Raw genomic sequence first — 57,671 nt, 5'->3', positions numbered from 1 at the left:
GAACCGCTTCTCTACGTCGAGAGCTTCGCCTTCGCGCCCGACAGCCGGACGATCGCCGCTGTGCAGGCTGATGACCGAAAGGTGCGCCGGATCGAGATCGCCTACGATGCCGGCGGCGAGGCCCGCGTGGATCATCACACCCGCGCCTTCCCCGGGGACGCGCTGACCGAGCGCCGCCTTGCCGTGATCCCCGTGGCGGGTGGCGCTCCCGCCTGGTTCGACAGGGCCGACAACGAAGATGCGATCTGGGACTACGCCATCTCCCCCGACGGGGCGACGCTCATGGTGTCCTCCAGCGATCTGTCGATCAAGCATCACACCATCTACACCTTCGATATCGCGGGCGGCACGCGGACCGAGGCTTATGCCGCGCACGACCCGGTCAAGATCCGGCCAGACTGGCGCTGCGCCTATGCCCCCGACGGCACGCTTCTGCTGACCACCGACGCCCCGAGCGGCTTCAATCACCTGCACCGCCTGCCGGCCCCCGGCGCGGAGCTGGAGCCACTGACCTCCGGGGAATGGGAAGTCGCGGATTTCGCCGTTGCCCCGGATGGTGCGATCTACCTGACGAGCAACGCCGCGCATCCCGCGGAGCGGCAGATCATGCGGCTCGCGGGAGGCGCGCTCACGCCTGTGACCACCGCCCCCGGCCTGCACGTTCCGACCTACGCCCCCGATTTCAGCAAGGCGGCAGACCTCTACTCCAACGACGCGGCCCCGCACGAGCTCTTCCTGCAGCCGCTGCCGGGGGGCGAGGCGGTTCGGCTCACGCATTCCCCGCAGGACAGTTTCGACGGCCTGCCATGGGCCTCCGTTACGTACCTGCCGTATACCAGCCGGATCGACGGGGCGGAGCTGATGGCGCGCATCACCCTGCCCGCGGACCACGATCCCGCCCGCCGCTACCCCCTCGTCGTCGGCTCCAACTACTCCGACGCGCTGCTCAACCAGTGGGGCGGCCGCGCGGCGCATCCCTCATGGGGTCTCGACCAGGTGCTGGCGGCGCGGGGCTTCATCGTGGTCCAGCCCGAGATCCGGGGCAGCTTTGGTCGCGGCCGGGACTGGAATGCCCCGATGCTCCACAGCTACGGCGCGCAGGATATCGACGACATCGCCGATTGCGTCGCCTCACTGGTGGACCGCGGCCTCGTGGACGAAACACGCGTCGGCATCTGGGGCTCGAGCTACGGCGGGCTGATGGCCATCATGTCGCTGGCGAAGAAGCCGGGCACCTATGCCTGCGGCATCGCGGGCGCTCCGGCCACCAACGTCTTCCACGCCTATCCCGAACAGGAATGGATCATGGGGCCGCATCACGGCCCGGACTTTCCCGCCCGTTTTGAGGCCCAGTCTGCCTACTGGCAGGTGGATACGCTCGAAGATCCGCTGATGATCGTCCACGGAACGAAAGACGAGGTCGTGCTCTACTCGGACACGATCGCCCTCATGGAAAAACTCATCGCCGGAAACAAGGACGTCGAGCTCGTCACCCTGCCCGGCGCCGGTCATGGCTGGGACAACGAGGGCCTGCCCCAGACGCGCTTCGCCTACACCAGGATGATCGCCTTCTTCGAGCGGCACCTGAAGTAGCCAGCGGGGACTTAGCCGAGACCAACGGAGCAGTCCGCAATTTCCCGGAGATCGGCGGTAGCCTTCGTGCGTTCGAGATCTCCGGTCTGATAGATCGGAAGACGGTCTGTTCAGGGGATACGACAAAGCCCCCGCGGATGGCGAGGGCATTGTCGGAAACGATGGTTGCGGGGGCTCGAATTGGACACTGTTTTATCCCGTCCAGAACCGACGGGATGAAGTTCAGTCCGCTCTGACAAGAAGCAGGAGCTACGTCCGACCTTCTTAAACCGGACGCGGAATGGGCAAAATTCACGCGAGACGCCTGATCCAATATGCGATCCCGGCCCAAACCGGCCGATTATCACGCGAATGATCAGCGTGTGCGAAAGCACAGGTTGCGGAGCCGATTCCGGGTTATTCGGCATTCAAGGAAGCCGTCGCCAAGATGCAGACGATGATCGTGCATCTGCGAGACCGGCAGACCGATCCCGGCCTCTCTCACTTCGAACCGTGTCACTTGGTTTCAGAACCGAAAATCTGGCAGTTGGCGGCCTTTATCAGGTACGCAACACCATCGCCACGGAACAGGCCGCGGTTGCCGGCAGGCGCAGCACGTCGTGGATCCGGGCTATGCGCTCGGGCGTGTAATAGCCCTCTTCATGCAAGATGTTCATCGTCGCGATGACCTTGCCACCGATGATCAGCGGCAGGTTTACCACAGAGCCGCAGCCCAGCTTGCCGATCAGCTCGGCATCGGGGAAGACCGTGTCGATATCGGCCAGCGTGTTCGACACGAAAGCCTCCTGCCGGGTCAGCACCTGATCGAACCAGCGGTTCAGCTCGATCGGCTTCTCACCCGAGGTCGGGTAATTCGCGGCGTCGTCGGTATAGGCGCGGCGGGCCACCATGGCATCGGTGTCCGACGTCATCACGGTAAAAAGCTTTGCGCCGACCGTCGCCTTGGTCAGCGCGCAGAGCGCATCGAAGGCGGCTTCCTCGGTGGTCGCGGCGGCGAGCGCGGTGGTGAAGTCGGCGAGCGCCTTGGTCGTATCGGTCATCACGGGTCCTTGGTATCTGACGCCGCCGCAACGGCGGGATCGGCATCGGGGTTGCCGCCCGAAGCGGCGTAGAGGTCGAGCGTATAGGGATCGGAAAAGCTGCCGTCGTATAGCGCGGTCTTGGGGGCGATTTCGACGATGCGGCCCTTGTTCATCACCGCCATGCGGTCGCACATGAAGCTGACCACCGGCAGGTTGTGGGTGACCATCAGGTAGGTCAGTCCCTGTTCACGGCGCAGCCGCTTCAGCAGGTTCAGGATCTCGGCCTGCACCGAGACATCCAGCGCCGACGTCGGCTCGTCCAGCAGCATCACCTTGGGTTCCAGCATCAGCGCCCGAGCGATGGCGACCCGTTGGCGCTGCCCGCCCGACAGCTGGTGTGGGAAGCGGAAGCGAAAGCGCTGGTCGAGGCCGACCGCGCTCAGCATCTCGACCACCTTCTTGCTACGCTGGCCAATGCCGTGGATCGCCAGCGGCTCGGACAGCACGGTGTCGATGGTCTTGCGGGGATGCAGCGAGGCATAGGGGTCCTGGAAAACCATCTGGCAGGTATTGGAGAAAGTTCGGTCGGTGCCATGTCCCCGCGGCTTGCCCAGTACGGAAATCTCTCCCGTCCAGTCCGGCGCCAGCCCGGCGATGGCTTTCAGGACGGTCGACTTGCCCGAACCACTTTCGCCAACCAGCGCGAAACTTTCGCCCGTCGCCACGTCGAAGCTCACGTCGCGCACAACCTTGGTGTCGCCGTAGGAGATATCCAGGTCCTTGAGAGAAATTGCGGCGTTACTCACGTCCTTACTCCCCCGCTTCGGTCCAGTACCGGCAGCTCGTCCCGGGTTTCCTGCATCCGCGGCTGTGCCGCCAGCAGGCCCTTCGTGTAGGGATGGCTGGCCTTGTGCAGATCCGGGGCGGTGCAGGCCTCGACCACCTCGCCGCCGTTCATCACAAGAATGCGGTCGCAATAGCGCGCCACCAGGTTCAGGTCGTGGCTGATCAGGATCAGGCCCATGCCGTTGCCAGTGACAAGCTCTTCGATCAGGTCCAGCACCTGCGCCTGGATCGAGACATCCAGCGCCGAGGTGGGTTCATCCGCGATCAGCAGCTGCGGGCGCGGGATCAGCATCATGGCGATCATCACCCGTTGCCCCATGCCGCCCGAAACCTCGTGGGGATACATCTTCGCCACGCGCTCGGGATCGTTGAGACGGACCGAATTCAGCATCTCGATCACCCGCGCCTGCAGATCGCGGCGGGGCAGCTTCTCATGCACCTGCAGCGCCTCGGCGATCTGGTGGCCGATGGTCATGACGGGGTTCAGCGAGAACTTCGGGTCCTGCATGATCATCGAGATCCGCGCGCCGCGAATCCGGCGCATCTGGCGGGTGCCCTGCGCCATGAGGTCCAGCCCGTCGAAACGCAGGGTCTTCGCGGTCTGCTTGCCGGGTGCCCGGATCAGCCGAAGGATCGACCGGCCCGTCATCGACTTGCCCGAGCCGCTTTCGCCGACGATGCCCAGCCGCTCCTCGCGGCCCAGAGTCAGGTTCAAGCCCTTCACGACCTCCACCGGCCCCTTGGGGGTGGCGAAGCTGACCCGCAGGTCCTCGACTTCCAGAAGCGGTGCGTCGGTCATTTCTCGCCCCCCTGCTTGGGATCGAGCACGTCGCGCAGCCCGTCGCCCAGGAAGCAGAAGCCGAGCGATACGAGGATGATGGCGAAGCCCGGCATGGTGGCGACCCACCACTGGTCCAGGATGAACGTCCGCCCGCGCGAGATCATGGCACCCCATTCCGGCAGCGGCGGCTGCGCGCCGAGACCGAGAAAGCCCAGACCGGCGGCGGTCAGGATGATGCCCGCCATGTCCAGCGTCGCCCGCACGATCATCGACGAGGTGCAGAGCGGCAGAACGTGCCGGAAGATGATCCGCGAATGCGAGCCGCCGACCAGCCGCACCGCCTGAATGTACTCGTCATTGCGGAAGGTCAGCGTCTCGGCCCGGGCGATGCGCGCATAGGCGGGCCACGCGGTGATGGCGATGGCGATGATCGCGTTCTCGATCCCGGGGCCGAGGGCCGCAACGAAGGCCAGCGCGAGGATCAGCTTGGGCAGCGACAGGAAGACGTCCGTCACGCCCATCAGGATGCGATCGACCCAGCCGCCGAAGTAGCCAGCGACCGCGCCGATGATCAGCCCCAACGGGGCCGAGATCACGGCGACCAGAGCCACGATCATCAAGGTGATGCGCGATCCGTAGACAACGCGGCTGAAGATGTCGCGGCCCAGTTCGTCCGTACCCATCCAGTGCTCGGCCGAGGGGGGAAGCAGGCGCGCCTGCAGGTTCTGCCCCACGGGGGTTTCCGGCGCGATCCAGGGCGCGAACAGCGCGGTGGCCAGCAGAAGCAGGACGATCAGCAGCCCGGCCACCGCCAGCGGGTTGCGCAGCAGCGTCGTCGTCATCCGCCACGCGCGGCCGAGATTGGCCTGCGTCAGAGTGGCGGGGCTGTCGTCGAGAAGCCAGTCTCTCGTGCTCATCATCTGCTCCTCGGGTCGAGAACGCGGTAGAGCACGTCCGAGATCTTGTTGATCAGGATGAAGACAGAGCCGATCACCAGCGTCGCGCCCAGCACGGCGTTCATGTCGGCGTTCAGCAGTGCTGTGGTCAGGTAGTTGCCGATCCCAGGCCAGCTGAAGACTGTCTCGATCATGACCGAGCCTTCCAGGAGCGCGGCATAGGACAGGCCGATCACCGTTATGAGCGGCACCCGGATCGGCTTGAACCCGTGGACCCAGATCACCCGCCATTCGGGCACGCCCTTCACGCGGGCGGTGGTGATGAACTCCTGTCCGAGCTGGTCGAGCATGAAGCTGCGCGTCATCCGCGCGATGAAGGCCAGCGAGAAGAAGCCAAGGATCGAGGCCGGCAGGACGAGGTGCGCCAGCGCGTTGCGGAAGACGTCCCAGTCGCCGGCGAGTGCCGCGTCGATGAGCATGACATTGGTCCGTGCCGGCACGAGGCCCTCGTAAAAGATGTCCAGCCGCCCGGGGCCCGCGACCCAGCCGAGCCCGGCATAGAAGAACGCCAGTCCGACGAGCCCGAGCCAGAAGGCCGGGACCGAGTAACCCAGCAGCGCGAAGACGCGCATCACCTGGTCGACCCATTCGCCGCGCCGGGTGGCGGCCCAGACCCCGGCGGGCACGCCGAGCGCCACGCCGATCAGGATACCGAGCGTCGCCATCTCGAGCGTGGCGGGAAAGACCCGCAGCAGATCATCCGCGACCGGCCGGTTGGTCGAGATCGAGGTGCCGAGATCGCCCTGCATCACCGACCAGACGTAGTCGAAGAACTGTATGATCAGTGGACGGTCGAGCCCCATGGCCACGCGCGCCGCGTCGTATTGCGCCTGCGTCGCCCGGTCGCCCACCACGGAAAGCACCGGGTCGATGGGCACCACGCGCCCGATGAAGAAGGTGATCGCCAAGAGGCCGAGGAAGGTCAGCGCGGTGACAACGACAAAGCCGCCGACGCCCTTCGCACTGCGCCCCGCCCTGACGGCCATTGTAGCATCTATCGCCAAGGTCTCCGCCTCCTCTGGCCTCTTCAGCGTGAAATCTTCGCCGCAATGTCGCAAGAATTTTTGCCATAGTAAAAAAACTTTTGTAACTTGGAAGCGATAGTCTAGGAAGGGCCCTGCCATGGCACGGGAAAAGCACAAGGCCGAGCCGCAGCTCGGACCGCTCATTCGCAAGCGCCGCAAGCAACTCGGGTTGACGCTTCAGGCTCTCGGCGACACGGCGAGCGTCTCTGTCGGCTATCTCAGCCAAGTGGAGCGTGACAATGCCACGCCATCGCTCGGAACGCTGGCGCAGATCGCGGCGGCGCTGGATGTGGCTCTGGAATACTTCATCGCCACCCCCGGCCCAGCCGACAGCCTGACCCGTGCCGAGACGCGACCGCAATTCTCGATCAACGGATCGTCCATCGGGTACGAGACCCTCGCCACGGATTTTCCCGGATCCGAACTGTCGAGCTATATCCTGCACGTCCCCGCCGGCTACGCCTCCGAGGTGGTCAGCCACGAGGGCGAGGAGATCATCTACATCCTCGAGGGGGAGATCGAGCAGACACTCGACGGTCAGGTCATTCACATGAAGGCTGGCGACAGTCTGCACTACAGTGGGCTGCGGCCCCATTCGTGGACCAATTCCACCGACAGGCCCGTCCGCATCCTCTGGACCGGGACGCTTTCCGTCCTGACCCCCAAGGGCGGGATGAAACTACCGGAGATGGCGCAGCTGGAAAGCTGAGGAACGCCGTCCCATGCCATCGAACACCAACAAGGAGACCCAAATGAACATGCTGAAACCCGCGCTGCTGGCCTCGGCGCTCGCGCTGCCCCTCGCAGGCACCGCGGCACTGGCCGACACGCCCGATGACATGCTGGTCATCGCCCAGAACATCGACGACATCGTCGCGATCGACCCGGCGCAGGCCTACGAGTTCACCTCGGGCGAGCTGGTCACCAACCTCTATGACCGTCTCGTCCAGTACGATGCCGAGGACCCGACCGTCCTCGCGCCCGGTATCGCGACCGAGTGGGAAGTCGATGCCGAGGCCAAGACCATCGCCTTCACCCTGCGCGATGATGCCGTCTTCAACTCGGGCAACCCGGTGACCGCCGAGGACGTGCTGTTCTCGCTCTCGCGCGTCATCAAGCTGAACCTGACGCCTGCCTTCATCCTCGCCCAGCTTGGCTGGACCCCGGAGAACGTGGACGACATGGTCACCGCCGAAGGAAACGTCGTGACCGTGCAATACGAGGGCGACTTCTCGCCCGCCTTCGTCCTGAACGTCCTGGCCGCGCGCCCCGCCTCCATCGTCGACAAGGCGCTCGTGATGGAAAACGAGCAGGACGGCGACATGGGCAACGCCTGGCTGAACGCCAATTCGGCAGGCTCCGGCCCCTTCGCGCTGACCGGCTACACGCCGGGCCAGATGGTGCGCATGGCCGCCAATGAGGACTACTTCAAGGGTGCGCCCGCGATGTCCCAGGTCATCATCCGCCATGTCCCCGAATCCGCGACCCAGCAGCTTCTGCTGGAACAGGGCGACATCGACATGGCGCGCAACCTGACGCCCGACCAGGTCGCATCGCTGTCCAGCGACGACGTCAAGGTAGAGACCTTTCCTCAGGCCGCCGTCCACTTCCTGTCCTTCAACCAGAAGACCGACAGCCTGACCGATCCGGCCGTCTGGGAAGCCGCGCGCTATCTCGTCGATTACACGGGCATGACCGACACCATCATCAAGGGCCAGATGGAGGTCCACCAGGCCTTCTGGCCGAAGGGCTTCCCCGGTTCCTACGACGAGACGCCCTTCACCTACGATCCCGAGAAGGCCCGGCAGATCCTCGAGGACGCTGGCGTCGAGCTCCCGATCGAAGTGACGCTCGATGTGATCAACGCGCCCCCCTTCACCGACATGGCGCAGTCGCTGCAGGCGAGCTTTGCCGACGCGGGCATCGACTTCGAAATCCTGCCCGGCACCGGCGCGCAGGTCATCACCAAGTACCGCGAGCGGACCCACGAGGCGATGCTGCTGTACTGGGGCCCCGACTTCATGGACCCGCATTCCAACGCCAAGGCATTCGCCTACAACTCCGACAACTCGGACGAGAACTACCAGGCGACCACCACGTGGCGGAACGCCTGGGCCGTGCCGGACGAGATGAACGAGCAAACCATGGCCGCCCTCTCGGAGAGCGATCCCGAAGCGCGTCTCGACATGTACCGTGACCTTCAGGCCAAGGTGCAGGAAAGCTCGCCCATCGTGATCATGTTCCAGGCCACCTACGAAGTTGCCATGGGCGCGGATGTCTCGGGCTACGTCAACGGCGCGACCTCTGACTTCGTCTACTACCGGCTGGTCGAAAAGGAATAATCCTGCGACCGCCGCAAGACTACAGGGTCGCCGATTCTCCGGCGGCCCGTTTCGTTTCAGGAGTGAACAATGTCCTATCTGATGCAGGCCGAAGAGCGCCTCGCGCGGCTGCGCACCCGGATGGCGGAAACCGAAACCGACCTATTGGTACTGGGCCCCTCCAGTCACATGGCATGGCTGACCGGACTGAACCCGCACGGCGACGAACGCCCCGTCATGCTGCTGGTCAGCGCCGAACACGCCGGTTTCCTGATGCCCGCGCTCAATGCTGCCATGGCGCAGGAGATCACCCCGCTGCCTCTGTTCACCTGGACCGATGACGATGGCCCGATGACGGCCCTCGACGCCCTGCTGGACGCCAGCGATGCCCGCCGCCCAGGCCTGTCGGTGGCCCTGGACGAAACCATGCGCGCCGATTTCGCCCTGCTGCTGCTTGACAAACTGGACAGCCCACGCCGCCGCTTCACCGATGACACCGTCAGCCTGCTTCGCACCCGAAAAGACGAGGAAGAAGCAGCCCGTATCAAAGCCTCGCACCTGCTGAACGATGCCGCGGTGGAGGCCGCCTTCGCCGCCCTGAAGACCGGCACGACCGAGGCTCAGGTCGTCGAGCTGATCGAGACGCACTACAAGAACAACGGCGCCGCAACAGCCTTCTGCTCTGTCTGCTTCGGCGCCAACGGTGCCTTCCCGCACCACCACCCCGGCGCCACCGCCTTGGGCGAGAACATGGCCGTGCTGATCGATACCGGCTGTGTGCTGGACGGCTATCCTTCCGACATGACCCGCTGCCGCTGGTTCGGCCCAGATCCGGATCCGGAATTCCTCAAGGTCCGCGACATCGTGGAGGCGGCGGTGCAGGCTGCCCTTGCAGCCGCCCGGGTGGGCGCACTCGCCCGCGAGGTCGATGCCGCTGCCCGCGGCGTCATCAGCGATGCGGGCTACGGCGACCGATTCCCGCATCGCACGGGACACGGGCTGGGCCTCGATATCCACGAGGCGCCCTACATCACCGGCACTTCGGAGTTACCCCTTGTGGCCGGGAACGTCTTCTCGATCGAGCCGGGCATCTACCTCAACGGCAGGTTCGGCCTGCGGCTGGAAGAAATCGTAATCCTGCGCGAAGACGGCCCCGAGATCTTCTCGGAACTGCCCCGGGTCTGACGAGACCCTCTGACCACGGTTGCCGAACCTGTAGCATCGGACAAAAGAGCGCGTGCCCACTCCAAACCCTTCCTTGCCCTGAAGCATACGACCGACGGTGTTGGGTTCGCGAGCGGATCGGGCCGGTGCAGGACGAGCTGGCTCTCGCTGGTGGGCGGGATGGGCGCGACGATCCGGAGGGCGCCCGCAGCCTCGCCACGCGGCTCAGGGAGGCGCTGGGGACCCGGCAGAAGCGAACGGCCGGTTCGGAGATCGCCGCCCCGGTGGGGCATTATTGCAGAACTCAGGCTTGAAGCGTGACGTCCCCTTGCACCGCTGACGTCATGCCACGCGGACGATCTCGGCCGTGCCGAGGGCGTTGAAGCGGTTCATGAGTGCGACGCGGATGTGTATTTCGGCAGTTTGTCGGTCGGGATCTCGGGCGGCGATGCGTTCGCCGAAGGCTTTGATGCCTCGCATCTTAGCCTCGATCCGGCTTCAAGCGTGATATCTGGTCCAGTGCTTCCAGTTCACGGTCGGGGAGCGTGACTACGGGGAACCCAGTCCGGAGGATGCCGCATGGGGCCACAAGGTCTACCATGCCGAGAACATGCGCCTGGAAACCTTGGTCGGGCGTGGCGTAGCAGACTCCGAATACACCTACGATTTCGGTGACAACTGGCAGCATCGCGTCGTCATCGAACATGTCGGAGTCGCGGATCCAGTCGTCGACTATCCGCTCTATCAGGGTGGCGAGCGCACCGCGCCGCCGGAAGACGTCGGTGGTCCGCCCGGTTTCGTCGATTTCGTGGAAGCCATGGGCAATAGCCGTCACCCGGCGCACAATGACATGATCCGTTGGTACGGGCGCCCCTTCAATCCAAGGGATTTCGGCGAGTCAGCGGTTGCCGCAACCGTCCGCGAGATCGCGGCCAAGAGGAAAGTGGCAATGCTGGCGTTCGAGCGGACCCAGCAACCTCGGCTGGTGCTGCCTCACACTTGCTTGTCTGATATTCTGGGCCCTGATGCTTGCGAAATGAATGTGGCTGCAAACACTTGCAGACATTGACCGGCTATTTCATTCTGCAACTGAGTTCCATGCATGGTGATAAATGTCGACGGCTATTAATCAAAATTCCGAACAGATAGCCCGTGACGCTATCGACAAACAGCTCATGGACGCGGGTTGGGTGGTGCAGGACAAGGCCAGCGTCAATTTCAACGTCGGTTTGGGCATTGCGGTCCGTGAATACCAGACCGACATCGGTCCGGCAGATTACGTTCTCTTTGTCGATCGGGCAGCTGTGGGGGTCGTTGAGGCCAAGCCCGGAGCGTGGGGGGAGAAGCTGACGACGGTGGAGGAGCAGTCCGCCGGGTATGCGAACGCTCAGTTGCAGTGGGTCAGCAATGCGGAGCCGTTGCCCTTCGTGTATGAAAGCACCGGCACCATCACACGGTTTACCGATAGCCGGGATCCGTCACCGCGGTCTCGCGAAGTCTTCACTTTCCACAGACCGGAAACCCTAAAGTCCTGGTCGAATGCGCCGTTTTCGTTCAGAACCGGGCTGAGCGAGCTCCCTGACCTCAATGCCGACGGCCTCCGAGATTGCCAGATCACCGCGATCACGAACCTAGAAACCTCTCTTCAAGCCGGGAAGCCGCGGGCCCTCGTCCAGATGGCAACTGGCTCGGGAAAGACCTTCACAGCCATCACCCAGGTCTATCGCCTGCTGAAACACTCCGGTGCGCGCCGCATCCTGTTCCTGGTCGACACGAAGAACCTTGGTGAACAGGCCGAGCAGGAGTTCATGGCCTATGTCCCGAACGACGACAATCGCAAGTTCACCGAGTTGTACAACGTTCAGCGCCTCACGTCGCCGTCGATGGCTGGCGATACCCAGGTCGTCATTTCCACCATACAGCGGATGTATGCCACGCTGAAAGGCGAGGACCTCGATGAAAGCCTCGAGGATGAGAACCCCGCTGAACTGAAATTCCGACCGAAAACGCCGAAGCCCGTCGTTTACAACCCCAAGCTCCCGCCCGAGACCTTCGATGTCGTGGTGATCGACGAATGCCACCGCTCGATCTACAACCTGTGGCGTCAGGTCATCGAATACTGGGATGCCTTCCTTGTCGGCCTGACCGCCACGCCGGACAATCGCACCTTCGGCTTCTTCAAGAAGAACGTCGTCAGCGAATACACCCACGAGAAGGCCGTCGCCGACAAGGTGAACGTCGGCAACGAGGTCTACATCATCGAGACCAAGGTGACCAAGGGCGGCGGCAAGGTGCAGGCCGAACAGCTGGTCGAGAAACGCGAACGGGCGACCCGCGCGAAACGCTGGGAAACCCAGGATGTGGACGAAGCCTATGCCGCCACACAGCTCGACCGTTCAGTGGTGGCGCCGGACCAGATCCGCACCGTCATCCGCACCTTCCACGATCAGTGGCCTGACATCTTCCTCGGCCGCAAGGAACTCCCCAAGACCCTGATCTTCGCCAAGACCGACAGCCACGCCGACGACATCATCCAGACTGTCCGTGAGGAATTCAGCGAGGGCAACGAGTTCTGCCGCAAGATCACCAACGGCGCGAAGAACCCGAAATCATCGCTCACCTCATTCCGCAACGAATACTACCCGCGCATCGCCGTCACCGTGGACATGATCGCCACCGGCACCGACGTGAAGCCGCTCGAATGCCTGCTCTTCATGCGCGACGTGAAGTCGAAGAACTACTTCGAACAGATGAAGGGCCGTGGTACCCGCGTCGTCAAACCCGACGATCTGAAAAAGGTCTCCCCCTCGGCCAAGGCGAAAACCCACTACGTCATCGTCGATGCGGTGGGCGTCACCAAGTCGGTCAAGACCGCCAGCCAGCCGCTCGACAGCAAGCCCTCGATCCCGTTCAAGGATCTCGCCATGAACCTGATGATGGGCGATCGGTCCGAGGAAACCGTCAGCTCCCTCGCAGGCCGTCTCGCGCGGCTGGATCACAAGCTAACCCCCGACGATCAGGAGAAGGTCACCGAGCTGGCTGGCAAGCCCCTGTCCTCCGTCATCCGCGACCTCTTCGATTCCATCGACCCGGACAAGGTCGAGGCCGACGCCATCGCCGCAGGCCACCCCGAGCCGGACGATGCCGCCATGAATGCCGCCCGCGAGCACCGCATCAAGCAGGCTGCCAACGTCTTCACCGGGGAACTGATCAACACGCTCGACACCATCCGCCGCGACACAGAGCAGACCATCGACCATGACACGCTTGACGAGGTGATCACCGCCGCATGGGCGGGCGACACTGACGAAAACGCCAAGGCCATCGCGCAGGAGTTCGAGGACTACCTGAACGAACACCGGGACGAGATCGAGGCGCTGACCATCTATTTCGACACACCCGCCCGTCGCGCCGAGGTCACCCTGTCGATGATCAAGCAGGTGCTGAAGAAACTGACCGAGGATCGCCCCCGCCTTGCGCCGCTCAACGTCTGGCGCGCCTATGCGCATCTGGATGACTACAAGGGGGAAAGCCCGAACGGCGATCTGACGGCCCTCGTGGCGCTGATCCGGCGGGTGACGGGGTTGGATGATCGGTTGACCCGCAGCTCCGACCGCGTGCGCCGCAACTTTCAGAACTGGATCATGCAGCGGCACTCGGGCGCGGGGACCAAGTTCTCTGACGCCCAGATGGACTGGCTGCATATGATCCGCGATCACCTGATCAGCTCTTTCACCATCGAACGCGACGATCTGGAACTGTCCCCCTTTGAAGCCAAGGGCGGGATGGGGCAGATGTATCACCTCTTTGGCGATCAGATGGAGGACGTCATGACCGAGATGAATGAGGCGCTGTCGGCATGACGGAAATTGAATTGGGTCAATTCTACCCAGTCAAAACGAATGATCTGCCTGAAAGCTGGGCGGTATCATATGTCGGCGATTTTGCATTGGCTGTTCAATCTGGATTTGCTTGCGGCAAGCATGGCCGTGAAGATGGCGTTCCTCATTTGCGGCCTATGAATGTTTCGCGAAATGGTGCGCTCGACCTGTCCGACGTGAAGACCGTTCCGCCCGAATTCAACGAGAAACGCCTAAAGCGTGGCGACGTTTTGTTTAATAACACAAACAGCCCGGAGCTCGTAGGCAAGACCGCCTTTGTGACGGAGCGCGGTAGTGAATTGGCGTTCTCAAACCATATGACACAGGTGAAGGTCGCTGAAGGCGTATCCGCGGAGTTTTTGGCGGTACAATTTCATTACCTCTGGGCACAGAAATACTTTTTCCACAGATGCGTCAAACACGTTAATCAAGCCAGTATTTCTGCGACGGAATTAGCAACGAGGATTCCGTTCGTATGTCCCCCCACCAACGAACAACGCCGGATCGTGGAGCGGATCGAGGCGATGTTCGACGAGATCGACCATGGGGTGGAGAATCTGAAGAAGGCCAGGGCGACCCTTGGCCTCTATCGACAGTCCCTGCTCAAATCCGCCTTCGAAGGCCGCCTGACCGCCGACTGGCGCGCCCGCAACGCCGACAAGCTGCCCCCCCCCGAAACCCTTCTGGCCCGCCTCGAAGCTGAACGAGACACATGGCACGAGGCCGAGTTCCAACGCTGGCAAGACGACGTTGCCCAATGGGAAGACCGAGGCGGAAAAGATCCGAAACGCCGCAAGCCCGAAGCCTACAAATCCGGCGATGCACTGACTGAGGAAGAGCTTTCAGTTCTTCCCGACCTACCTCCGGAGTGGCTTTTCGTGCGTCTGAACGACATTGCCTACATCGGTTCGGGCATGTCCGTCAGTAAGTCGCGAAAGCACGAAGACCCAGTCGAGATTCCCTATTTGCGCGTTGCCAACGTTCAGCGTGGATTCCTTGAACTAGATGAAATCAAAACCATGCTAATTGAGCGATCTCAACTGGCCGGATTGCAGTTGCGCGAGTGGGATATCCTTTTCAACGAAGGTGGCGACCGCGACAAACTCGGACGTGGCTGGATATGGGAAATGCAGGTCGATCCCTGTATCACCCAGAACCATGTGTTCCGAGGAACTCCTTTCCGAACAGACAAAGACTGGTCGATCTACATATCCCAATGGGGCAACAGCTACGGCCGCGACTACTTCGAAACGGGGGGCAAACAGACCACGAATCTTGCGTCTATCAACAAGACGGTCCTCAAGGCTCTTCCTGTCCCGATCTGCGCCCCCGAAGAACAAGCCGAGATCACCCGCATCCTTGACGAGCGCCTCTCTGCCGCCGACGCGCTGGAAGCCGAGATTGACGCAGGCATGACCCGCGCCGAAGCCCTTCGCCAGTCCATCCTGAAACAGGCCTTCTCCGGCAAGCTTGTCCCGCAAGACCCCAAAGACGAACCCGCCGCCACCCTCCTCGCCCGCATCAAGGCCGAAAAGGCCACAAAGCCCAAGGCCACCCGCAAACGGAAGGCTATGGCATGATCAAGAAGAAAGGCCGCTCTATCGAGCTGTTCTTTGTCGACGGCACGCCCGACGGCATGGTCACGGCCACGATCCCGTTCCAGTGGTCCGGCCATGTGCTGGTGACGCAGCGCACTCAGTTGAAAGAGGCGATCTCCCGCCCCGAGGCGCAGCGCACCGGGGTCTATATCCTGATCGGCGACAAGGACGGCGTGACCACCGCCTATATCGGCGAAACCGACGAGCTGAAGAAACGCCTGACCCAGCACGCCTCGGAAAAGGACTGGTGGGATGTGGCGATCCTGATCACCTCGGGCGGCGAACCCTTGAACAAGGCGCACGCGCGGTATCTGGAACACCGGATGCTCGCGGACGCGAAGCAGATCAACAAGATCGCGCTGGAAAACGGTCAGGGCGCCACGGCCAGCCCCCTGAGCGAAGCCGCCCGCGCGCACATGGAAGATTTCCTCGAGAACATCTACCTCGTGCTGCCTGCGCTTCGGTTCGATTTCCTGTCCGAGCAGACCAAGGATGACAGCCCGGCAGCCCCGGCACCGACAACGTTCGGCGCGGTCTACTTCACCTTCGAGGTTCCTAAACACGGAATCAAGGCTCGCGCCCGATGGGAAGACGGCAAGTTCATCGTGGAGGCAGGATCCTTGGCGCGCGGCAAGTGGTCCAGCACGGCGCAGCACGCCACCTACGAGGAGCTTTACGGCGAACTGGTGGACCAAGGCGTTCTCCAGGTGGACGGCGCACACCGAGTCTTTTCGAAGAGCTATGTTTTCAGCAGCACCAGCGCCGCTGCGGCGGTTGTGTCAGGCCGCCCCGCCTCTGGTCCGAAGAGCTGGATCCTTGAGAACACGCACCAGAACTACGGCGACTGGGAGACATCGCAGCTTCAGGCCGTTTCAGGCGACGAAGGCATCTGATGAAGGGTTACTGCTGGGCGGTTCTACCGACACCGGTGTCAGGAGTTAGATCATGAGCACATTCGACAGCACGAAACTTCCGCTTCCGCAGGTCCTCAAGGACATCACGGATGGGGTCATCCAGCTCCCCGACTTCCAGCGCGGCTGGGTGTGGGATGACGAGCATGTGAAGTCTCTGCTGATCTCGATCGCGCGGTCGTTCCCGGTGGGGGCGGTCATGATGCTGGATACGGGCGGAGAGGTGCGCTTCCAGGTGCGCCCGGTGGAGAATGTCGAGTTCAGCGGACCGTTGCCGGAACCTGAAAAGCTGATCTTGGACGGACAGCAGCGCCTGACCTCGCTGACTCAGGTGCTGGCCCTCGACAAGCCGGTTAAGACCTTTGACGGCAAGGGTAAGGCCATCGACCGGCACTACTATATCGACATCGCGCTGGCCCTCGAGGAAGACCGACTGGAGGATGCCGTTATCTCGGTTCCGGCTGATCGGATGATTAAAACGAACTTCGACCGGGACATCGAGATGGACCTTTCGACCACGGAGATGGAGATAAAGAACTTCCACTTCCCATGCTCGCAGATCCTGAGCTCGGACGATTGGGAGGAGGCGCTGCACGAGCACGCGCCGGAACGCTTCGGTGAGTTCATGAAGTTCCGCAAGCAGGTGCTGGCGGCGTTCAGGAGTTACCAATTGCCCGCGATCACGCTCGGCAAGGCGACCTCGAAGGAGGCGGTGTGCCTTGTGTTCGAGAAGGTCAACACCGGCGGCGTCCCTCTGTCCGTTTTCGAACTGGTGACGGCGACCTTTGCCGCGGACAACTTCAACCTCCGTGACGACTGGTACGGCAGCCGGCTACGGAAGGTCGAGGGCAAGGTTGAACGACTAGCGAATGAGCCGATCCTGAAGGGGATCGAACCTGCCGACTTCCTGCAGGTGATTTCGATCCTTCAGAGCTCGGAACGCCGGAAAGCTGACATTGCTGCGGGCAAGACTGGAAAGCAGATCTCGGCAGTCTCCGCGAAAAGGGCGACTGTTCTGTCCCTGTCTCTCGACGACTACCAGACCTGGGCTCCCGCGGTTGAGGCCGGCTTCATCCTTGCGGCCAAGTTCATGCGAAAGCAGTGTTTCTTCACGAGGCGCGAACTGCCGTACCGGACTCAACTGGTTCCTCTGGCTGCGGTTCTCTCCCAGATCGAGAACCGTTGGCTAGAGCCGAAGATCTACGACCGACTGTCGAAGTGGTTCTGGTGTGGTGTCTTGGGCGAGCTGTATGGCGGCGCGGTCGAGACGAGGATCGCGAACGACTATGAGGAGTTGATGCGATGGGTGATCGATGGTGGCGAGCCCAGCGACACACCACGTACCATCGGTGATGCCGCGTTCCAGGAAAGCCGTCTCGACACCCTCAGATCGAGAAATAGTGCAGCTTATAAGGGGTTGAATGTGTTGATCCTTCGAGAAGGGGCGAAGGACTTCTTCTGGAAAGCGAGCATTCAGGAGCTCGATGGGGAAGATATCGCCCTCGACATTCATCACATCTTCCCGAGGGCGTGGTGCGAGGTCGCGGGGATCCCGGCGAACACTTTCAACTCGATCGTGAACAAGACCCCAATTTCCTACAAGGCAAACCGAATGATTGGCCGCAAGCCTCCCTCCGAGTACCTTGCATCGCTGCAGACACATAAACAGGTCGGCCTGGATGACACCGAGATGAACGCCATCCTGGCTTCCCATCGGATTCCAGTTCCGCAGTTGCGTTCGGACGAGTTCGCGGAGTTTTACAAGGTCAGGAAGACGAACCTGCTCCAGCTCGTCGAGATAGCCATGGGGAAGGCGCCACAGCTTGACCAGTCCAATTCCGCTCAGTTGCCTTCTCAGGAAGCCGACCACGACGAGTTCGTGTGAAAGGACACCGATTGAACACCGCTCCAATTATTTCCAAGGTCTGGTCCTTCTGCACGACGCTGCGTGATGACGGTGTCGGTTATGGCGATTACCTTGAGCAGCTGACCTATCTGATCTTTCTCAAAATGGCGGACGAATACTCGAAACCGCCTTACAAGCGCGATGTGGGAGTTCCTGACGCGTACAGCTGGACAAGCCTGACTGGCTTGCGTGGGGCCGATCTGGAGGCTCACTACGTGAAGGTGCTTCGCGAACTGGGCCAGCAGAAGGGAATGCTGGGGCAGATTTTCACGAAGGCCCAGAACAAGATCACCGATCCGGCGAAGCTCTTCCGTCTGATCGATATGGTGGATGGCACCAAATGGATCATGTTGGGCGCTGACGTGAAAGGTGATATCTACGAGGGGCTGCTGGAGCGCAACGCCGAGGACACCAAGTCCGGTGCGGGCCAGTATTTCACGCCGCGTTCGCTCATCCAGGCGATGGTGGAATGCGTCCGCCCTGAACCCGGCAAGACCATCGCCGACCCGGCCTGTGGGACTGGCGGATTCTTCCTGGCGGCTCATGATTTCCTGACGGATCCAAATAATTATGCGCTCGACCGTGAACAGAAGGAATTTCTGAAGAACGGGACATTTCATGGGAATGAGATCGTCGCAGGCACGCGTCGCCTATGCCTGATGAACATGTTCTTGCATGGCATCGGGGAGATGGCGGGCGAACCGAGCGTTTCTCCCACAGATGCCCTGATCTCATCGCCGTCCGACACAGTTGATTTGGTGTTGGCGAACCCGCCCTTCGGCAAGAAAAGCTCCATGACCTTCACGAATGCCGAAGGCGAGCAGGAAACCGAGGACCTGACCTATAACCGGCAGGATTTCTGGGCCACGACGTCAAACAAGCAACTGAACTTCGTTCAGCACATCCGCACCATGCTGAAGACCACCGGGCGGGCCGCAATCGTGGTGCCGGACAACGTGCTGTTCGAGGGCGGTGCGGGCGAAACGATCCGCCGCAAGCTTTTGCAGAACACCGATCTGCACACGATCCTGCGGCTGCCGACAGGGATCTTTTATGCGCAAGGGGTCAAGGCCAACGTCATCTTCTTCGACAATCGCAGCGCCAGCAAGGAGCCGCAGACCTCGCACGTCTGGTTCTATGATTATCGGACGAACGTGCATCACACGCTCAAGCAGAAGCCGATGACCTATGCCCATCTCGAAAATTTCATCACCTGCTACAATCCCGCCAATCGGCATGAACGCACCGCGACCTGGACCGAGGACACGCCTGATGGGCGTTGGCGTGCCTATTCTCGTGAGGAATTACTGTCGCGCGACAAGTCGAGCCTGGATGTCTTTTGGCTCAAGGACAGTTCCATGACCGATCTCGACAGCTTGCCGGAGCCTGACATGCTGCTCGAAGAAATCCTGGAGAACCTCGGCGCAGCGATGGAGAATTTCGCGGCGGTCCGGCAAGCGAGTTGAGGCTGAAGCGGCTTTTCAGCCGCGGAAGCACTCCGTCAAAGTGGCACTCCCAGAAATAGTATGGGCGCCCTATATCTTGATCAAAGCTTGGCTTCGCGGGATCCTTGCCCCGATTTCGCGACAACTTTGCCCCGATTTACAGCAGAACATCTATCGGTAGGGCGAGCGGGATTGGGATTTCGTATCTTCGCAGTAGCGCCTGATCATCGACAGAGAAGTATTGCGCTCCCCGGTTGGCCTGATGAACTAAGCTAGGCGCAGGGTTGCGAGCCACGACTGATCTGCCCTTTGAAAACTGGAAATTGTGAAGCCGGAGTTTAGCCTCAAGCAGGGTTAGGCGTTAATGGAAATCCGTAGAGCGACTGGGCCTCGATGTTCAGCTGACCACGCAGGGTCCGTTCGCGCGCCGCACAGTTGATGCGTGACTTCATCAGCTCCGCCCGTTCCTCGACGAGTTCGGCGCGGCGCATCGAATAGTCCTGCTCCTGCTCGAGGAGCTCGGTCAACCTGCGTGTGCCGAGGTCGAAGTACTGGGTCCGGTAGAGATCCCGCGTTTCGGCGAGGAGCGCGATCTGACGCTCCAGCAGCCCGACACGTTGTGCGCCGGTGGCGATGCTCCGGGCCAGTCCCCTCTCCTCGAGATCCTGCTCGAGGGCAACGGTCTCGACCCGGGCCTCGGCGGCGGCGAGCGCGTTGCGCGCTGCGCGGGCGCGTGCCGTCAGCGCGCCGCCCTGCAGAACGTCCGACCGCACGCCGACGTTCAGACCGACGGAGGTGCTGCCATCTGCCACGTCTCCCCTCACCAGAGGCGAGGCGGTGATCCCGGGCAGCCGGGCCCGATCGGCCCGCTCGAGCTCGAGGCGCGAGCGAAGGAATTCGAGCCTTGCGCGAACCATCTCCTCGGACAGCGCCGAGGTGCCGCAGGACTCCGCCACGACGTCGAGCGGTGCCCCCTCGGATTGACCGCTGAGCCGGAACAGCGTGTCGCGTGCCTCGGCCAGGGCAAGCTCGGTATCGAGCACGGTGAATTCGGCCGCCTGCAGGCGCGACCGGGCTTCCAGCGCCTCTGTCCGTGTGGAGGCGCCGTTCTCGATCCGTGCCGCGACCAGCCCTGCAAGATGCTGCAGCTGCTGAAGGTGCGCATTGTGGACGGACAGCAGTTCCTTCTGCATCGCCACGTCCTGCACCGCGTGAAGGACGTCGATCAGGGTTTCGTCGACCTCCGTCTGGAAGTCGAGAAACCGAAGCTGAAGATCGAGGTCGGCGATCCGGATCGCCCGGTCGGTCTCGCCGAAGGAGGTGAGTTGCTGCTCCCCCACGAGGTCGACGGCGGCGTCGCCCTGCCCCGCATCCCCCACACCGCCGCCAAGGGACAAGCTGAGACTGGGGAAAAGCGCGGCCCGGGCGACCCTGACTTCATCTGCGCTGGCCGAGACAAGGCTCGCGGCCTCCCGCACCGAGGGGCTCATCAGGACCCCGTTCCGGGCCGCGTCGGCGGCGGATTGGCCAGACGACCGGCCGAGGGCCGGCAGGGCCGCAGCCTGGTCGCGCAGAGCCGCTTCCGTCCCCTCGGGGCCACGCAGACCAGAGCAGCCAGCCAGCAGCGCAACCGCCAGGACGGCAAATCTCCCTGCCCGGCCGTCCCGCCCGTCCGTCACTCTCTCCCGCCTCGGTAGCATCGGCTCAGTTCAGTCCCGCGGTGACAAGGTCGGCGCATTGCGGGCGGCGCCAGACGGCCTGTTCCAGGAGGCCGTTCCCGTCGAAGAAGACCATGTACTGACAGATCAAATGGTCGTTCTCCAGGAAGGGCAGCGCGAGCTGGAATTCCCATGCGCCGTTCCGGTGCTGACCGGTCGGGCGGCCGAGTACGGCGAGGAGTTCCTCGCGGGTCTGGCCGATGGCCACCTGGCGGACCTGCGCGATGCTGAGCGCGGTCCCCGTGCGGGAGTAGCGCTGGTCCATGCTTTCGTTGGAGCGACTGACCCCACTGAAGCCTTTGCCCGGCTCTACGGCGTTCAGAGGGTCGACGACCTGCGCGTCCGCGACGCCGGACCATGACCCTGCGGAGGCAAGGGTGGCTACTGCGGCCAGCGCGACGAGGGTGGCGCGCAAGGGGCGATAGTGTCGGGCTGTCTTGATCATCTCGTGGTCTCTCGGTCGGTTAGGTCTGTTCCGGCGGACGGCTGCCGGGCCAAAAAAAGATGCGGTGTCATCGCTCGCGCAGGGCTTCCTGCGCGCGATTGAACGGTTTGATGAGATATTGCCAGACCGTCTTCTCGCCGGTCTGGATGTCCACCGTGGCGATCATCCCGGGGACGATAGGGAAGCGGGTGCCGGCCGCGTTCTCGAGAAAGGTCTGCTCGGTCCGGATGTAGACCCGGTAGTAAACCTGCTCGGGGTTCACTTCGTCGCGGACGGTGTTGGGCGAGATCGTCCTCACCTCCCCCTCGAGCCCGCCGAAGATCGAGTAGTCATAGGCGGACAGGCGCACCAGCGCCTCCTGCCCGGGGTGAATATAAGCGATGTCGCGGGGCGAGATCCGGGCCTCGATGACCAGTTGGTCGTCGAGGGGCACAACGGTCATAAGCCGCCCGCCCGGGGGCACGACGCCGCCTATGGTGGTCACCTCGATGTCGTTGACGATGCCGCGCATGGGGGCCCGGAAGGTCAGCCGCTGGAGCTGGTCCTCCCGGCCCCGCAGGATCGATCCCTGCACCTCGGCCTCCGAGTTCACGCGCTGGAGTTCCTCGCCGATCTGCACGCTGCGTTCCGTGACCAGTCGGGCGATCTCGAGCTGGGCCTGCGCGGCCTCGCGGCGCAGACGGATCACCTCGACCCGGCTGGCGGCGCCGCTGTCCTGCAGGCGCTCCGTGATATCGAGTTCCTCGCGGGTCAGCTCGAGCCCGTCGCGAAGGCCCGAGAGGGATTCGTCGAGGCTGAGCCGCCGGGACCGGAACAGCGCCAGCTCGTTGGCGCGCAGCTCATCAAATTCCGCGCCGTCCAGAGCGGCGGGGAACGTCACCGCGTCGGCCTCGTCCAGTTCGGCCCGGAGCCGGGCGGCGGCGGCGATGGCCGCATGGTAGCGAGCGGCAGCCTCTTCCATGTTGGAGGCGGAACGCGTCGCGTCGAGGCGGGCCAGCACCTCGCCGGCCTCGACGGTGTCGCCCTCGCGCACGAAGATCTCGGAAACGATGCCACCTTCGAGGGACTGGATCACCTGCTCCCGCGAGCTGGGCACGACGGTTCCCTGCCCGCGCGACACCTCGACCAGTGGGTACCACCATGCCCAGGCGAGGAAGGCGATCAGCATCACGAAGACCAGCCAGACCAGACGCCGCTGTGGGCGGGTGTCGGAATAGACCGTTTCGGTTTGCCCGCCGAAAGAGGAGTCGATCACGCTCATGCCGCCCGTTTCCCGGCGCGCAGCTGGGCCAGCACCTCGTCCTTGGGCCCGTCCAGGAGGATAGCGCCGTTGCTGACGACGATGAGCCGGCTCGCCATCCGCAGGACCGCCGGGCGGTGGGTGGCGATGATAACGGAAACGGCGGGGTCAAGTCTGCTCAGAAGGTCGATCACCGCCGCCTCGGACACCTCGTCGAATGACGCCGTGGGTTCATCGAGAAGAAGCACGTTGGGCCGGCGCAGCAGGAGCCGCGCCAGAAGGAGGCCCTGCTTCTGGCCGCCCGAAAGGCCCAGCCCCCCTTCCTGCACCATGTGGTCGAGGCCGTCGGGCAGCGCCTGAACGAAGTCGGCCAGCCCCATCTTGCTCAACAGGCCGAGGATGGCGTCGTCCTGAGCCCCGGGGGCGCCAAGGGTCAAGTTCTCGCGCAGGGTGCCGTGGAACAGCCGGGCATCCTGCCCCATAAGGCCAATGTCGCGGCGGATGTCGCCGGGATCGACGAGGCCCATGACCACATCGTCGACCCGGACCTCGCCCGCCATCGGTTCCAGCAGGCCGGCAAGGCCTGCCAGCAGTGTGGACTTTCCGGCGCCGTTACGCCCGAGGATGGCGATCCGCTCGCCCGGTTCGACCCTGAGGTCGGCGACCTTAAGCGCGGGAGCCTGCGGGGCATGGCCGAAGACCGCACCCTTGAGCCGGAAGGCCCCGTGGATGACCGGCCGGTGGATGCGCGTTTCCTCGGCTGCGGTGTCGACCGGCAGCGCCATCAGCTGGTCCAGCGCGCCCCGCGCCACCTGCGCCTGCTGCCACCGGCTGAGGATCTGGGTGACCGAGGCGAGCGGCGCGAGCATCCGCGAGGACAGCATGGACGCGGCGACGAGAACGCCAGTGCTCATGTCGCCGGCCATGACCATCGGCGCGCCGAAGAAGATGACGACGGCAAAGACCCCGCCCTGTACCGTTTGCGCCCAGGACCCTAGCCGCCCGACGAGGTCGCGCAGTTCCATTGCGGAGCCCGACGTTGTCTCGTTGTAGTGGTTCCAGAGGTTCTGGAACCGCGTCTCGGCCTGCAGCGACTTGATGTCGTCGAGGCCCTGGATCGTCTCGACCAGCATGGCGCTGCGCAAGGCGCTTTCCCGCGTGTTCGCCTCGGCCAGCCGTCGCAGCCGCTTCTGGGCGAGAATGCCCGGCAGGACCAGCAGAACCATCGCGACGAGCGGGATCCAGACCAGCACCCCCGCGATGTACCAGAAGAGCACGCAGAACAGCGCGAAGAACGGCAGGTCCGCGATGGCCGCGACGGTGGTCGAGGTCAGCATCTCACGGACATGTTCCAGCTCGCGTATCTGCGAGATGAAGGTGCCGGTGGACCGGGGCCGCGCGGTGTTGCGCACCCTGAGCGCATGGCCGAAGACCTTGTCGGAGATGCGCAGGTCCGCCGCCTTGCCGGAGACATCGGTGATCCGGCTGCGGGCGAGCTTCATCATCAAGCCGAAGCCCATGGCCATCATCACGCCGATGAAAAGCACCCAGAGCGTGCTCATCGATTGGCCGGGCACCACCCGGTCGTAAACCTGCATGGCAAAGATCGTGCCGGCCAGTGCCAGCACGTTGCTGACCACCGAGGCGATCATCACCGACCGGTAGGGCCGCATGTCCGCCAGCGCGATGCTGCGCAACCAGTCCGGGCGCCAGGGTTCGATGTAGCTGTCGATCCGGCGATCCGGACGGCCCGTCAGGGGCCGCAGGACGTAGAGGCCGCGGAGGCGGGCGGCGAGCTCGTCCCGCCCGATGGGCGTCTCAAGCCCCCCGTCCCCGGCAAGCACCACGCCGAAGCCGTCCGAGGTTTCCCGCTCGATGACACCGATCTCGCCGCTTTCGAATTCGGCCACCATGGGCAGGCGCATTTGGGAGAGGCCCTCTGCCCCCTGCTCCGCCTTGCGGATGGACAGGCCCGCGGACCGGGCCAAGGTGGTCAGCCGGTCGCCCTCGGCCGCCCACGACAGATCGACCCGAACCCGTTCGGGCGACACGGCAAGGCGGTACTGCGCGGCAACGCGCAGCACCGCTTCGGTCCAGCCCTGGTGCGTGAGGCCCGGGGCGGCTGATCCTGCAGCCCCGGTTGCCGTGGTGATTTTCGCCATCTCGCTACGCCGCGTATTCCGCGCCCGGCTGAAGTTCGTCGTCGAGCGGCGATGCCGGTTCGAAGCCGGTGATGCCGTCTGGCGCGGAGGTGCCTGTACTGCCGGCACGATCGGCGTCTTCCTCCGGGAGGAGGTCGGCCAATTCCTCCTCGCTGCCGCCCTCGGCGATCAGCGTCTCGAAGCTGAGCTCTTCTGCCGCCTCCTCGGTGGCGGTGCCGTCGCCTTCGCGCGTGGGCTCTTGCGAAGCCCTCCTTGTCTCGGCCTCGAGGCTCTCGATCCCCGACAACCCGAACACATCGGATCCGTCGCCGCCTTCGAAGGAACTCATCGAGAAGGCCATGGAGGGTGCAGGCGGCGGGGTGATCGAGACATCCTCGACCGTCAGGGTCACCTCCTGGCCGCCGGCGGTGGTGCCGGTCCAAATGCCGTCGCCGTTGTCGAGCCAGTCGCCCGAGAGCGACAGGCTGTCCTCGGCATCGCCGGTGACCGTCAGGGCGCGGGGCGCACTGGTCATGGCGGCCACCTGCTCAGGGGTCAGGTCAGTGATCCTGTTGGCCCCGTCGATGGAGAGATCGAGCACCTCGATGTTGCGCAGGTTGGCCCCGAGCTCGGATCCGCTCAAGCTCTCGCCCTCGCGGAAAAGCACGGTGTCGACCCCGCCCCGGCCGTTGATGAGCTGGCCGGTCCAGATCAGCGTGTTGTCCGCAGCCGAACCCTGCTGGCCCGTCTGGTTCACCGTCACGAAGCCCTCCACGGGATCGGATTCGTCCGTACCGTCTACCGACCGCGCCGTCACCTTGAGCTGGAGCCCGCCGGTGGCGCCGTCTTGGTCCGTAAGTCCGGTCGAAGCCTGACGAAAGCCGAGCGTGTCGATCTCGTCCTGCGTGAGGCCGGCCACCGTATAGGTGCCCGATCCCGCATCGTAGGTGACTCCTTCGGTCAGCAGCGTGGTACCGAGGTAAAGCGAAGCGTACTCGCCCAGCCCCTCGATTTCGAGCGTCACCGTCTCGGTGCTGCCATCCGGTGCGCCGGGCACCGAGGCGTCGCCGGGATCCGCCAGCGAGGCGTTGAGGTTGATCGGGATGATCCGCCCCTCCGTCCCGAAGGAGTTGGTCGGATCGAGGGTGATCCCGTTGGCGACGGGTGTCACCACCAGATCGCCGATCTCCACCGTGTCGACCCGGTCCTCCGTCAGCGCCGTCTCACCGGAAATGACCGTCAGGGCGAGGTCCTCGAGCGTGCCGCTCCAGTTCTGCGGCGGCAGGATACCGATGTACTCGGGCATCGCCTCTCCATCGCCCACCAACAACCAGGTGTTCGTGGTCCCGTCGCCGCCGGCGTTGACCGCCATGGTGGCACTCGCCGCATCGGCGCCGGTGTAGACCTGGAAACCTTCGGGCAGGTTCGGCAGCAGCACCGTGGTAATGACCTCGGAGCCGTCGGAATCGACCAGCGAAAGCGACAGGTCCAGCTGGATCAGCGAGGAGGCGGTGCTGTCCGCGGCTTCGGGACCGGTGAACGGGGCCTCGGCGTCGACGATCACGCCGTCGTTGCTGATCTCGATCGGCAGGGTCGCGGGCCCCGAGGAGGTCAGCGTCTCCCCCCCGGTCTCGATGTTGCGAACCCAGGCCTCCACGGTCACCTCTCCTGCGGTCACGGTGCCCGGTGTGAAGACCATGTCGAGCGGCACGCCCATCTCGGCCCCGGGGATGACGTAATAGTCGCCGTCAGGGATGCCGTCTTCACCGGTGATGCTCGTCCGCTCGTAGACCACGCCATCCACGGTCAGCGTGCCATCGCCGAGCCCGTCGGTGCCGGTCACCTGCAGGTAGACCTCGCCGCCCACGATGGAGCCTGCGTCCCCGTCGGCCGAGTTGGTCACGGTCAGGGTCAGCGGGATCTCCGTATCGGCCTCGGTCAGCCTCCCGTCTTCGTCCGCGGCGCCGAGGGCGATGGACACGTTTGCCTCGTCGGTGACGGGCTGCACCGGGATCACGTCGCTCAGCGTCTCCTCGTTCGGATCGCCGCCGCCGGCAAGAGCGGTGGTCAGCGTCGCGTTCAGCGTGAACTCCTCGGCTAGGTTGTTGTCGTTGGCGTCGGGGGCAACCTGGAGGGTGATGCTGTCGAGCAGCGCGTCGAGCCTGGCCTGCGCCGCCTCGGTGTCATCATCCGGGCTGGTGGTGACGGAGGCCGTCCAGACCGGCTCGCCGTCCACCGTCGTGCGCACCATACCCTCGACGATGGTACCCATGGGCAGGTCCGTGATGGTCACGGTCAGGACGCTTGCGGCAGGGTCGGACACGGTGATCGTGCCGGTCACCACGCTGTTCAGCGTGAAGGGCAGATCCTCGGTCGCGGCGGCATCGTTGTACGCCCAAGCCTCGATCGCCGGCGGCTCTCCGCCTTCCTGGGCGGAGAAGTCGGTGGTCAGGGTCCAGGTTGCGCTGTCCTGAAGAACAGCCGCCGGAGAGTCAGGCCGGTCGCCCCGGTCTTGCGTCTGGACGGTGACCGAGATCGGCACGTTGTCCCGGTCGCCGGCGGCGCTGCCGACGCTGAGCACGACCGGCAGGTCAAGACCGCCTGCGTCGTTGATCGGCAGGGCGTCCACGTTTTCGTAGATCAGCAGCCACCTGCCCTGCCCCACCAGTTCGGCGTCCTCGACGGTCACGCCCTCCGGGACGTTGTCGAGGATGACCCGGACGACATGCTCGCTGCCATCGGTGTCGGCGGCGCCCACGTTGAGCGTCATCGTGACCTGTTCGCCGGGGGCGGTCACGGTGATGTCGCCCCCGTCCACCGTGCCGTTGCCACCGGCGAGGGCGAAGCCGCTGAGCGTCAGGTCAGGCTGGTCGGTCGCGGGCGTGCCGGTGATCTCGAAGGTGGAGGACTGCCAGTCGCTGGTCACCGGATCCACGGTCCCGTCCCCCGGATCGGTTATCCGATATTCCAGCTCGAAGCTGCCGAGATCGCCGTCAAGGTTCTCCGCCCCCAGGGCGGCGAGCGTTTCGGCCTGTTCGGGCGTCAGCTCGTAGTAGGCCGTCCCGCCGTCATTGACCGGCGTCAGGTTGCTGATCGGCTCGCCGGCCACGTAGAGCGTGAAGTCCTTCCCCACGGTCTGGGCCACTGCGATGCGGACCGCCTCGATCACCTCGTCGGTATCGCCGTTCTGAGGGACGATGCCGAAGTTCAGGCTTTGCAGCCGGTCCTCTACGATGGAAGCCGCGGTGGTGACCGTCGCCTCGGGCGAAGGTTCGACCGTGAAGGTGACAGGCACCTGCGCCCCGGTCCGGGAGGCGCCGTCGTTCTCGGTCGTGACCGGAGAGACGCCGAAGGTCACCTCGCCGCTGAAGTTCTGCGGCACGGTGATTTCGACCGTGTCCAGCTGGGCAGCCCGCAGGATCCAGATCCGATCCTCGCCAGACTCGTCGGTCCCCGTCGTCAGGGTGCCTTGGGTCAGGCCGAAGCCTTCGGGCAGGCCTGTCACCCGCACCGTCAGCATCTCGGAGCCGTCGGCGTCGCCGAGCGCGACGGAGACGAGGTCGGTCAGCGCGATGGTCTCGGTGCCGCTGTCGATCGCCTGTTCCTCGTAGGTCTGCGGGGTCAGCTCGACGATGGCCGGGTCGGCGACGCCGCGCACCTGAACGTTGATCGACAGGCTCTCCACCTCGGAGCGATCAACATATTCGACATCGTCGATGGTCACCCGGTCGACGGACTGCGCCGAGACCTCAAGGATGAAGTCTTCGTTGCTGTCGAACGGCGGGCGCAGGGTCAGCGGCAGGCCGGCGTCGAAGTCCGTGATCGTGACGGAGCCGCCCATAACGGTCAGCACGGTACCGTCATACGTCAGGACGGATCCTTCGGGGATATCATCGATGGTGACGTCGAAGGTTTCCGACGGGTCCGAGCTGGTGGGACGAATGTTGAGCGGGATGTCCGTATCCTCGTTCCCGCGGGCGCGGGCTCCGAGGGCGAGCGTGACCTCGTCCGCGACGGGTTCGACCACGAGGTTCTCGAGGAAGGCCTCGCCGCTCACCGCCTCGACTGTGGTGCCGCCGTCATCATCCTCGTCGACCGTGTAGGCCTGCACGCGGATGCGGAAGGCGCCCGAGAAGTCCTCGGCGGCCTTGAACTGGAGAGACCCCAGGGAGTCGACGGGCACGTCGATGGGAGTGGCCCCGTCGAAGATCGCGGTCTTCGTGGCGCCGCCTTCAACCCATTGGAACATTGAGCCCGTGGCATCCGCCGCGCTGCCATCCCCTTCGATCAGTTCGGGGGTCAGGCGGGCGAAGGTCTCTTCCTCCGCATCCTGGTTCGTCCAGCCGGCCTGAAGCTCGAAGCCGTCGCTGTTGAGATCGAACCAGGTGTCTTCGAGGGCGGCCGAGCTGTACTCGACCCCCGGCGTCATCGTCAGGTCGATAGTGCCATCGCCATCGGAATCCACGCCCACCTGTTCGGCCACGGGCGTCACCGTGATGGTTACGTCGTGTTCGGCCTCGGTCACCGTGTCGGTGACCGCCCCGCCGCCGACCTCGGCCTCGTCGACGCTCGATACCCGCAGGGTGATCGTCGCGTCGCCGCTGTCATGGGCGGGTGGTGTGATGGTGAAGCCGTCGAGGTACTGCTCGCGCTCCGCCTCTGTGCCGCCGGTGAAGGTGATGGTGTAGGTGCCGTCGACCTCGGTGATGTCGGCGGTGGCGCCGTTCGAGACATCCGATTCCGTCACCACCCAACCTTCGGGGATGTCGAAGGAGATAGCGGTGATGATCTCGGACCCGCCCTCCGCGGCCCCGCCGCTGGTATCGCCGAGACGCACTCCGGAGAGGAAGTTCGCAGGCGTGTCCTCTTCGGTGGTCACGTCCGCGACGATCACGTCGTCGGCGACCGGCGTCACCCGCAGGTTCAGCGTCACCGAGTTGTCGGAGTCGTCGGCTTCGGGCAGGCCCGGCACCCTGCGTCGGGTCGGGGTGCCCCCGTCGAGGTAGCCGTCAGCATCCTGATCCCGCGCGTTCAACGTCACGGTGATGTTGTCGAGGTCACCTGCGAAATCGGAGGTGCCCCCGATCTCGATTTTCGGGAAGCCGGTGGTGGAGGTGGACAGGCTGCCGCCCCCGAGCGTTATACTGCCCCCTGCCGCGACGGTCTGGCCGTTCACCACGATGGGCTCGCCCGAGCCGTTGGAGATGGTGATCGACCGCTTCTCGCTGCCGTCGAGGTCGGCAAAGCTGGCGGCGAGGACATCGGCGAGGTCGACGACCGTATCCTCGGCCACGGTGACCTCGGCCACGGTGTTCCCGCCGGTGCCGGAATAGACGATGCTCGTCGCGTTCTCGACCGCAGAGGCATCGACGCCGGTGTCGTAGGTCAAGGTGGCGGGGTCGGTCGCCGCCTGCACGAAGACTCTGACCGTATCGCTGCTCTCGGCGCCCTCGGCCACGAGGACAGCGCCGGTCTCGTCCACCTCGTAGCTGGTAACGTCGTAGGTCACGTCGAAGTTGGCGGAGCTGTTGGCCGGCGGTGTCACTTCAAGCGTCTCGAACTCGGCGGCGGTCATGCTGATGTCCGCGTCCAGCCCGGTGACCGAAAGGCCCGGGTCGGTCAGCTCGATCGTGACCTCGCCGCTGGCGTCCACGGTCAAGGTCTGGCCGGCCCAGCCGAGGATTGCCCCTTCGGGCAGGCCGGACAAGGTGATGGCGCCGATCCGTTCGGGCCGGGCGTTGTTGCCGGTCCCCGTCCCGTCGTCGGTGATGACCGGAGCGTTCAGCCCGAGAGCGACCGCCGTATCCTCGACGGTGCCGATCCGGTCGTCGTCCACCGTCACCTCGGCGGCGTCGGCCACGGGGGTGACATTGGCCGTCACGGTGATTGTCGAGGGCGTTGCCTGGTCGTCCTGGGTGACGATCTCGAAGACCTCTTCCCCGCTGAAGTCCGGGGCGGGCACGTAGCTGACGCTGCCGTCCGGGGCGATGGTCACGGTGCCGTGCTCGCTGTCGTAGACGACCTCACCGGTCTCGGGGTCGGTGGTCCCGGTCAGAGGCGTGCCGCCCTGCGAGATGCTGGTATTGGCGGCATTGGCGTCGGCCGAGGTGTTGACGGTGAAGCCGCTGCTGTCCTCGTCCACGGTCCGCTCGATGGTCGAGGCGGGCGCATCGTCGCCGACCGCGACGGTGAACTGGGCCTGGTCGGTGTCGCCGTCCTCGTCGGTGACCTCAACTCCGAAGACCAGGTCGAGGGAGCTGCCCCCGGTGTGATCGAGCGGGCGGAGCAGGTCGAAGGTGTAGCCAGCGTCGGCGTTGGCCGGATCGGTGATGGTGACGGTGAAGACCGGATCGGTCCCCTCGCCCGTGTCGGCGGTCAGGGTCAGCCCGTCCTCGGACAGGGTGTAGCGGATGGGGTCACCACCCGAGGTCAGGCCCGCGGGGGCGCTGTCGGTGGTCAATTGAACTCCGAAGCCGTCCTGGCCGGGAGCCAGGTTCAGGCTGCCGGACCGGGACAGCTCGGCGCCGTCGGGGTCGGTGCCCGAAGCGAGGTTCGCCTCATCCACCTCGGCGTTCTCGGGGGTACCGAACTCTGGCACGGTGTCGAGAACCGCGATCGGCTGGGCCCCGACCCCGGGCGAGACGTCGCCGTCCGCATCGATGGTGTTGTAGGTGAAGTTGTCCTGAAGACTGTCGTCGTTGTCCGGCAACTCGTGGTCCACGGAGGACAGGGGCTCGTAGCTCCAGGTGCCGTCGCTGCTGACGGTGAGGGTGCCGTACCGGGTGTCGACCTCCTCGGTGCCGCCTTCGGCCAGCGTCACCTCGGCCGGATCGCCATTCCGGTCTGTGTAGAAGACGGTGTTAACCCGTCCGCCGTCCGCGCCGAGCGTGTCGTTGGCCAGGAGGTTGGCTCCGCCGGCGGTGGCGGAGCCGATAGCCACGCCCCCTTCGACCACCGTCAAGGCCGGATCGTCGACCGGGGTTTCGGGCGCGTCGTCGAGGACGCCAACGGTGAGCCGGTCGACCCGAGTGTCGCCGTCCTCCTCGATCACCGCGATGCCGACCGTCTCGGTGACGACGTCGTTCGCGCTCTCGTCGGTATGGTCCTCGGTGTTGCCACTGAGGGCGTAGGTGTAGCTTACCACTCCGGTATCGCTGTCGAAGCCGGTGATGGTCAGGGTGCCGTATTCCGTGGTCACCGGATCGAGGGGGCCGTCAGTTACGATGGCCTGCAGCTCTTCGATCGTGAAGGTGGTGCCGCCGGACAGGGCGCCGTTCGAGACGGTGCCGCCGATGACGACGGATGCGAGGTCCTCGAGGTCACCGCCGAGGGTGAAGGTGGACTCGGCCGCATCGGCGCCGCTGCCTTCGTCGCTGCCGCCCTCGAGGGCGGATTCGGCGACGAGGATATCGGGACCTTCGCTCGCGTCCTCGTCAGTGGCGGACAAGTCGCTGACCGTACGCTCATCGGTGTCGACGTTGCCATACGCATCCGTCGAGGTGGCAGTCACGGTGACCTCGTCCTCGGTGATCGGGCCCGGCAGGGTCAGGCTCCAGTTGCCCGACGCATCGACATCGGCCGTACGGTCCGTACCGTTGACATTGACGATGACGGTGCTGCCCTCCTCGGCGGTGCCGGTGATAACCGGAGCCTCGCCGTCCTCGATCAGGATCGGGTCGATGGTGACCTCCGTCACGGTGTCGAGGAGGATGGTGTCGGTGGTCGTGGCGGGGTTGCCGCTGCGATCCTCAACGCTCGCGGTGACCGTCAGGGTGCCGTTGTCCAGCTCGCTCAGGTCGGCAGTGATCGAATAGGTGCCGTCGGCGTCGACGGGAACGTCGGTCAGGGTAACGCTGCCGCCATTGCCGTCGGTAATCACGATCGAGTTGACGGAGCCGCCCACGGCGGCAAAGCCTTCGATCTCGACCGCCGTCAGGTCGTCGACGGAAGCAAGGACGCCGTCCCCCGGGGCCTCGCCGCCCGGGCCGGCGTTGTCGGAAATTGCGACCCCTGCCACGTTGACGACCCAGTCGGCCGAGGCGCTGGAATTGCCCGTCCCGCTGCCGTCGTCGACGGTGTAGCCGATGGTGACCTGGCCGGTGAGACCCCCGGCGGGAGTGAAGCTCAGCTCCCCCCGCCCAGAGAGCGACACGGTGCCATTGCCGCTCTGAAGGGTGATGGTGCCGCCCGGCGCAATCTCCTGGCCGTCGACGACGGTGACCTGAAGGGTCTCGGTTTCGCCGGCATCGACGTCGGTGTCGTTTTCCAGCACGTCGAGGATGGCCACATCGTCCATTCCGATGATCGAGGCGTCATCGGTCGGGAGCGGCTGGTCGTTGGTGCCGTTCACGGTGACGGTGACGGACACCACGTCGCTGCCGCCATTGTCGTCTTCGATGGTCACGTCATAGGTCTGGGTCAGCACCGCGTCGGCGCCCAGGCTGTCGAGGTCCTCGTCATCGACCGTGAAGGTCCACTCTGCCTCGCCGGTCGTCGGATCGACCTCACCCACCGTGAAGGTCCCGAGGTAGTTCGTGGCCCCCTCGCTCGGCGCGACGGACGCGCTCAGGACGCCGGCATTGTCGACGTCGCTGGCGGTGATCGTGCCGGAGGTGCTGTGCTCGAAGGCGTTCTCGTTCTCGTCGCCGTCGGCCAGCTCGGTCACCGATCCGGTCAGGTCGGAGCCTGCTTCGTCGATCACCGGCGCGTCGTTGGTGCCGGTGATGGTGATGCTCACAACCTGCTCGGAAAAGCCGCCGTTGTTGTCGCTGACCCGGACGGTCACCTCGTCGGTCATGGTTTCGCCCTCGGCCAGCGCCTGGACCGCCGCGTTGGAGTTGTCGAGCGTGTAGCTCCAGCTCCCGTCCGAACCGGGGAGAATCAGTGTGCCGTATTCACCGTTCTCGGTCACCGCCCAGGTGTGGGTGTCGCCGATGTCGATGTCATCGACTTCGAGGATGCCGGTTGCCGGACTCGTCCCGTCCTCGGTCACCGTGCCGGTCGCCGCGCCAGAGATCACCGGGTCGTCGTTGGTGCCGGTCACAGTGACGATGATCGTGCCGGTGGCGGTCCCATCGGCAGATGTGACGATGAAGGTCTCGGTCAGGGTCCCGTCCTCGGGGAGTGACTGGACCTCGGTTAGGCTGTTGCCGATCTGGTAGGACCAGGTGCCATCGGCGTTGACGGTCAGCGTGCCCAGAGACGAGCTGCCTCCGTGGCTGCCGCTCACGAAGCTGCTTTCTGCAGGAGCCAGTTCGGCCTCGCCGGTATCCTTGTCGGTAACCTCGATGGAGCCGGAGGTGGTGAGCATTCCATCGTCGAGGCCGCTGTCCTCGGTCACGGCGCCGGTGTCGTCGGTCACCTGAGCGCTGTCATTCTGGCCGGTTACGGTAACGGTGATCGTCTCGGTGGCGGTGCCGTCGAGGCTGGTGACGTTGAGGGTGTCGGTGACTTCCTGGCCGTCGGCCAGCGCCTCTGTCGCCGGGCGCGTGTCGTCGAGAGTGTAGGTCCATGCGCCGTTTTCGGCATTGAAGGTGAACGTGCCGTAGGTCCCCTCGAGGCTGTCCGGCTCACGGAAAAAGGATTCCCCCTCGTCTACGTCGGTGACGGAGGCAGTGCCACTGGCCGTCTGAGTACCGGGCGTGCCGTTGTCCACCCCGCCGGCCTCCTCGACCGCGCCGGTCAAGTCGCCGCTGATGGTGGCCGGATCATTGACCGGGGTCACGGTGATCTCGACCGTCACGGTGTCAGAGCCGCCGTTGCCGTCGGTGACGGTGACGTCGAAGCTGTCCTCGCCGTTGTAGTCCTGGCCCGGCGTGTAGGTGTATTCGCCGGTCTCGGGGTCGATCTCGACCGTCCCGTTGGCGGGACCGTCCGTGACCTCGAAGGCCAGCGTATCGCCGTCGACATCCTCGGCCGTCACCTGGCCATCGACAGGGGTATCCTCGGGGGTCTCCTGGCTGTCGGGCGTCGCAACGGGGGCGTCGTTAACCGGGGTGACCGTGATCTCGACCGTCACGGTGTCAGAGCCGCCGTTGCCGTCGGTGACGGTGACGTCGAAGCTGTCCTCGCCGTTGTAGTCCTGGCCCGGCGTGTAGGTGTATTCGCCGGTCTCGGGATCGATCTCGACCGTTCCGTTGGCGGGACCCTCCGTGACCTCGAAGGCCAGCGTATCGCCATCAACGTCCTCGGCCGTCACCTGACCATCGACAGGGGTATCCTCAGGGGTCTCCTGGCTGTCGGGCGTCGCAACGGGGGCGTCGTTAACCGGGGTGACCGTGATCTTGACCGTCACGGTATCGGAGCCGCCGTTGCCGTCGGTGACGGTGATGTCGAAGCTGTCATCGCCGTTGTAGTCCGGGCCCGGCGTGTAGGTGTATTCGCCGGTCTCGGGATCGATCTCTACCGTCCCGTTGGCGGGACCGTCCGTGACCTCGAAGGCCAGCGTATCGCCATCAACGTCCTCGGCCGTCACCTGACCATCGACAGGGGTATCCTCGGGGGTCTCCTGGCTGTCGGGCGTCGCAACGGGGGCGTCGTTAACCGGGGTGACCGTGATGTCCACTGTGACGGTCTTGGACTCTCCGTTGCCGTCAGAGACAGTCACCTTGAAGCTGTCGGGGCCGTTGTAGTCCGGGCCCGGCGTGTAGGTATATTCGCCGGTCTCGGGGTTCATCACCACGGTGCCGTTCTTTGGCTGCGTGGTCACCTCGTAGGACAGGGTGTCATCGTCTTCGTCCGTCGCGATCACCACGCCTTCGACGGGGGTATCCTCTTCGGTGACCCGGCTGTCGGGGGTCACGTCGGGCGGCGAGTTCGGGTCATAGGCAAGTGCGGCCGCGGCCACCCCCGCACCCAACAGGCCGAGGCCCGGGGCGATGTACGGCGCGAATGCGTTTATCTGCTCGATCTCCGCAATGTCGAAGCCGTCCCAGACCTCGCCATACTGGCCCCACCAATTGACACCGTGCTCGTCGACGAAAGTCAGGTCGTGCCGCCCCTCCTCGGTGACGACGAAGAAATTGACCAGCCGAAGCATGGAGCCGTCCTTCAGGACGAGCACGAGGTCACTTCCATCGCGGTCGAATCGGGCCACGTCTTCGGGACCGATCTGAAGCTGCACGACAGACGGCTCTTCCAGTTGCACGACGCTGCCGTCCAGGTCGCGAGACTTGCCGCCCTGAGCTTTCGAAAACAGAGTCATCCGCATGATGGAGCCCGCCCCTCTTTTTTAGCCCCACCGACGAAGTTGATCCGACCAGAAATGGGAACTTTGAACACTTGAACCTGCCGCAAACGGCGCTCGGCGGACTTACAGTAAGGTCTTGGGCTGGAACAACAAAAAGCCGGCTGCAACTGGCAAAAATACTAGTTGCAGCCGGCCGCGAATTATGCCGGAGGAAAGCTGGTGGATGACCACCGGGCTTCGGATGCTCAATGATCCGGGGAACCGGCCGAACGGCCTGGGAATGGGGAGGCCATGATGTTGAAAGCTCTAGCAGAAGCGCTCCCGCGCTTGATGTCAGCAACATCCAAGCCTGAGCTGCAGGACGCGCTGACCAAGGAGACACGAGACCTGGGGTTCGTTTCCTACAACATCAGCATCGACAAGACGCATCGCCGGGAGTTCATGGAGGCCCCGACGATGACCACGTGGACGGCCGAACAGCTGGAAGAATATGCCCGCGGCGAATGGGCGCACCGGGATCCGCTAATCGCAATCTCTGTAGAAGCGAAAAGCGCGTTCGCGTGGCACACTCTGGACTGGGGCGGCTACCATCAAGAATATGCCGAGTACGTCGCCAGCCAGGGCATTGCCGGAGGCATTACCGTGCCCCTGCGATATGATCCCGATCGGCTTTCCGCGATGACGCTGCTCGCGCTTGACCCTGAGAAATTGACACCCGATTCCGTGAGCGCAACTGCTATCCTTGGCCATATCGCGATGGCCCGCCTTTCAGGCCTGAAGGAACAATCGCTCCTCCCATCCAACCAACTTTTGGGATTAAAGCAGTTGTCCTCCCTCCAGCTGGAGATTCTGGACTGGGTTTCGCAAGGCAAGACCAACCTTGAGATTGCCGTCATTCTCAGCAAGAACCGACGCACAGTAGATTACCACCTGCGCGAAATCATGTCGAAACTGAATGTCCGGTCACGGACACAGGCTGCTGCGATCTACGCCGGAAGATGATCAAGACCGCCAACCAATGCGCAAGCCGCCGCGCCCACCCGGCCGCCTGTCGGGTTCACGAAAAATACCCCGACTTGCTCTGGCCGCGCCGGCCGGGCGACACGATCCATTCGGTCAGGTGATGGGCCGCTCGCAGCGTCGAATGGCTCGGTGACTTACCGCTCTCGCACGCCGCGCCCACCCGGCGGCGACCGCCTCCGCTTCGTCGCAGAACCAGCGTTCCTCCCCGCCAGGTTGTTCTCGGTCCGCGCGGACCACGACGACCATGGCCTGTGGTATATCCGCTCTTCGTCCTTAGCGATGTTGCCCTTGATCGGGGCATCCGTCTGGCCCGGTGGCGGCGGCTCGGCCCCAACGGTCGGCACGAAACTCCCAGGCCGGCTCGGCTGGCGCCCGCCGAATACCGCGGCCGCGTTTGCGGATCGTGTTCTCAAGCTCGACGTAGTCGGAACGGTATTCGCGGTACGCCCGATGAGGCCGACCCGGACGAGAGCTTCGGCTACGTCTTCGCCATGGGCTCTACAACGCGCACCGTTGCGGCCATAGCCATCCCGATCCACGGCGATGCACACGACCTGACGGTTGCCGGTCATAGCGTCGAGAGCCGCGATCACCTGGACGCCACAGGCCCAGTGGCCACCTTTCCCGGCGCGGCCGATCTACCCGGCCTCAGGAGCATCGATGCCGTGGATGCTGATTGCCATGGGCCCGACCCTTAGGCCATCCCCGTCGTCGACCTCGGCACGGTCGCCACAGATCCCTCTCGCTCGGATGCAAACGGAACAGATGGTGCCCCGCTGAGCGTGGCCGCGAGAAGGATGACGCGCCAAGGTATCCGGTCACTGGTCCTCATGCCATGTCCTTTCTCTCGCCTGCCAGACATATGCCCATCGGCTTGCTCGGACGTAAATGGCGGTCCGGCAACGCCGCGGCGCTCGCTGCATCGAGAACGCATTGACTTTAGACTTTAACCGCTCGCGGCCGAGGTCTTCACATGCACAATCACGCGTGATGTCGTTTGCCTCTTTCTCGACGTCCTTCGGGCATGAACCCCGAGGAGGAGTGGGAGGTAACGGAGATCCCCGAGTTGCGCATCGTGGAGGACGAGCTGTGGCAGGCGGTCCGCAGCCGGCAGCGTACTCTCGTCTGTGCAGGAACATCCGTCCCGGTCTGGGACCGGCGTCGGCCAAAGTTCCTGTTCTCGGGTCTGATGCGGTGCGGTTGCTGCGGCGGCGGCTTCGCCAAGGTCAGCCAGGACGCGTTCGGCTGCTCGCAGGCACGCAACAAGGGTCGCGCCATCTGCAGCAATATGGCGACAATCAAGCGCGTGGATCTGGAGAGCCGGGTGCTGAATGCCCTGGAGCACCACCTTATGGATCCGGGCCTTGTCGAGGACTTCTGCCGGGAATATGCCGCCGAACGCAATCGGCTTCAGGCCGCGTCCCTGGCGGGGCGGAGCGCCCTGGAAAGCGACCTCGCCCGCACGCGAGCCGATCATGGCAAACTTGTGGATGCGATCGTGGCCGGCGTGCCCGCAGAGCAGGTGAAGGATCGGATGATCGCGCTCGACGCCCGGCGCAGAGATCTCGAGGCGGAGCTGGCGGCGACAACCGCGCCCTCCCCTCTCCGCTACCATCCGGGGATGGCCGTGACCTACCGCGATCGCGTCGGGGCACTGATCCGGGGACTTGGCGACGCGGACGGCATGGAGGCAGCGAAGGACGCCCTACGCGGCCTGGTCGAGCGGATCGTTCTGACACCTGAGGCTGATGGCGACCTGAGCATCGATCTGCACGGCGCGCTTGCGGCTCTGCTTCAGCTCGCGACAGGGTGCGAAGCTCCGTCGCCGACCGCAAAAGCGGCGACACTCGGCGGGGCCCATCGCCAAGATACTGATAACATGGGGGAATTAGTGTTGGTTGCGGGGGCAGGCAACCGCCGCTTCCTACCTGACCTTGTCTGCGCCGTATGAATATTCTTTTCGCATGCAGCGACGAGAAGGAACCTGACCATTGCTTAGGGGCGGAAGCGTCCGCAGATCCGCGTGACACACCTTAACGAGAGAGATCCGCTTAGCACCGGCCCGAACAACACCAAACATAGGAAGCTTCAATGGCGGCAGGTGTGTCCGTGACTTGGCTTTCCGGCGCTCCCGGCCCTTAGCAGCCGTTGGCTGTGGCTTAGACTGCTGCAGGGCGGCTTCTCCAAAGCAGTCGTTCGTCGATACTGCAGCATTTGAGTTCGTCAGTTGACCGCTGAGCGGGCGAAGCGGGCATGCCATTGCTGCGCAATCTTTGCTACTCGAGATAGAATAAGCAGGTATAACGAGGTGAGCCGATGCAGCGGGAGGAAATTATAGATGCCTACCGGGAATACATTGACTGCTTGAACGCCCAAGACTGGAGCAACCTCCAGCACCATGTTGCGGACAACGTTGAATATAACGGGAGGACCATTGGGTTTGACGGCTACCGCGACATGCTAGTCGAGGATTTCCGAGCCATCCCCGATCTTTCGTTCAATATTGCCTTTCTTGTCTGCGACCCGCCCATGATCGCAAGCAGGCTTTCATTCGACTGCACACCGATGGGCCAGCTCTTCGGCCTGCCTGTGAACAAAAAACGTGTCCGCTTCGCCGAGAACGTATTCTATGAATTTCGTAATGGCAGGATACGGACCGTCTGGTCTGTTATCGACAAGGCAAGCGTCGCGGCCCAAATCTCAAATCATGCTGGGCAGTATGGGCTCTAAGCGATCATGCGGCACCGCGGCGGGATTCCTACCGCTTAGGTGTGCCCGTCGTCGCTCGCGGCCCGTAGCTGGCAATCGACAGGTCCGGCTGCTCAGGGCGCTCCCGGCCCATTGCCGACCTTGGGACTTGGTTACCATGCCGCGACGCAGCTTCAACGAAGCGGTCGTTCGTGCGTCGCTCAGCATTTTCCGACAGCCAACGTCCGCTGAGCGGACAAAGCGGTCATCGTCAGGAGGCCGTCTTTGCGGCGTGGGCGATGTCCGCGAGAGTTATTGCCGCATAGCGGGTCAACATCATGTCAGTCACGGCATCATCGACGTCGGCCAATGCGACGTTAACCGCTGCCTCGACGGGGCAACCTGGATGATCCTGGGACGTGCCGCCGGCATTTATCCCCGGACGGTCCAAGGCATCGAAGATGTCTCTCAGGGTCATGGCGTCGAGCGATTTGACAACCCGCCAGCCTCCACCAGGCCCTTTTGACGTTTCGACAAATCCACCATCGCGCAAACCTGCCAGCATCCGACGCACCACGACAGGGTTCGTCGTAAGCATCTTAGCGATTTCGGTCGAGGACATGACCCTGTCGCGCAGAGCCATGTGGATCATGACGTGCAGCACACGTGAGAAACGGCCATCGCGATTCACATCTTGCCTCATATCGTAACAGACGGGGTTACATCCTCTCCGCAACCCTCTATAGATAACCATACATGTTACACTATAGGAGCGCCACCATGAACCGTCGAAACGCCCTCATGCAGTTGGCAACGTTCCCACTCGTCACACTGGGTTTGCCCGTAGGTGCAGCCAGCCATTCAAAAGGAATAGATGATATGACCGACATGCCTTATCGCGACGTCGAAGCTAATGGATTACGGATGCGGATCGCAGATCAGGGGACTGGTCCCATGGTGTTGCTCTGCCATGGATTTCCAGAATCAGCTTATGCTTGGAGGCATCAGATCGATGCGCTGTCGGCCAAAGGGTATCGCGTGGTCGCACCCGATCTGCGGGGCTTCGGCGGGACCGACGCACCAGAGCCCGTGGAGGCCTACGCACTCCAGACGCTCGTCGGCGACATGGTGGCGTTGCTTGACGTGCTGGGTGAGGAGTCGGCTGTCATTGTGGGCAACGACTGGGGCGCCACACTGGCTTGGCAGGCCGCTTTTCTGCGGCCTGACCGGTTCACGGCCGTCGCTGCGATCGGCGTGCCGATGATGTCACAGCCGCCGGTGCCGCCGACGCAGATTTTTCCGGCAACGGACGAAGCCCTCTTCTACACACTCTATTTTCAGCAGCCGGGCATCGCAGAGGCTGAGTTTGAGCAGGACGAGCGCATAACACTTCTGAAGATTTTCTACGCGGCTTCCGGAGTAGCCGGTCCAAGGCAGGCAGGTGATGCAACGCCAAACCCATTTGCGATGGTGTCGCGCCAGGATGGTTTGCTTACACCCTTGCCGACGCCCAACCAGATGCCAAACTGGTTGACCCCGTCGGATCTGAACGCCTTCGTAGCCGACTACGCAAAAAGCGGTTTCAGAGGACCGCTGAACCTCTATCGCAATCTGGACCGCAACTGGCACCTTCAGAAGGCATTTGCTGGCCGAACCGTGGACGTGCCGGCGCTTTACATCGTTGGGACCCGCGACACGGGGCTGACAATACCCGGCATGAGAGACATCATTGCCGGACAGAGCGACCTTGTCCCGCAACTGCGCGAACCCGTCTTTCTTGACGGCGTCGGCCATTGGGCGCCACAGGAACAACCCGATGAGGTGAACAACGCACTACTGACCTTCCTCGCCGACGTCGCGCACTGATTGCGATCCGAAGGCAATACTCTCCATGTCGGCAATTTGAGGTCTTTCAAGTTTCCGACATGCGCCGTGGCGCAGAAGTCTGGCTATATGGGCTCGGAGCGGTCATGCGGTGACGCAACGGGTCGTGCGCCTGGCAGGCAGCGGCGGCCGTCGCTCCCGGCCCTTAGCTGCCGTTCGCCGGGCAGATCATCGCTGCGGCGCGGCTTTACCGAAGCGGTCGCTCGGGCGTCGCGCAGCATTCTCCGACAGCCAGGTTCCGCTGAGCGGACGAAGCGCCGAATTGAGGATGCTTGAACGGGCGTAGCTTACAAAACCGCTTCCGAATTCCCATATGTAGTTAATCAGCGCGACATTCTTCGCTATAAAAGGCATACCTCAATGACCATGTTTTCCATGAAGCCAAAGTTCAACCTTGCCGAATTCCTTGCGGTGCCCGCCCCCGTGGGCGCGGCCAGATCCCGTGGCGCCCGACGCCGCGGACCGCAGTTCCAGCGCGATGCGGCATCGGAAGATACTACCGTGCCCAAGCCGGATGAAGATCCGAGCTCGACAGAGAAATGAACCGGGCCCGATCTGCCGGCAACTGTATTCAGGCCGGAGCCGCATGACGGCAGTCGCTCCGAATGCGACCATTGCAGCGAGCCTACGATCAGCCTGCGTGCGATCGCTGTGATCGCAGTTGCCGTCACCTGCTCGGTCTCCCTCCGTCGCACCCGGCCCAAACCCGCCGTTCGCAGCCCCAGGATGTGACGCAGTGCGCTGCTTGATGCGCGGGTGTGGGACCTCAGCCGGAAGCGCAGCGGTCGGCCCACATCTGCCGTTCATCACTTCTCTGAATGCCGCAGCGTGGCACGCCGAACCGGCCGTTAGCTGCGGTTGCGAGATCGCGGTAACACCGAACTCACACCTTGCGGACGATTCCGGACATTCGACGTTGCTAGGAACCGTTCATGCGGCAAGGTCGGAGGACCCTAAGCCGCATCGGACGCGACAAACGAATATTAGTCTTGTACTCTGCCACGATGGTGGGAATCGATGAGCATATTCGGATGGTGCTGGCGCGGTACCACATGGACACGGGCCTCTATTCGCCTGTGCGCGGCGTCCAAGGCACAATCGACCCGGTACTCCGCCGCTGGGGCAACCAGTATATCGTTGATATTCGCCCGAGCGGTTCCTTTGCCAAAGGCACGGCGGTGCATGGCGGCACTGACATTGACATTTTCATTTCCCTGACGTCGTCTCTCAGAGAACCGCTCCAGTCGATCTACGACACGCTTTTCAACGCTTTGTCGCAAGCGGGCTACGCGCCGCGGCGTCAAAATGTCTCGATCGGCATCAGAGTTGGCGGTTGGAAGGTCGACGTGACCCCGGGGCGCAGGCAGGATCAATACGGGAACTATCATAGCCTGTGGAGCAACAAGACCAGCAGTTGGCTCCAGACGAACATCAACGAACATATTCGTGTCGTCTCCGGGTCTGGACGGATCAACGAGATCCGCTTGCTCAAGATCTGGCGTAATCGCCTAGGGCTGAACTGGCCGTCCTTCTACCTCGAGCTCTTCGTGATCGATGCCTTGACCGGCGCGCGAGGCGGCGCCGTACAGGCCAACGTCGTCACCGTCTTTCGCGCTATCGATCAGTCAATCGAGACACGCAGGCTCATCGATCCCTCGAATACAAACAATGCCGTATCGGCGACCTTAACGACCGACGAGAAAGCCGCCCTCGCAGTGGCCGCGCGTTCGGCGCTAAACAGCTATTGGAAGACCGTGTTTCAATGACGTCAGACTGGTCTCTCGCCGTCCTCTTTGCCGATTTTCACGACAAGATCGAACGTGAACTCGCGACCGCCCGAAAACTCGGGCACCCAACGGAAAAGGGAGATGCGAGCGAACAGGTTTGGAACGACGTACTCAACCGCTATCTGCCGCGCCGATACGAAAGCCGAAAAGGCTTCGTCGTCGATAGCAAAGGCGTCTTTAGCCAGCAGATCGACATCATCATTCACGACCGCCAATATTCGCCGTTCGTGTTCAGTTTTAAAGGGACCGACGTCGTCCCGGCGGAGAGCGTCTATGCTGTGTTCGAAGCCAAGCAGGAACTGACCGCCGACCATATCCGCTACGCGCGTGACAAAGCGGCATCTGTGCGCCGCCTTCATCGCACCAGCCTATCCGCGGAGACGATCGAAGGACCTTCGCGGCCCAAGCCGCTCCATCATATCCTAGCAGGCATCCTTACGCTCGGCGCAGGGTGGACACCGCCGCTCGGCCACACCCTGATTGGCCATCTCCGGCAGGACATGGCGGAAGGCCTGATCGATCTTGGCTGCGTCGCGAATGCCGGCTGGTTTACGCGCCGGGACGACGATTTCGAGGTGAACCAGATCGACAAGGCTGCAACGCGTTTCCTACTGGAGCTGATCGCGCAGCTCCAGGCGATCGGAACTGCGCCTATGCTCGATGTTCGCGCCTATTCAGAGATGATCTGAACGCGGCTTGGTCTACGAACCATCGCTGCGATCAGTTTGGGCTCCAAGCGGACTTGCGGCGTCGCAGCCAGCCGGCCACGTAGCGGACAGCAGCGACCATAGCTTCCGGCCCGAAGTTGCCGTTGGTAGCAGGTGCAGCGGATGCCCGCTTCAACCCTTCAATACTTCGCAGTCGATCGCGCCTTATCGCTTAGTATGTTTATCAGGGGAGCATTCGGTATAACCTAAGTTCCTATTGAAGCCTACGTTCATCGGTAGAAACGCCGAGAACCTCTGCTAGCTTCTCATGCCGGGTAATTCGTTGCTTTCTGTTATTGACCCCCTCACGAGCTGCCAGCGCATAGTCGTCTGGAAGATTGTCAGCAAGGTCCATGAGAGCAGATTTTACGGTATCAACCCCTTTTCGGCGAAGTGCGTCACTGTGCCAGAAACAGATCACCATGAGGCTAAATGCATTTGACTTTGAATACCAAACCGAATCGCTCGGCAGATCGATTTTTAGAAAGGTTTCGGCAGCCATTTCCAGGCCAGAAAGTATTTCGTCCCTGAAAGGAAAACGATCCTGGGTATCTTCTAAGAACTCTCGGGTCTTATCGTTCCGAGGGAAAAATCCGGAATAGACAGTCGATATAATATTAAGAGTGAACATCAAATGCACAACTCGCGCTATTTCGAACTCCGTAAAGATCTTGGTCTTCAGTAGCCAGCGCTGGAAGTTTGTCATGTCAAAACTTGATGCCCACGGCAGAAAATCCTCTGGCATAAGTGGGTGTAAATCGACTAACTCTTCTTCTTCCTGATCGCTATCTTCAATAGAACGTAAGAGCCCGCAGGCAAATTTAGCAATGAGCATCAAATCGACTGTAGCGTACTCTGTTGACATCTTTTCAATTGACGATAGCGCGTAAAATGTTCTATTAAGTCTCTTAAATATATCAATTATTTGCGGGTCACTGGCCTTCAGCTCCAAGTCGATAACCGGCACCTGGTAGCGCAGGAACTCTTCCTTGTTTTCAAGCTGATTGAAGGTTTTGCCGTTTACTTCTAAATCGCCAGAAACGAACTCTTTGATCGCATTCACTCGCTGCTGTCCATCTACGATTACGGAGCGACTGGTCAGTGTCTCCACATCGATATCGCCCTGGGCGATGAATATTTGAGGGAATGGAAGACCAAGAAGAATTGTGTCTATAAAGTCCTTTTTATGGACATCCCTCCAAACCAAGTTTCGTTGGAAGTACGGGCTCAATATAAGCTTACCCGCCCGGAGGTCATCTACCACAGCTACAAGGTCTCGCGATCGAACATGGTATCTCAGCATATCTATTCCCTAAACTTTTTAGCGGCGCCAGCTTGCTTCACAGCAAATGAGCTTGTTGAATCGTAGATAGAGAAAGTAATTTTCTCAAAGTGATCAAGAAAATCCCGTGATATTCTCTCTGAAGCCGCCATCATCAATCGGCGAGTTAAAGTATTGGGTAGCTGGTCAATTCGAATTATTCCTTTCCGAAAGGCATAGTCTTGAAACTCCTCAAAAGAGGAGAGTCTTTTCGATGCTTTAGGAAAAGAGGTTTGATCCGAGAAATTCTTTGTGAGGTCTCGGGTCTCGGCCATTGCGCGGCAGTAGATCAGGGGGCTAATGACTGCAACGTCCAGGTCGGACACTCCCGGTTCAAATGGTGATCCGTCTCGAAATCGACGCCCCCAATATGCGCTACCACAGATTCGAATTTCTGTAACGTCAACGGCAAGCTCTGTGGAGATAGAGTGCTTGATAGTCATGTAGAGGTCGAGCTTGTCGGAGAAATATGCGGCGCCATCGAGAAGAAACTCGTGCTTAGCTAGCGTTATTGGGTTCATGCGATCTCCAACTTTGCACCTCAATATCAGCGTAGTGCTTGGTTGTCAGCATCTTGTGACGTCCGCGCTTCTCTCCATACGCTTCGATGCTGTTAACAGAGTAGCTCAGTCTGTAATATGATCGGATGCGTCTCGGCTCTCGGAACGAAAGCGGTCTTTCGTTTGAGATGCGGCGAACGGCAGCTCTCCACCCATCCGCGACCTTCGGGCCAGGCGCAGCGAATGGTGGCTCTCCGCCCTTCGTGTCGTCCATGAAGCTATCGGCCGGGTTCCTCGCTGAATGTCCGCTTCCTGAGGGCGGCCGGGACACCTTGGCGTCCGCAGCGAAGGTCGGCTGACCGCCGGTTCTGTGGAAAAACACCCGTTCGCGAGCGCAGAATCTTGGTCTTTCGCGTCGGCGCAAGCGCTCTTCCTGTCAGGCGTTTCTCGTTTGCTGCGGTGCGGGAGGGATCTTCGCCAGTTTTCGGAGGTTCTGGGCGGTGGCGGCGAGGAGGAATTCGTCGTTGGCGCCGCTCGGGCCACGTAATCGGAGCCTTCCAAGGCCAAGGATGCGCTTGAGGTGGGCGAAGAGCATCTCGACCTTCTTCCTCAGCCTCATCGAAATCACGTACTGGTCGGTCTTGGAGATGTCGCGGGCGACTTGGCGGGCGTCCTCATGCTCCTCGCGGGTGATCTTGCGGACGTCCGCGTTCGGGCAGCACTTCGCCTTCGATGGGCAGGCCTGACAGACCTCTTTCAACGCCCGATAGCGGGCCGTCCCTTTATAGGTCGACCCCGGTTCGGGTCGGAATAGTTCCGGCGGAACTGCTTCAGCTCGTGACCCGCGGGGCAGATGTACTGGTCGTTCTCGGCATCCCATTCGAAGTCTGCCGCACGGGTCTAGGTCCCGTCGCTGCGTCCCGATTTGTCGAACACCGGGATGTGCGGTGCGATCTTGCGCTCGACCAGCCAGCGCAGCATCGGGCCGGTGCCGTAGGCGGTGTCCGCGATCAGACGCTCGGGTTGCAGAGCGAACCTGTCCTTGAAGCGGTCCAGCATGGTCTTGGTCGAGCCGACCTCGGCCTGCCGGATCGAGCGTGTTGCCTTGACATCGACGATGACCCCGTGATCCGTGTCGATCAGGTAGTTGTCGGAATAACTAAAGAACGCCGGACCCTTGGGAGCTGCCGTCCACTGGCTGGCCGGGTCGGAATGCGAGGTGAACTTGGGCTGGACCTCGCTGGCGGCGCCGAACGCGGCCTCATCCAGAGTGTCGAGATACTCGCGGACCGCGCGGGGCGCATCGGCTGACTCGATCTTCGAGCTTGCTTCGGCTTGGAAGAATGCTCCGATGAACGCACTGAATGATCGGTCTTGCCAATGGCAATGCGATTTCGCGAGAGTTGCCGTTCATCTGCGTCTCGGCATCGGTAATCAGGACTCGAACCCGACCTTCGCCGCGCGCTGCGTGCAGGGCAGCTTCGGCTTCGCGCGTTAATCTTCTTTTAGCTCTAGCCGGTGAAGATCCGCCCTATGCGCGTTAGAAAACTCGAAAGCTGCCGGGAGGAGGAGCGGATCGGCTGCCGGTGGGAATACGCTCTTGCCGAGACCGCCCAAGAGACGCTCGCCGTGGCGCGCGCCTTGAGCCGATTGTCGCTCGCCTGGGGTCCATGAGAAACACCCTGACATGCTCTGGCCAGGGCGGCCGGGCGAGGCGATCCAATGGGACTGCTGACGCGCCGCTCGCTTCATCGAATGGTTCGGTGACCTACCGCCCTCGCGCGGCGCGCCACCCGGCGGCTACCGCCTCCGCTTCGTCGCAGAACCAGCGTTCACCCCGCGCCAGGTCGATCTCGGTCCGCGCGTACCACGACGACCACGGCGTGTGGTATATCCGTTCTCCGCCCGACGCGATGTTGCCCTTGATCGGGCATCCGTCTGGCGCAGCGGCGACAGCTCGGCCCCAACGGTCGGCGCGAAACTCCCAGGCCGGCTCGGTTGGTGCCTGCCAGATACCGTGGCCGCTCTCGCGGGCCGGATCTTCGAGCGCGACGTAGTCGGAACTGTATTCACGGTACGCCCATGCAAGGCCGGCCCGGATGAGAGCTTCGGCTACGTCCGCGCCATCGACGGTGCAACGCGCCACGATGCGGCCATAGCGATCCCGATCCAGAGCAATGCACACGACCTGCCGGTTGCCGGCCATAGCGTCGAGAGCCGCGATCGCCTGGACGCCGCAGGGCCAGCGGCCACCTTCCGCGGCGCGGCAGGTCTGACCTGCCTCGGGAGCATCGATGCCGTGGATACGGATTGCCACCGGTCCGACCCGCAGGCCATCCCCATCGACGACCTCGGCTCGGCCGGACACGGTCGCCACAGCTCCCTCCCGCTCGAATGCAAACGGAAGAGACGGTGCGCCGCTGAGCGTGGCTGCAAGAAGGACGACGCGCCAGGGTATACGATCACTGATCCTCATGCCGTGTCCTTTCTCTTCCGCCCGACATATGCCAACCGCTTGCCTCCACGTAAATGACGGTTCGCCACGGGGGGACGGCCTAGTCGTGCATCACCGCGGCGCTCGGCGCGTGCTCCCGGCACGCGGAACGATCCACCCCCAGGCCTCGAACGCTTGCGGCCGAGGTCTTCACATGTCCCAATCACGCGTGATGTCGTTTGCCTCTTTCTCGACGTCCTTCGGCAGATCCGGACGGCGGAGGAGCCGGCGCACCCGTTCCATCATCGCCTCGACACGCGACGCCCGCTTGTCTGTCGCATCGATCTTTCGAACGAGCCGGAAGATGCTCGGCATCAACCTGTCCAGAAGGGACTTCGGCGCGGCCAACACTGGCGTCGGATCATCCAGGGTGATCTTCCCGTTGTCCTTGACCCGGATCCCTCCGGTCTCGACCGCCCCAAGGACATGATCGATGGCCACGAGGCTGGTATCGAGCTCGCACTTCTGCGTCCGTACCTCTTCAGCTTCTGTCTCCAATTCGAACCGGGCCGCCGCCGCCTCCTTCTCCCTCGTCGTCACGTCAGCCTCGCGGACCTTCAGTTTCATGGCCTCGAGACGTGCCGCCTCTGCTGCCTCGGTCTGGCGCTGCTCCCGGAGCGCCAGGTCGGCCTCGCTTGCCTCGATACGGCGCGCAGTCTCCGCCAGAGCAGCTTCGGCCGCCGCCGTATCCGCAGACCTTCTTGCGAGGTCGGCCTGCCCTGCCGCGATCTCCGCCTCTTTCTTTTCGAGGCGGGCCATGTAGGTCTTCCGCCGCTTGTCCCTTTTCTCCTCCTCGATGGCTTTCGCGTCGAGCTCGGCCAAGTGCCTTCGCGTCTTGTCGGCGGAGGCCCTCAGCACATCGAGTTCCGACTGCTGCGCCTTTTGGTCCGCCTTCATCCATGCCAGTTCGGCGATCCGGGTCTGTTGTTCCCCCCACATGAGGTTGAGATCCGCCTCGGCGTCCCCGCTCTCTGCGAGGAGTGTATCCAATGCGAGCCGCTCGGCCTCTCTCTGGCTTGAGAGCTCCGCGAGCGCCCGTTGCTCCTCGTCACGCTGGCGGCGAAGCACCTCAAGCTCTCTCGGCAGGTCCTGATGCAATTGGCGGACGCTACGATGGAGGGTATCAGGATGGTCCGCTCCCGCCTCGATGCGGTCCCACTTCCGGTGGCCCCGTTCGATTCCGGGCTCGTACTGTTGCATGATCTCGGCTGCCAGATCCTGGAGGCCTGACATCGTCCCACGCTTGGCGGCCTCGCTGAGAGCCAGACCTGCGGTCGTGTAACTCCTGAGCGTGAAGTGCGCATGGACCGCGGTTTCGTCCAGGTGGATCACCAGGGATTCAAGCGACGTGTCGAGCTGTGCCGCGATGGCCTTGGCGAGGTCCCGGAAGGCGTCATCCTGCTTGGACGATGAAAGGGATTCAAACATCTCCGCTGCCTTGCGACCGAACGTGATGATGCCGGAGGTGATCACGGCGGCATTCGACTTCATGGCCCGCTGCCGTCCCGCTTTCTTGCGCAGCTCGGCATTCTCCCTCTTGATCTGTGGGAGAGGCCGCATCGGCATCAGAATGCGATTGAGGTGGACGCGCTCTTTCTTGACATAGCTCGGAAGCTTGCCGATCCTGAAGTCGTGGCGCCGCGTGCCCTTGGCTTTCGACATTGTGCGCGATTCAAGTCGGACGGACACAGCACGGGGATTGGCGTCCGGGGAAAGCTGGGTTTGGGTGTCGGGTAGATCTTTCATACCCCGAGGATCCGCGCGATCGGCGAAAATCCGAAACACCATTTTCAGCAAGATCATCTGTTTGTCTGCCACGTCGGGTTCCGCATGGCAAAACCTACTAGGCATAACCCCCCGCTGCGCGCCTGATTATGCCTCTCCGGCGAAGGGGACCGCTGCGCGTCCCCTTTCGAAACCCCAGGCCGAAGGGGCGATGCCCCTCTCGACACCCCGCGCGCCGCCGGCGCTTTTCAGGACGCGACCGGGCATCGCTCGGCATCGTCGCCCGCTCGGGTCTCCGGGACCGGCACGCCCGGGATCCTCACCGCGTACCCCGTTGCAGTTTCGGGCTGGGCCCCGAACCTTCAACATGCCTGCTCGCGAGGGGGATACCCCCATCGATCCCCTCCTCGCCGACCGTGCCGGGTCTGCGCCCTCCCCTCGCCGTCCGCGGTCAGCAGCCTGCTGAACCCGGACTGTCCGGGATCTGAATGTCCGATATGGGTCAGTTGGCAGACAAGAACCGGAGGGGCTAGTGCGGCAGAACGGCTTGTCGGATCATCGACGCGCGGGGCCATAGAAAGTGGCGCCGATTACCCGCGGCTTTCTCCCGTCATCTCAAGCCACTGGACGAGGGCGCGTCGGATAACTTCCGGTTGCCACAACTGATCTACTCACTTTGACAGATAGCCGGCTTCCTTGAGGTGCGCATTGAGGAGGCGCTCCACGTACGAAGCAACTGAGCGACCATCCTCTTCAGCGGCCTTCTCTACCGCGAGCTTGGTTGCTTCAGTTACACGTACCGATATAGCAGAAGTTTTTGCCATGTGTTCACTTGTGTGCAGTTGACATTCATCGTCAGTGTGTGCATATTAAATCCAGTTGCACACATGCGCAACGGGCTGAGGGGAAGGTAGGATCTCCCCGCCCAGCCCTAACCACGCCAATCTCGGATAAGGAGATCACCATGGCTACCTTCCCGCGTATCACGCCGCCGAGCGTGACTGAACCGTTTGCGCACTTCTGGCACACCCCGATCTCGTCCGGGTTCTCCCGGCTGATCCCGGTGCTCGCCGGATACATCGAATGCGAACGCGACCTTGAGCATGCGGATTGTTTCGATCCGGCGTTCGTCGACTGGACGAGGGAGGCCGAGCGCGCCCGGGCCAAGGCACTCGACCTCGCGGGGCGCATCGGGTCGGCGCCGATTGCCCGGCGCGAGGACCTGCCTCTCAAGCGGTCGGGAATGCTGGTCCACGCCCTGATCGAGAGCCCCAGCGAAGACGCGTTCACCTCCCTGCACGCCCTGCTCGGTACCCATGCGGAGCTCTTCGCCTGCGTCGAGACCGGCGTGGTCGCGGACCGGGTGCGGCAGATGCTAGAGACCTGCCACGCCCAGATCGCGGCGCTCGCGGAGCTCGGCGAGTTCGACGATCCCGCCTCAGCGTGGGATGACGATGCCACGCACCGCGAGCCCGCCACGATGACGCTCGCGCCGGCTCTCTAGCGAGACCTCCCCGCCAGACCGACATCCGCCCGCGCGCGTCGCGCCGGGCGCCTCCCCCCGTGTCCGCACGTCAATTCCGCGTGCCGTCCTCCGCGCCCGTCCAGGCCGCGGGACGGCCACGCCTTGATCCCGGAGTCTCGTCATGACCCAGCCCCACACTAACACCCTCCCGTCGTCCATGCCGCTTGACGCGGCGATGCCGATCCCCGCGCATTGGCATGCCAAAGCTCAGGCCAACGGCTTCCACATCACGAGGCGTTGCAAGGACCGCGCCCGGGTAGTCCTGCAGTGCCAGACCTGTGGGCAGGAACATGATAAGCGCCACAGCGTCGTGGTCGGCAGCACCCCACTCTGCCCGCACTGCGTCACGGCCCGCTGGGAGGCGGATGCCGCGGCGGCCGGCCTCAGCTGGCTGGGCCGCGATCCGCAGGATCCCAGGCGCGGCCGCTATCGCGCCCCCTGCGGCCATGAGGTGAGCCGCCAGTTCGGGCTGATCAAGCGGATCGCAGCCGGCATCTGCGCGCTGCGCTGTGAGACATGCCAGCGCGCCAAGGAAGAGGCCGAGGCGACGGCCGCCGGGTGGACGCTGCTCGGTCCTGCACATGAGCACGGCGTGACCTACCGCCGCTACCGCCACGACTGCGGGCACGAGCAGGAGATCGCGCCCGTGAACATGCGCACAGAACGCGTCACCTGCGCTGGCTGCGGCGTTTGCTGGTCGGCGAGCCCGAGCTTCATCTACTGCATGCGCTTCGAGCTTCCCGGACTGCCGCCGCTGGTGAAGCTCGGGTTTTCCCGGAATCCTGAGAGCCGGATGAACTGGCAGCTCCTGCGGACCCCCGACCTGTCCGAGCAAGCCCAGCCTTCCGGGCAGATCCTTCGCAGCATCCAGATCCGGACCGGCCACCTCGCATTGTACCTTGAGAAGAGGATGCATGCCGCGCTCAGACGCAGCCATCCGGGCAGCGTCGTTCCAGCCGAACACTATGGCCCTTGGCTGAAGGTGAAATCGGAGATCTACATCGCCGATCTGGAGCCCGTGATCCTGGACATGCTGGAGCGGCTCGACACCGGCACCCCTGCCCCGGACTGATCGCGCCCCATCCGTCCCTCCCCCCTTTTTTCCGAAGAAATAACCGGCGTTAGCCGTCCCCTTTTCTTGTGTCATGGAGCACCGCGACATGCCGAAGACCACACAGAGCCCCGTCTGGGCGCCCCTTGCGCGCCTCCTGATGCGCCGTCTCCGCCAGGCGGAGGCCGACAGCACCTTCGATCTCGACATCACCGAGGATGGCGAGGGGATCGGTCCGGCCGAGCCGCGCCCCGGCCCGAGCGTGGTCGAGCTGCTCGACGAGCTCGAGATCAGCCAGCGCCAGGACTCGCGCGATCTCGAGGCGATGCGCGCGGCAGGCGTCGACGGCTGGACGCTTGATGAGACCGGCGCCGACATGCCCGCACGGTTCATCGAACCGGGCAAGATCCTGACCGCGTTGCGGCTCGCGGCCACCTTCAGGACGGAGGCGACCTTTCTCGAGACCCTCCGCCGCGGCAGTGTCACGGTGATCGAGGGCATCCCGCCCGAGCAGCTTAGCGGCGCCGCGACATCGATCGGGCGCCTGCTCCTGCCCAAGGGCTGGGCCGCGCAGTCGCGCGCTCCGCGCGCGGCGAAGGGCGGCATCCTGCAGCTGCTCCGCCCGGCCGACGGGACGCATGGCAGGGTCTCCGAGACCGCCGTGAGCCGGCTCGAGACCGAGATCCTCGCCGCATTGGCGCATCCGCAGCCTCTGATGATCCTGCTGCCGACGGGGGCGCGGCTGCCGGCGCAACTGGCCCGGGTGCTACCGCCCGCGATCCGCTTCGCGGAGATCGATCGTGAGATCCTGCTCGCGCTCTTGGGGCAGACTCACTCCTCGACCGGCAAGATCGATCGCGCCCATGTCCGCCCGCTCTTGCCGAGCGACGCGGAGCTGGCGGATCTCGACACGCTCGGCCTCCTCGCCGCACTGCGAGCCCCGGACGCTGCCGCGGCGGCCCGCGCCCTGACGGAGATCCTCGCGCCTGCGGGCGCGGAGCCTGGCGTCATGACGCTGGAGCAGATCGGCGGCGACGGCCCGGCGCACCGCGCTGCGGCGGCTCTCGTTGCAGACCTTTCAGCCTGGCGGCGCGGCGACGCGGAGTGGCGCGAACTCTCTCACTCGCTTCTGCTTTCGGGCCCGCCGGGCACCGGCAAGTCCGTGCTCGCGCGCGGCATCGCCGCCTCTGCCGGCGTGCCCCTGATCGAGACCTCCTTCGGGACTTGGCAGACCTTCGGCCACCTTGGCGACATGCTTCGCGAGATGCGCCGCAGTTTCAATGACGCCCTGCGCAAAAAGCCTAGCGTGCTCTTCATCGACGAGATCGACGCTGCGGGATCCCGGGACAGCGCGGACCGGCACGGCTCGAGCTATCGCGCCCAAGTCATCAATCAGTTCCTGGGCGAGATCGATCAGCTGCAGCGCGCGGGAGGCGTTCTCCTAATCGGCGCAAGCAACCACCCAGAGGATCTGGATCCGGCGATCCTCAGGGCGGGCCGGTTTGACCTGCACTGCAGCCTCGACCGGCCGAGCCTGGCGCAGATCCAGCACATGCTGGCCCGGGCGATGCCAGACGCCAGCGGCGATCAGTTGGCGGAGCTCACGAGGCACTTCGCGGGCGACACCCCGGCCACCATCGACGCCGCCCTCCGTGCCGGGCGATCGGCGGCCCGGCGGGAGGGCCAGGCCTGCGATCCCGACCGGCTGCTCTCGGAGCGCTCCGAACAGAGGCCCGCCTACGACCGCCGCGCGGCGATCCACGAAAGCGGCCATGCGGTCGTGGCCACCCTGTTGGGGGCCGGTCCGGTCCGCCGCATGCAACTTTCCTCCGGGGGCGGCGCCACCTCGCGCGGCACCGCGATCACCGAAGGCACCGCGCCCGAGTTCGAGGCCGAGTTGACGATCGTCCTCGCAGGGCGTGCCGCCGAACGCCTGCTTCTGGGCGGCATCAGCGCCGGAGCCGGCGGCGGAGAGAGCAGCGATCTCGCGACCGCGTCGGCGCTCCAGTTGCAGTTCGACCGGGAATTCGGGCTTGGCATCAATGGCAACGCCTGGCTCGGCCCGGCGGCCATGCAGCGCCTCGGCCCGGACGATGCCACGCGCCTCCGCGTCCGGCTGGACCGGTTCGAACGCCGCGCCCGCGCGCTCCTCGAGCCCCACCGGGATCTGCTCGAACGCCTCGCCGCCCACCTCGTCGACCGCCGCGAGCTGACCGAAGCCGACCTCCACCCCTGGCTCGCGGGCCTCCCCGTGGACAACACCGCGAAGACCACCGCGTGAGGCGGAGGCGCATCAGCGCAATAGAACGCAAGGTGGGCGCGCCCCAGCACCGGCGCGCCTGCCCTTATCGTGCTGCGATCACACCACTCGTCACAGCGCATTGCCATAAAGGAAATCGCGAAATCGCGGCGATGGCGCGGCGCGCGACCGCGGTTTGCACAAATCGTATTCGCAAATCCGGAGCCGCATCGCCGTCATTGCCCGGCAATGACGGCGGCGCCGCGGCCCGGTGGCACAAAAGCAAATCGCAAACTTCGGGCGAACGTCGCCCGATCCCGGATCGAAGCCGGCAAACTCCGGAGAATTCCCTCCTGGTAATGTTTTGCCCGGGGGAGCGTCACGGATGTTCGCCGGCCCGGCTCCGCCAACGCGCTGCCGCCGCACATCTCGGCCTCGAGTTTTCCACAGAAACCCGACCGATCTCCCCTGAGCTCCCTCTCTTGTCCGGCGACCCTGCCCGATCTCCCAGAGTATGATGATGACAACAGCCACCGGGGCAGGTCCCGGACAGATCAACACCATCATGAACCACCCGCTGCATCCAGCTGCGGGGGATCGGGAAAACTCGGCCAATGGCACGGGACCGGACAAGACATGCAGAGCCAGAGGAGACGCCGCCCGCGGCGCCGTCCCTGGACCGTGCGTCTCGTCCCGGCGTTTGCGAACCGCCGGAGCCGTTTCATCCAGCGCTGCGCCATCTCGTCCGTTTGCTCGCACAGCAGGCCGTGCTCGAGGAGATCGCAGCTTCCGATCCGAAAGAGTGATCCATGATACCCGATGCGCCTCTCCGCGCCGCCATCTACGCGCGCTACTCGAGCGACCTGCAATCGACCGCGTCGATCACCGACCAGGTCCGTGTGTGCCAGGCGCTCTGCGTCGATCGTGGCTGGCTGGTGGTGGAGGTCTTCACCGATGAGGCCATGAGTGGGGCCTCGCACCTGAGGCCAGGCTTCCAGGCGATGCAGCAAGCCGCGATGAACGGCCGGTTCGACATCATCATCGCCGAGGCGCTCGACCGGTTGTCCCGCGACCAAGAGCATATCGCGGCGTTGCACAAGCGCATGAGCTTTCTCGATGTCTCGCTCGTGACCAAAGCCGAGGGCGAGATCAACGAGATGCATATCGGCCTCGGCGGCACGATGTCGGCCCTCTTCCTGAAGAACCTCGCCCTCAAGACACATCGCGGGCTCGAAGGTAGGGTGCGCGGCGGCAAATCGGCCGGTGGGCGGAGCTATGGCTACCGACCGGTGCGCGAGCTCCAGCCGGACGGCGGGATCAAGACCGGCGATCTGGAGATCGTACCCGAGGAGGCGGCAATCGTCGCCCGGATCTTCGAGGATTACGCCAATGGCCTGAGCGCGCGCGCCATCGCGGCCACCTTGAATGCCGAAGGCATCACCAGTCCGGGCGCCGGAAGCGGCCGATGGAGCTTCTCCACCATCTCCGGCAATCACAGGCGCGGCACCGGCATTCTGAACAACGAGCTTTACGTCGGTCGCCGGGTCTGGAACCGCCAGCGCTTCATCAAGGACCCCGACACCGGCAAACGCCAGGCGCGCCCCAACCCTCCGGAGATGTGGATCACCGAGGACATTGCGAAGCTGCGCCTCGTGGACGACGCGCTCTGGCACCGGGTCAAAGCACGACAGGGCGCCCTGCGGGACGAGATGAACCCGGCCGGCGTCAAGAATGCTGCCCTGAGACCGGAGCGGGCACGCCGCCCGACCTACCTGCTCTCAGGACTGATCAAATGCGGATGCTGCGGGGCAACCTACACGCTTATCAACAAGACCCGGTATGGGTGCTCGGCGGTACGCAACAAGGGAACCGCCATCTGCACCAACCGAACCACCATCCGCCGCGGCGCCGTCGAAGAGCGGGTCCTGTCCGGTCTTCGGGAACGCCTGCTCCACCCTGCATTACTCGACACCTTCGCCCAGGAATACCGCACGGCTTGGAACGCGGCACAAGCCGACACGCAGGCCGCGCGCGCAAAGGCCGAGCAGGAGCTCGCCCAGGTTGAGAAGAAGATCGCCGGTCTCCTCTCGGCCATCGAGGACGGCATGTATCACCCCTCGATGAAGGAGAAGATGGCGGGGCTCGAAGATCGCAAGCGGAGCCTCGCAACCCAGGTTGCGGAGGCCCCAGAGCCGCCCGTTCTGCGGATGCACCCAAGCCTAGGCGATCTCTACCGCCAGAAGATCGACGATCTCGTCAATGCCCTGTCAGACCCAGCAGTTCGGGTCCAGGCCGCCGAGGCGATGCGCAGCTTGATCTCCGAGATCCGGATGGTCCCGGCCGCAGACGCACCCGATGGCCACCGGATCGAGCTCAGCGGCGATCTGGCGGGTATCCTGGCATTGGGAGAGGCAGAGACGACAAAGCCCCCGCGGATGGCGAGGGCATTGTCGGAAACGATGGTTGCGGGGGTAGGATTTGAACCTACGACCTTCAGGTTATGAGCCTGACGAGCTACCGGGCTGCTCCACCCCGCGGTGCTTTTT

38 protein-coding genes, 1 tRNA gene and 2 pseudogenes (1 of these 41 running past the window's edge) are annotated in these 57,671 nt (G+C 63.6%); 22 read left to right on the top strand and 19 right to left on the bottom strand.

Annotated features, from left to right (window positions below; genetic code table 11):
- Positions 1-1,593: the 3' portion of a prolyl oligopeptidase family serine peptidase gene (locus tag DQG15_RS14645; protein ID WP_116086477.1), read on the top strand. Its footprint begins 432 nt before the window's first position; only the last 1,593 of its 2,025 coding nucleotides appear in the window; the start codon falls outside the window, past its left edge; it ends in the stop codon at positions 1,591-1,593.
- 539 nt (positions 1,594-2,132) lie between these two features.
- Here the strand turns inward: DQG15_RS14645 and DQG15_RS14640 are convergent.
- Genes DQG15_RS14640 through DQG15_RS14620 form a run of 5 tightly spaced genes read right to left on the bottom strand, consistent with a single transcriptional unit; the run spans position 2,133 to position 6,184 of the window.
- Positions 2,133-2,633 carry a GAF domain-containing protein gene (locus tag DQG15_RS14640; protein ID WP_116086475.1) on the bottom strand — a complete coding sequence of 167 codons (501 nt, stop codon included), beginning with the start codon at positions 2,631-2,633 and terminating at the stop codon, positions 2,133-2,135.
- A complete protein-coding gene (locus tag DQG15_RS14635) occupies positions 2,633-3,421 on the bottom strand; it encodes an ABC transporter ATP-binding protein (protein ID WP_116086473.1) in 789 nt (262 codons plus the stop codon). Before DQG15_RS14635 ends, DQG15_RS14640 begins: the two co-directional genes overlap by 1 nt.
- A complete protein-coding gene (locus DQG15_RS14630; protein ID WP_116086471.1) occupies positions 3,418-4,260 on the bottom strand; it encodes an ABC transporter ATP-binding protein in 843 nt (280 codons plus the stop codon). Before DQG15_RS14630 ends, DQG15_RS14635 begins: the two co-directional genes overlap by 4 nt.
- Positions 4,257-5,159, bottom strand: coding sequence for a nickel transporter permease (gene nikC / locus DQG15_RS14625; RefSeq protein ID WP_198665165.1), 903 nt, complete (start codon positions 5,157-5,159; stop codon positions 4,257-4,259). The genes DQG15_RS14630 and nikC overlap by 4 nt, the downstream gene beginning before the upstream one ends.
- Positions 5,159-6,184: an ABC transporter permease gene (locus DQG15_RS14620; protein WP_116086466.1), complete on the bottom strand. Its 1,026-nt coding sequence runs from the start codon at positions 6,182-6,184 to the stop codon at positions 5,159-5,161. The genes nikC and DQG15_RS14620 overlap by 1 nt, the downstream gene beginning before the upstream one ends.
- Before the next feature lie 136 nt (positions 6,185-6,320).
- Between DQG15_RS14620 and DQG15_RS14615 the strand changes: the two genes are divergently transcribed.
- The 3 genes from DQG15_RS14615 (at position 6,321) to DQG15_RS14605 (ending at position 9,729) form a co-directional block, all read left to right on the top strand.
- Positions 6,321-6,932: a helix-turn-helix domain-containing protein gene (locus DQG15_RS14615; RefSeq protein WP_116086464.1), complete on the top strand. Its 612-nt coding sequence runs from the start codon at positions 6,321-6,323 to the stop codon at positions 6,930-6,932.
- A 43-nt stretch (positions 6,933-6,975) separates the two neighbouring features.
- Entirely contained in the window at positions 6,976-8,565 is a 1,590-nt protein-coding gene (locus DQG15_RS14610; protein ID WP_116086461.1) for an ABC transporter substrate-binding protein, read from the top strand.
- Positions 8,566-8,634: 69 nt separating this feature from the next.
- Complete coding sequence (locus DQG15_RS14605) at positions 8,635-9,729, top strand: Xaa-Pro peptidase family protein (RefSeq protein ID WP_116086459.1); 1,095 nt, start codon at positions 8,635-8,637, stop codon at positions 9,727-9,729.
- Between the two features lie 321 nt (positions 9,730-10,050).
- Here the strand turns inward: DQG15_RS14605 and DQG15_RS14600 are convergent.
- Positions 10,051-10,236, bottom strand: a pseudogene (locus DQG15_RS14600) (IS5/IS1182 family transposase); the annotation flags it as partial.
- On the opposite strand from DQG15_RS14600, the gene DQG15_RS14595 reads away from it, so the two are divergent.
- Genes DQG15_RS14595 through DQG15_RS14570 form a run of 6 tightly spaced genes read left to right on the top strand, consistent with a single transcriptional unit; the run spans position 10,220 to position 19,470 of the window.
- On the top strand, positions 10,220-10,777 hold the full coding sequence (locus DQG15_RS14595; RefSeq protein WP_232830898.1) for a plasmid pRiA4b ORF-3 family protein: 558 nt from the start codon (positions 10,220-10,222) through the stop codon (positions 10,775-10,777). The pseudogene DQG15_RS14600 and the gene DQG15_RS14595 overlap by 17 nt on opposite strands.
- A 43-nt stretch (positions 10,778-10,820) precedes the next feature.
- Positions 10,821-13,571: a DEAD/DEAH box helicase family protein gene (locus tag DQG15_RS14590; RefSeq protein ID WP_116086456.1), complete on the top strand. Its 2,751-nt coding sequence runs from the start codon at positions 10,821-10,823 to the stop codon at positions 13,569-13,571.
- The gene (locus DQG15_RS14585) at positions 13,568-15,169 is read left to right on the top strand and encodes a restriction endonuclease subunit S (RefSeq protein ID WP_116086454.1); all 1,602 of its coding nucleotides are present in this window, start codon (positions 13,568-13,570) and stop codon (positions 15,167-15,169) included. Before DQG15_RS14590 ends, DQG15_RS14585 begins: the two co-directional genes overlap by 4 nt.
- Positions 15,166-16,080 (top strand): GIY-YIG nuclease family protein, encoded by a 915-nt coding sequence (locus tag DQG15_RS14580; RefSeq protein ID WP_116086452.1) that lies wholly within the window; start codon positions 15,166-15,168, stop codon positions 16,078-16,080. Before DQG15_RS14585 ends, DQG15_RS14580 begins: the two co-directional genes overlap by 4 nt.
- 52 nt (positions 16,081-16,132) lie before the next feature.
- Positions 16,133-17,983, top strand: a complete 1,851-nt coding sequence (locus tag DQG15_RS14575) for a DUF262 domain-containing protein (protein WP_116086450.1) — start codon at positions 16,133-16,135, stop codon at positions 17,981-17,983.
- Positions 17,984-17,994: 11 nt separating this feature from the next.
- The gene (locus DQG15_RS14570) at positions 17,995-19,470 is read left to right on the top strand and encodes a class I SAM-dependent DNA methyltransferase (RefSeq protein WP_116086448.1); all 1,476 of its coding nucleotides are present in this window, start codon (positions 17,995-17,997) and stop codon (positions 19,468-19,470) included.
- Between the two features lie 323 nt (positions 19,471-19,793).
- Here the strand turns inward: DQG15_RS14570 and DQG15_RS14565 are convergent, their stop codons facing one another.
- The 5 genes from DQG15_RS14565 to DQG15_RS14545 all read right to left on the bottom strand — a co-directional run bounded on the left by DQG15_RS14565 (position 19,794) and on the right by DQG15_RS14545 (position 36,202).
- Complete coding sequence (locus DQG15_RS14565; RefSeq protein WP_157969014.1) at positions 19,794-21,128, bottom strand: TolC family protein; 1,335 nt, start codon at positions 21,126-21,128, stop codon at positions 19,794-19,796.
- A gap of 25 nt (positions 21,129-21,153) precedes the next feature.
- Entirely contained in the window at positions 21,154-21,612 is a 459-nt protein-coding gene (locus DQG15_RS14560; RefSeq protein ID WP_116086444.1) for an outer membrane protein assembly factor BamE, read from the bottom strand.
- A 67-nt stretch (positions 21,613-21,679) separates the two neighbouring features.
- Positions 21,680-22,873, bottom strand: a complete 1,194-nt coding sequence (locus DQG15_RS14555) for an HlyD family efflux transporter periplasmic adaptor subunit (protein ID WP_116086442.1) — start codon at positions 22,871-22,873, stop codon at positions 21,680-21,682.
- Positions 22,870-25,014 carry a type I secretion system permease/ATPase gene (locus DQG15_RS14550; protein WP_116086440.1) on the bottom strand — a complete coding sequence of 715 codons (2,145 nt, stop codon included), beginning with the start codon at positions 25,012-25,014 and terminating at the stop codon, positions 22,870-22,872. Before DQG15_RS14550 ends, DQG15_RS14555 begins: the two co-directional genes overlap by 4 nt.
- 4 nt (positions 25,015-25,018) lie before the next feature.
- Entirely contained in the window at positions 25,019-36,202 is an 11,184-nt protein-coding gene (locus DQG15_RS14545; protein ID WP_116086438.1) for an Ig-like domain-containing protein, read from the bottom strand.
- Positions 36,203-36,511: 309 nt separating this feature from the next.
- Between DQG15_RS14545 and DQG15_RS14540 the strand changes: the two genes are divergently transcribed.
- The 3 genes from DQG15_RS14540 to DQG15_RS14530 all read left to right on the top strand — a co-directional run bounded on the left by DQG15_RS14540 (position 36,512) and on the right by DQG15_RS14530 (position 39,934).
- Positions 36,512-37,183, top strand: a complete 672-nt coding sequence (locus DQG15_RS14540; RefSeq protein WP_232830871.1) for a LuxR family transcriptional regulator — start codon at positions 36,512-36,514, stop codon at positions 37,181-37,183.
- 1,045 nt (positions 37,184-38,228) lie between these two features.
- Positions 38,229-39,155, top strand: coding sequence for a zinc ribbon domain-containing protein (locus tag DQG15_RS14535; protein ID WP_116086434.1), 927 nt, complete (start codon positions 38,229-38,231; stop codon positions 39,153-39,155).
- A gap of 365 nt (positions 39,156-39,520) precedes the next feature.
- On the top strand, positions 39,521-39,934 hold the full coding sequence (locus DQG15_RS14530; RefSeq protein ID WP_116086432.1) for an ester cyclase: 414 nt from the start codon (positions 39,521-39,523) through the stop codon (positions 39,932-39,934).
- Positions 39,935-40,163: 229 nt separating this feature from the next.
- Here DQG15_RS14530 and DQG15_RS14525 read toward each other — a convergent pair whose 3' ends face one another.
- Positions 40,164-40,595 carry an Rrf2 family transcriptional regulator gene (locus DQG15_RS14525; protein ID WP_116086430.1) on the bottom strand — a complete coding sequence of 144 codons (432 nt, stop codon included), beginning with the start codon at positions 40,593-40,595 and terminating at the stop codon, positions 40,164-40,166.
- A gap of 176 nt (positions 40,596-40,771) precedes the next feature.
- Here DQG15_RS14525 and DQG15_RS14520 point away from each other — a divergent pair, with 176 nt between their 5' ends.
- The 4 genes from DQG15_RS14520 (at position 40,772) to DQG15_RS14505 (ending at position 44,252) form a co-directional block, all read left to right on the top strand.
- Positions 40,772-41,758 carry an alpha/beta fold hydrolase gene (locus DQG15_RS14520; protein WP_116086428.1) on the top strand — a complete coding sequence of 329 codons (987 nt, stop codon included), beginning with the start codon at positions 40,772-40,774 and terminating at the stop codon, positions 41,756-41,758.
- Positions 41,759-42,136: 378 nt separating this feature from the next.
- Positions 42,137-42,319, top strand: a complete 183-nt coding sequence (locus DQG15_RS18655) for a hypothetical protein (protein WP_116086426.1) — start codon at positions 42,137-42,139, stop codon at positions 42,317-42,319.
- A 461-nt stretch (positions 42,320-42,780) separates the two neighbouring features.
- On the top strand, positions 42,781-43,542 hold the full coding sequence (locus DQG15_RS14510; protein ID WP_157969013.1) for a nucleotidyltransferase domain-containing protein: 762 nt from the start codon (positions 42,781-42,783) through the stop codon (positions 43,540-43,542).
- Positions 43,539-44,252, top strand: a complete 714-nt coding sequence (locus tag DQG15_RS14505) for a DUF6602 domain-containing protein (protein WP_116086422.1) — start codon at positions 43,539-43,541, stop codon at positions 44,250-44,252. The genes DQG15_RS14510 and DQG15_RS14505 overlap by 4 nt, the downstream gene beginning before the upstream one ends.
- A 232-nt stretch (positions 44,253-44,484) precedes the next feature.
- Here the strand turns inward: DQG15_RS14505 and DQG15_RS14500 are convergent, their stop codons facing one another.
- From DQG15_RS14500 to DQG15_RS14495, 3 genes and pseudogenes are all read right to left on the bottom strand, one after another.
- On the bottom strand, positions 44,485-45,534 hold the full coding sequence (locus tag DQG15_RS14500; protein ID WP_157969012.1) for a DUF262 domain-containing protein: 1,050 nt from the start codon (positions 45,532-45,534) through the stop codon (positions 44,485-44,487).
- Between the two features lie 41 nt (positions 45,535-45,575).
- Positions 45,576-46,112, bottom strand: coding sequence for a hypothetical protein (locus tag DQG15_RS18260; RefSeq protein ID WP_157969011.1), 537 nt, complete (start codon positions 46,110-46,112; stop codon positions 45,576-45,578).
- 415 nt (positions 46,113-46,527) lie between these two features.
- A pseudogene (locus tag DQG15_RS14495) lies at positions 46,528-47,399 on the bottom strand (transposase); the annotation flags it as partial.
- Between the two features lie 225 nt (positions 47,400-47,624).
- Between DQG15_RS14495 and DQG15_RS18255 the strand changes: the two are divergent.
- Positions 47,625-47,765 (top strand): hypothetical protein, encoded by a 141-nt coding sequence (locus DQG15_RS18255; protein ID WP_157969010.1) that lies wholly within the window; start codon positions 47,625-47,627, stop codon positions 47,763-47,765.
- Between the two features lie 94 nt (positions 47,766-47,859).
- Here the strand turns inward: DQG15_RS18255 and DQG15_RS14490 are convergent, their stop codons facing one another.
- The 3 genes from DQG15_RS14490 to DQG15_RS18650 form a co-directional block, all read right to left on the bottom strand.
- The gene (locus tag DQG15_RS14490) at positions 47,860-48,567 is read right to left on the bottom strand and encodes a thermonuclease family protein (protein WP_116086418.1); all 708 of its coding nucleotides are present in this window, start codon (positions 48,565-48,567) and stop codon (positions 47,860-47,862) included.
- A 168-nt stretch (positions 48,568-48,735) separates the two neighbouring features.
- Positions 48,736-50,331, bottom strand: a complete 1,596-nt coding sequence (locus DQG15_RS14485) for a plasmid recombination protein (RefSeq protein ID WP_255415148.1) — start codon at positions 50,329-50,331, stop codon at positions 48,736-48,738.
- Positions 50,332-50,981: 650 nt separating this feature from the next.
- On the bottom strand, positions 50,982-51,134 hold the full coding sequence (locus tag DQG15_RS18650) for a hypothetical protein (protein WP_232830869.1): 153 nt from the start codon (positions 51,132-51,134) through the stop codon (positions 50,982-50,984).
- 140 nt (positions 51,135-51,274) lie between these two features.
- On the opposite strand from DQG15_RS18650, the gene DQG15_RS14480 reads away from it, so the two are divergent.
- The 4 genes from DQG15_RS14480 to DQG15_RS14465 all read left to right on the top strand — a co-directional run bounded on the left by DQG15_RS14480 (position 51,275) and on the right by DQG15_RS14465 (position 57,629).
- Entirely contained in the window at positions 51,275-51,814 is a 540-nt protein-coding gene (locus tag DQG15_RS14480) for a hypothetical protein (protein ID WP_116086414.1), read from the top strand.
- 142 nt (positions 51,815-51,956) lie between these two features.
- Complete coding sequence (locus tag DQG15_RS14475; protein WP_232830868.1) at positions 51,957-52,907, top strand: GIY-YIG nuclease family protein; 951 nt, start codon at positions 51,957-51,959, stop codon at positions 52,905-52,907.
- Between the two features lie 88 nt (positions 52,908-52,995).
- The gene (locus tag DQG15_RS14470; RefSeq protein WP_198665162.1) at positions 52,996-55,167 is read left to right on the top strand and encodes an AAA family ATPase; all 2,172 of its coding nucleotides are present in this window, start codon (positions 52,996-52,998) and stop codon (positions 55,165-55,167) included.
- 767 nt (positions 55,168-55,934) lie between these two features.
- Entirely contained in the window at positions 55,935-57,629 is a 1,695-nt protein-coding gene (locus DQG15_RS14465) for a recombinase family protein (RefSeq protein ID WP_116087220.1), read from the top strand.
- On the opposite strand, the gene DQG15_RS14460 is transcribed toward DQG15_RS14465, so the two are convergent.
- Positions 57,586-57,662, bottom strand: a tRNA-Met gene (locus DQG15_RS14460). The two genes, DQG15_RS14465 and DQG15_RS14460, sit on opposite strands and share 44 nt — an antisense overlap.
- Positions 57,663-57,671 lie beyond the last annotated feature (9 nt).

The organism is Tropicimonas sp. IMCC34011, assembly GCF_003390865.1.
In the GTDB taxonomy this organism is placed as follows: Bacteria; Pseudomonadota; Alphaproteobacteria; order Rhodobacterales; family Rhodobacteraceae; genus Tropicimonas_B.
This window is presented reverse-complemented; position numbering and strand designations above follow the sequence as displayed.

Coding starts and splice junctions, on each gene's coding strand:
- DQG15_RS14535 (WP_116086434.1), top strand. CDS start 38,229: ATGAACCCCGAGGAGGAGTGGGAGGTAACGGAGATCCCCGAGTTGCGC.
- DQG15_RS14585 (WP_116086454.1), top strand. CDS start 13,568: ATGACGGAAATTGAATTGGGTCAATTCTACCCAGTCAAAACGAATGAT.
- DQG15_RS18655 (WP_116086426.1), top strand. CDS start 42,137: ATGACCATGTTTTCCATGAAGCCAAAGTTCAACCTTGCCGAATTCCTT.
- DQG15_RS18650 (WP_232830869.1), bottom strand. CDS start 51,134: ATGGCAAAAACTTCTGCTATATCGGTACGTGTAACTGAAGCAACCAAG.
- DQG15_RS14605 (WP_116086459.1), top strand. CDS start 8,635: ATGTCCTATCTGATGCAGGCCGAAGAGCGCCTCGCGCGGCTGCGCACC.
- DQG15_RS14475 (WP_232830868.1), top strand. CDS start 51,957: ATGACCCAGCCCCACACTAACACCCTCCCGTCGTCCATGCCGCTTGAC.
- DQG15_RS18255 (WP_157969010.1), top strand. CDS start 47,625: ATGCGCGTTAGAAAACTCGAAAGCTGCCGGGAGGAGGAGCGGATCGGC.
- DQG15_RS14510 (WP_157969013.1), top strand. CDS start 42,781: ATGGTGGGAATCGATGAGCATATTCGGATGGTGCTGGCGCGGTACCAC.
- DQG15_RS14480 (WP_116086414.1), top strand. CDS start 51,275: ATGGCTACCTTCCCGCGTATCACGCCGCCGAGCGTGACTGAACCGTTT.
- DQG15_RS14560 (WP_116086444.1), bottom strand. CDS start 21,612: ATGATCAAGACAGCCCGACACTATCGCCCCTTGCGCGCCACCCTCGTC.
- DQG15_RS14485 (WP_255415148.1), bottom strand. CDS start 50,331: ATGAAAGATCTACCCGACACCCAAACCCAGCTTTCCCCGGACGCCAAT.
- DQG15_RS14470 (WP_198665162.1), top strand. CDS start 52,996: ATGCCGAAGACCACACAGAGCCCCGTCTGGGCGCCCCTTGCGCGCCTC.
- DQG15_RS14610 (WP_116086461.1), top strand. CDS start 6,976: ATGAACATGCTGAAACCCGCGCTGCTGGCCTCGGCGCTCGCGCTGCCC.
- DQG15_RS14640 (WP_116086475.1), bottom strand. CDS start 2,633: ATGACCGATACGACCAAGGCGCTCGCCGACTTCACCACCGCGCTCGCC.
- DQG15_RS14555 (WP_116086442.1), bottom strand. CDS start 22,873: ATGAGCGTGATCGACTCCTCTTTCGGCGGGCAAACCGAAACGGTCTAT.
- DQG15_RS14545 (WP_116086438.1), bottom strand. CDS start 36,202: ATGCGGATGACTCTGTTTTCGAAAGCTCAGGGCGGCAAGTCTCGCGAC.
- DQG15_RS14530 (WP_116086432.1), top strand. CDS start 39,521: ATGCAGCGGGAGGAAATTATAGATGCCTACCGGGAATACATTGACTGC.
- DQG15_RS14525 (WP_116086430.1), bottom strand. CDS start 40,595: ATGAGGCAAGATGTGAATCGCGATGGCCGTTTCTCACGTGTGCTGCAC.
- DQG15_RS14490 (WP_116086418.1), bottom strand. CDS start 48,567: ATGAGGATCAGTGATCGTATACCCTGGCGCGTCGTCCTTCTTGCAGCC.
- DQG15_RS14520 (WP_116086428.1), top strand. CDS start 40,772: ATGACCGACATGCCTTATCGCGACGTCGAAGCTAATGGATTACGGATG.
- DQG15_RS18260 (WP_157969011.1), bottom strand. CDS start 46,112: ATGAACCCAATAACGCTAGCTAAGCACGAGTTTCTTCTCGATGGCGCC.
- DQG15_RS14590 (WP_116086456.1), top strand. CDS start 10,821: ATGTCGACGGCTATTAATCAAAATTCCGAACAGATAGCCCGTGACGCT.
- DQG15_RS14620 (WP_116086466.1), bottom strand. CDS start 6,184: ATGGCCGTCAGGGCGGGGCGCAGTGCGAAGGGCGTCGGCGGCTTTGTC.
- DQG15_RS14615 (WP_116086464.1), top strand. CDS start 6,321: ATGGCACGGGAAAAGCACAAGGCCGAGCCGCAGCTCGGACCGCTCATT.
- DQG15_RS14465 (WP_116087220.1), top strand. CDS start 55,935: ATGATACCCGATGCGCCTCTCCGCGCCGCCATCTACGCGCGCTACTCG.
- DQG15_RS14505 (WP_116086422.1), top strand. CDS start 43,539: ATGACGTCAGACTGGTCTCTCGCCGTCCTCTTTGCCGATTTTCACGAC.
- DQG15_RS14580 (WP_116086452.1), top strand. CDS start 15,166: ATGATCAAGAAGAAAGGCCGCTCTATCGAGCTGTTCTTTGTCGACGGC.
- DQG15_RS14540 (WP_232830871.1), top strand. CDS start 36,512: ATGTCAGCAACATCCAAGCCTGAGCTGCAGGACGCGCTGACCAAGGAG.
- DQG15_RS14630 (WP_116086471.1), bottom strand. CDS start 4,260: ATGACCGACGCACCGCTTCTGGAAGTCGAGGACCTGCGGGTCAGCTTC.
- nikC (WP_198665165.1), bottom strand. CDS start 5,159: ATGAGCACGAGAGACTGGCTTCTCGACGACAGCCCCGCCACTCTGACG.
- DQG15_RS14550 (WP_116086440.1), bottom strand. CDS start 25,014: ATGGCGAAAATCACCACGGCAACCGGGGCTGCAGGATCAGCCGCCCCG.
- DQG15_RS14575 (WP_116086450.1), top strand. CDS start 16,133: ATGAGCACATTCGACAGCACGAAACTTCCGCTTCCGCAGGTCCTCAAG.